Raw genomic sequence first — 57,671 nt, forward strand, 5'->3', positions numbered from 1 at the left:
TTCAGATGTGGGATGTGTGCCTTGTCTGGATCGTTCAAACAGAACCAGGCCCAGCTCTTTTTCCAGACGATGTATCGATTGACTGATCGCAGACTGGGTAACATGGAGATGCTCTGATGCTGCGGAGAAGGATTGGGTTTTGGCGATTTCAACGACGTATTCGAGCTGTTCCAGATTCATGGATTGCCTCCTGATATACATTAGTTCAAGTAATGTTAACATAAGTATCTATAAATATGAATAATGGGTGAACAGCGATATAATATATAGACAAGCAGGATATTCTTTAATTATCAACTTAGAAAAGGGGATGAACAGGGATGAAAGCAGCAGTATGGTATGGTCACAAGGATGTTCGTGTGGAAGAGCGCGAGGTACCGGTTGCTCAGGCCGGTCAGGTTCAGATTAAAGTTGAATACGCCGGAATTTGCGGCAGTGACTTGCACGCCTATCATCACGGCGTAGGAATTCAAGAGGGTGAGAATCATCCGCTGTCAGGCCAAAAAGCGCCATTAACGCTAGGCCATGAATTTGCAGGTACAGTTAGCGCTCTCGGTGATAATGTAAGCGGTATCAAAATAGGGGATCGTGTAGTCGTAGAACCGTTATACCATTGCGGAACCTGTGAATATTGCATCCATGGCAAATATAATCAGTGTACACAATTCGGATTCGTAGGGCTGAACGGGGATGGTGGTTTTGCCGAATATGTTGTGGTTGAAGCCTATATGGTGCATCCGATTCCAGATAACGTATCCTTTGAGGAAGGAGCACTTGTGGAGCCGACGGCAGTAGCGTTTCATGCGGTTCGCCATAGCAAGCTGAAAGTGGGCAACAAGGTTGCAGTATATGGAGCCGGCCCCATTGGTTTGTTAACGATTTTGTCAGCCAAAGCTGCGGGTGCTTCTGAAGTGTACGCTGTCGACGTATTTGAAGATCGTTTGGCGCTGGCGGCCAAACTGGGTGCTATCCCCGTAAACAGCAGTAAAGTAGATGCAACAGAGGTCATTACACAGCAATCAGGCGGTATTGATGTTGCATACGAAGCTGCTGGTGTGCAGCCAACGATGGACAGTGCTGTTTCCGTCATCAAAAAAGGCGGGGAAGTGGTGGTCATTGCGGCTATTCCGAACCCGCTTCAGGTGAACTTCTTCCATATGCTGGTGAAAGAGGCGAATCTGACTGCAACTCTGGCTTATCGCCATATCTTCCCTGAAGTGATCTCTCTGATTGCGGAGGGAGCACTGGACGTGAAGCAGATTGTGACCAAAAAAATTAAACTGAAGGATGTCGTCCAGGATGGACTTGAACTGTTGATGAGCGACAAGAGCCATGCAAAGATTTTAATCGAGATTGCTGAAAAATAAGTCGAAAGAAAGAAAGAAAGTTAACCGAGTTCTGCTCGGGTACTCAACATTTTTGAATTAACAAAGGGCTGCTCCTATGTCATCAGGTCAGATGACATGAAGGGAGCAGCCCTTTGTTTGCACTTTCGCAGCATTTCCGTAACTGCGCTGCTTCGCCTGATAAGGCTGTCTGTCAAACAAGAGAGCAATATGTGCTATATGTCGTAAATGAGCAAGTGAGCCATCCATCAGTAAGCTATCCATCATCCCTGGAAGTCATACCGATAACAGATCGCATTACCCTCACTGCTGACAGAGCTGAAATCCTTGTCCTCCACAAAGCCGAAACGTTCATACAGCCGGATCGCGTTCAGCATCTGGCCTCCGGTATAGAGGTACACTGTCGTTTTGCCCATTTCTTTTGCTGAGTCGATACAACGCTGGAGTAGCTTGCGCGCAATGCCGTGTCCCCTCCAGGCGGGAGCAACGCCCAGCAGTCTGATAAATGGATAATCAATCGGCAGTTCGAAGTTGGGATAGGCCTTATGTGCGGTCTCATACAACTGAACGGTGCCAACAATCTGTTCGTCGATCTTGGCGATCCATAGCTCGGTCAGGTACGGATTGTCCACCGATTCCCGGATATCTTTTACATAGGCCTCCCATCGTTCTGATTGTTCAAATGTACTCTGATACTCGGCATAACTGGCAGCCAGAATATCGACAATATCGTCGTGGTCAGCTTGAGTTGCCGGAACAATGGTAATGGCAGCCGTCGTCATGATTAATTTCTCCTTTTCTTATAAGCTAAGTAGGAAATTCTTATTTGTTTTGCATTATATCACAGCAGAATCGGATTAATATATTGGAATTTTGAATAAGGGATTTCAATATTTCTATAGGCTCCTATCATCAAGCACAACGGAAGACACAAGCTGTGAGTATCCTTTCTTGCTGCTTATAAGCGGTTCAACTGTGTGCTGTACAGATGGTTGCGATATTCGGTTGGCGTGTTTCCCTCATGCTGCTTGAAGGTGCGCAGAAATAACTTGTAGTCATTGAAGCCGCACTGGGCAGCAATCTCTTTTACACTGGCATTGGTATTCAGCAGCAGCCGTTTCGCCCGGCGCATCCGCTCTGTGAGAATGTACGCTTTGAGCCCAACCCCTTTTTCACGCTTCACCATTTTGGAGATGTAATCCTTATTGAAATTAAACTGCTCTGCAATCTGATTTACTGTCATATTCGTATGCAGATGGATATCGACCCATTTGCAGATATGATCCACGACAGCACTGTGAGGACGATAGTCCGTTTGCAGATTGCGCTCCAGCTCCTTCAGGAGCAGCAGAGCGGCGGCATCTGCCTCTTCGGGTGAGAAGGAGCATACATGCAGCAGCTGCTTGAACAGCTGATTGGCCATCGAAGGCACCTGAATGCTTGAATGGGTTGGAAAACTGCTGAAAACGTCCCCTGCTGCGCCGTAATGTATCCAATAAAAGCTGACAGGAGCATCGCTAACCCGATATCCATAATGTGTACGGCCCGCCTTCAGAAACAGCAGATCATGAGCACGCACAACGTATTTTTCCTCATCCTCCGCAATGTACATCTCACCTTCCAGCATTAAAATAATTTCGTGAACCGGCATGCTGCGCCGCATGTGGCTCCAGTTGCCCTCTGATATAAATTTCCCGCACAGGTAGTGCTCCACTGGCTTTGACATAGGACGGATTTATCCACCTTTTCTTGGATTCTGGGTCTGATGTAATTGTAGTTTATTTGATAATATGAGGACATTCAAGGGCGGAGGCTGAATCGTGAGGATAAGATTGACTGGAAGGAATCACGGATTTTACCCTTTGTTTGCAGACAGAGCACCTGATCTTATCATTTCAAAAAAATAATACATATCTCAAAGGAGCGAGCCGCATGATAGATACCAAACAAGGATTTCTAGGCCCCGCACATGTTCAGCTACTGGAAGGTCTGTTTCAAACGTCGCAGCATACCGGGGAACGTTATTTGTTATCGCTGGACATCGACCGTTTCCTGGCTCCATGTTATGAAGCACACGGATTAACGCCACGCAAGGAACGTTATGCAGGCTGGGAAGCCCGCTCGATCAGCGGTCATTCCCTGGGGCATTTCATGTCAGCGCTTGCAGTGACTTACCAGGCTACGGGCAATGTCACATTGAAGCAAACGCTGGATTACGCCGTGAGCGAGCTGGCAGCGATCCAGCAGACAACAGACAGCGGATATATCGGAGGTTTGTCCGAGAAGGCTTTCCACATTGCGTTTCGTGCAGAGCATATCGGGGGCTTCAACATCGGAGAGTATTGGGTTCCTTGGTACAGCGTTCACAAAATCTATCGTGGACTGCTTGATGCCTATCAAATGACTGGCAATGAGCTGGCGCTTGAGGTCGTTACACGTTTTGCGGATTGGGCAGTGGAGGGCCTGAACACCATGACCGAGGAGCAGATCCAGACGATGCTGCTGTGTGAGCATGGAGGGATGAACGAAGTGTTTGCCCAGCTGTACGGGATAACAGGAATGCCAGCCTATCTGAAGGCTGCTCACCAGTTTACGCATCAACTCATACTGGAGCCGCTGGAGCAGGAGCGGGATGAGCTGCAGGGACGGCATGCCAACACACAAATTCCCAAAGTCATCGGTGCGGCAGAAATCTACAACCAGGACCCTGCGCAGACAAGATACCGGACGGCAGCCCGATTTTTCTGGGATACGACGGTGCAGCATCGTTCTTATGTATTTGGCGCGACGAGTATATCCGAGCATTACGAGGCAAAGGGAATGGAGAGCCTTGGCATCAAAACCGGGGAGAGCTGCTGTACCCATAATATGATGCATCTGACGAAGCAGCTGTTTGCGTGGAACCCGGACAGTACTTACATGGATTATTATGAGAACGCCATCTATAACCATATTCTTGGCACGCAGGACCCGGATACGGGGAACAAAACGTATTTTGCGTCCACCCTCCAGGGCCACTACAAAATTTACGGTACACGTGATACGGCGTGGTGGTGCTGTACAGGTTCAGGCATGGAGAACCCGGGCAAATACGCCGAGGCCATCTATTATGAGCATGAGCGAGACCTGTATGTGAACCTGTACATGGCGTCGGAGCTGGACTGGGCTTCACAGGGACTGACCTTAAAGCTGCAAACCGACTTCCCTTATTCGGAAAAGGTAACCCTGACGATCACCGAAGGCAGCGCCTCGGCTCATCTCAGATTACGTGTGCCGTCCTGGCTTCAGGAGCCGATGACGGCAACAGTAAACGGGGATTCGGCCCAGTTGTATACCCGCCTGGAACCCGGCTATCTCTCCATCGACCGCACCTGGACAGCGGGCGATGTCATCAGCATTACGCTGCCGATGGCGCTGCGTAAATATACTGCCAGAGACGATGCTCACAAGGTTGCATTCCTGTATGGTCCGATTGTGCTTGCCGGAGCACTTGGCAGTGCAGGGCTTCCCGAGGATACCATCATTGACGAGACTGCATTGAATCCGAAGACGGTAGCTGTTCCTGTAATTTGGACGGAAGAAGAGGATGTGCGCGGCTGGATCAACGTTGTCGATGCGAGCAAACTTACGTTTGAACTCAGCAAGGAAGTGACATCTACGGGTGAAGCCGTGAAGCTGATTCCGTTCTATGCTGTGCACCATGAGTTTTATACCGTGTACTGGCCGCTGAATGATGAAGGGGACGCGTTAGAGAAGGCGTTGAACGACATCACCATCGACAGCGTACAAGCGGACGGACAGCAGGATGAGATTGGGCATCATCTCGGCAGCAATTGCCGCGGAGAGCAGTATAACGGCTCTGGCACAAACGGTCGCAACAAGCTATACATGTGGCGCGAGGCATACGGTGTGAAGGATGCAGCGTTCAGCTATCGTTTGGCTGTAGATCCGGACGCTGTGAATGTGCTGTGCGCAGCGTACTGGGGCGGGGATTATCAACATTTTGAGCGAGAAGGTGTAAGGTACGAGAGGGTTTTCAACATTCTGGTGGACGGTGTCGTTGTGGGTGAGCAGCGCATTCATATGAACAAAATCGGTGACGTATTCTACGTGACCTATGATATCCCGGAGGAAGTAACCCGAAGTAAGGAGCAGGTAACGGTAACATTCCAGGCCATCGGTGACAACGGCTGTGCCGGGAAGGTAACCGAGGTTCGCACAATGAGGAGTAAGCCAAGTATTTAGCATGGTGAAGAGAACGTGTGAAGGTGTTAGATATGAAGGAGTTAGTGTAAAGGAAAAAGTGTGAAGGAGACCATGTGAAGTAAATAGGAAGGAGATAAGTGTGAAGGGCATAATGTGAAGGTAACCAGGCTTAGAGCCAGCGGGCAACGCACATCTGAGTGGAGAAAGTGAAGGGAATTCGCACCACGCGCAGCAGATCAAAAAATAGTGGCATATGGCACGGGTTGGAGCAGACAGTGGGAGTAATAGTATCTATCTGGGGCGATTGGAGCAGAGCGCGAAATTAACCACCGAGGTTGGTACAAGGTGGATGCGTGGAAATTCTAACGAATCGTACAGACCTTATATGGGCTGATTTGGCCTATTTAGAAATCTAACGATTCCCAGCGACGCTATTTCGACCGAAACGGGTCAAAATCAACGAAATCACACCTCAAATGCGGAAATAACGTTTCTCAGAATCGTTACATTTTGGGATGGGCTGAAATGCAGCAAATAGCGTCATCTGGAATCGTTAGCCGTATGAATTGTGCTGGCTCGAAAGTGTCCGGCGTCTAAAAGTGCTTGTGCAGTAAATCCTGAAGAGCAGATAGTGCATTGTGTTATGTTATGTTATGTTATGTTATGTTATGTTATGTTATGTTGTGGAGTTTGTGGAACGCAGCGCAGTAAAGTAATGTAATGTAATGTAATGTAATGTGAGGTAAAAATGCGGTACAGAAAAGGACGAAGTCGGAGGTTATCTGCCGTTTCGTCTTTTTGGTCTGCGCAGAGTTACACATGTATAGTGCACGCCCACGTTTTGCTGAATTGGTGCGATGCTCTTTGTAGAGTCCTTTTTGTATGCTTCCTCTTTGCACACTCCCTCGTACATCCTATGTAAGCCTCCTATGTAAGCCTCCCATGTAAACATCTCATGTAAACCTTCCATGCCCGCGCCAGCCTTCTATTGACGGATTATACTCTACCACGCTTGACAAAATCTTATATAAAAAATGACACGCATCCCGTATTTCCACGTATTACCGAATAAATGGTTGTATTCCTCACTTTTCTCGCACCGCTGACGATCGGACGTGCCGACAAGTTCACACGGGTGCTGCCAGAACGATTAACATTCTAAACTGCAAGCAGCACAGCCTTTCTGTGTTGTCCCTGAAAATAGATAATGGGATAAGCCCAAGCCACGTATATTATGATAGCTATCTTTTCTCTGTTCTTTTCTTTTGTTCACGACGAGTCAATCACGCACATCTATATCATCCAATGCACCTTACATCCTTCATATAAGAAGCAATATTTCTATATTGATTTCCAATCCTATCCACCTGAGAGCGTTCACATCATGTACAATGAGAATATGAGGAACAAGGGATATATGACATGAAATGCCAACATCTAACATGAAAGGAGGTCGGATGATTGACCATGACCAGGTACATACAATTTTTTGCACTGATGCTCGGCATTGTGGCGGTGGACGTTCTGGCCTTCTCCCCTGGCTTTGTCGGATTGGGATTTGGAGAGAGTGCGTTCCAGACAGCCCTGTCCGTGACCTTGCTGTTTGGCAGTGTACTGGCGCTTTTCTATGGCAGCTACGCCTTGTTGTTCAAACAGCCGGTTGTTTTACCCGTGAGACAGATCGAGACCCATGAAGATTATGTCGAAGCGCTATCCTTTTACAGACGCATCAAAGTGCTTGAAGAGGATATAACACTGGGGCTGTCTCAGCTGAGCCGGATGAAAAAGAAAAAAGAGACCCTGATGAATGTACTTCATCAACGGTTTGATCCAGGCGAGCTGAGCTTTAAGAAATTCGCTTCCGTCACGGAGGAGGTCGAGAAGCTGCTGTATCTGAACATCCGCAGCATCCTCAACCGCCTGAACGTCTTTGACGAAGCAGACTATGCCAGCATGATGAAATCCAAATCGGTAAATTTGCCGCAGAAGCTTTTTCAGGAAAAAACGAAAGTGTACAACGATTATCTGACCTACGTCAAAAATTCACTGCACACCAATGAAGAAATTTTGCTCAAGCTGGATCAATTGCTGCTGGAGATTTCACGTCTGGACAGCTTTGAAGCCGGAGATATTGAACAGATGCCTTGTATGCAGGAGATTGATCAGTTAATCAAACACACCAAATTATATAGACAGTGAGGGATGAACGTATGGCGAAGAAAGGGAAATTTTTATTCATATCCATCATGATGCTTGTGCTGGTGTTTGGTCTGGTCTACGCCGGGATCACACTAACATCCAACTTTGGTAAAACGTCCACACAGGTCACAACTGAAAATGCAGGGAAGGAGCTTGGCAAATTATACGCAGATATCGCACCGGCCACGGCTGAGCCCGTTAAGGGACAGATTGATCTTGATCCGGTCGATGTAGCAGAATCATTGCCCGATATTTCGAAATTCCCGATTACCGTGGAGAACACCACAAATGATTATGTCGAAATTTTCTCTTCCCCGGAAAAATCAGGCAACGGAGTCGATGGCTGGTTGACCGAGGTAGGGAATGCTTTTAACAAAGCAAACATCACGATTGGCGGCAAAGCCGTTTCGGTCAAAATCCGCAACATTGCCTCCGGTACAGCGACAGATTACATCAAGTCCGGCAAATATGTGCCCGATGCCTTCACACCGTCCAATGAGCTGTGGGGTGCGATGGTGGAAGCGAGCGGCGTGAAAGCCAAGCTCATCTCCAAGCGTCTCGTTGGCAATGTTCCGGGCATTGTCATCTCCAAAGCCAAATATGACGCACTCATCAACACATATGGTGCCGTTAACGTCAAAACCGTAACTGAAGCGATTGCGAATAATGAGCTTTCGATGGGGTATACCGATCCTTTTGCCAGCTCGACGGGGCTTAACTTCCTTGTGACCGCATTGAACACGTATGATAGCGCTAATCCGCTTGGCGAGAAGGCGATTCAGGGCTTCGAGAAGTTCCAGGCCAACGTGCCATTTACGGCGTCCACGACCATTCAGATGCGTGAAGCGGCCAAGTCTGGCAGACTGGATGCCTTTGTGCTGGAATACCAGACGTATGTGAATACAGCTGATCTCAAGAGCGGCTATGTGTTCACTCCTTTTGGCGCAAGGCATGACAGCCCGCTGTACGCACTTGGTCAACTGCCGCAGAACAAACAGGAGATCATCCAGAAATTTGCGGACTTTGTGACACAGGCCCAGTATCAGAAGAAGGCGGAGGAGTTCGGCTTTAACGGCTTGCAGGATTACAAATCCGAGCTGGCCTCTGTGGATGGTGGCACACTTTTATCCGCTCAGAAGGTCTGGAAAGAGAAGAAAAACGGAAGCAAACCGATTGCAGCCGTTTTTGTGACTGATGTATCGGGCAGCATGGACGGCGAGCCGTTGAACCGACTCAAGGAATCGCTGCGCACCGGGCAGAAGTATCTCGGTACGGACAATAGCATCGGGCTTGTATCCTATTCCAGTACAGTGACCGTGAATCTGCCGATAGCCAAGTATGATACGAATCAGCAATCCATGTTTGTGGGAACGGTGGACAGCTTGCAGGCTGGAGGCGGTACGGCAACCTTTGACGGTATCGTTGTTGCGATGAAGATGCTGGAGGATTATATGGCGGCTAACCCCAATGTAAAACCGCTGATTTTTGTCCTGAGTGATGGCGAGACGAATGAAGGCCACACGCTGAAGGATATCCGGGGGCTGGTCGAGACCTACAAAGTGCCGATCTACACCATTGGATATAATGCCGACATCAAGGCATTGGAGAGCATTTCCAGCATTAACGAGGCAGCAAGCATTAACGCGGATACCGACGATGTCGTCTACAAAATGGGAAACCTGTTTAACGTACAGATGTAATCATACATGGATGTAAAGAAGATAATGAGCGAAAAGGGGGAATTGCGGATGTCATTTACGATGGAGATCCCGAGCCAGAAGGAAATTCAGAAGGTGATTGAGGAAGAGATTAAACCGGTGCCCGCCGAGGTAGCGGAGCTGCAGCAGGTTGCCAGTTCCAACGTAGAGATGATCATGAATCTGGATCTGGAATCCCTGGAGAAGCGTAAAGAAATTTTGCAATCCATTGACGGCTTTGGCATGAACACGATGCGATCCTCCTCGGAGAAAAACGCGTTGCTTCAAGTCTCCGTTGGACATCTGTCCAAGACCGGAGACGAGGGCGGTCAGGTCGCCAAAGGCTTGACCGAGCTGCACATGCAACTGAAGGATCTCGACCCGAGTGTCGTCGATTTTGCCAAAACCGGCTTTCTGGGCAAGCTGTTCAACCCGCTGCGCGCGTATTTCCTCAAATACCAGAAAGCCGACGCCGTCATCGCCGATATTGTCGTTTCACTCGACAAGGGCCGCGCCACGCTGCGCAACGACAACACCACGCTGGAGATCGAGCAGCAGAGCCTGCGCGAGCTGACCAAGCGACTGCAGAAGGAGATTCAGCTGGGCATGCTGATGGATGAATCCATTGATGCCCAGATTGAGGCAGCCAAGGTACGCGGCGAAGACCCCGAGAAGGTACGTTTTATTACAGAGGAAGTGCTGTTCCCGCTCCGTCAGCGTGTCATGGATCTGCAGCAGATGCTCGTGGTGAATCAGCAGGGAATTATGGCAATTGAAGTGGTGATTCGTAACAACAAGGAACTGATCCGTGGTGTGGATCGCGCGAAAAATGTGACCATCTCTGCACTGAAGATTGCTGTCACCGTAGCCAGTGCGCTCTACAATCAGAAGATTGTGCTTCAGAAGATCGAACTGTTGAACCGTACCACCAATGACCTCATTGCCGGTACGTCCAAGATGCTGAAGGATCAGGGAACGGCTATCCAGAAGCAGGCGTATGAGGCAAGTATCTCGGTGGATACGATGAAGCAGGCCTTTACAGATGTATTGTCTGCGCTTGACTCCATCAGTTTGTACAAACAAGAGGCTCTGCCAAGAATGCGGGAAACAATCGGTCAGTTCCGTGAGCTGGCGGAGACCGGGGAACAGCAGATTCAGCGGCTGGAAAAAGGGCAGAAGTTAGGTTTGTAATTATAATGGTTATACCCAATCATCTCAAAAACGGTTGACCCGCTTTATTCGGGATCAACCGTTTTTTGTCGTTGCATAACAAAAGCCGGGAAAATCCCGGCTCCAGATGTTCTATCGTATGCCGATTCTCTTAGCGTTAAACTTCTAAGAAAACAAGTTATTTACGGAATTCATAGGTACCTGCTTCCTAAGGTCATTGGCCTTTCTTCTGGGCAGGCGCTATGAAAACCGTATCATTAGGAAGCTGTTCAGCCTCTTCACGAGACATGCCCAGATTAGTAGATAACACATCTATCGGATTACCTGCAATCCATTCACTGAGATCAATGGCCTCATAATGTCCGCTGTTGAAGCCGATGAGCACACGGCAGACGTCATCACCCGTATTTTTGATGTAATGGCCCGCTCCCATCGGGGCATAACCAATATCCCCGGCTTCGAACTGTTCAGTAACAGCCTGCCCTTCCGCAAGAAATACCGTCATCTCTGCGCTGCCGCTAATGTAATACTGCCACTCATCCGCATTGGGGTGCCAGTGCAGTTCACGCAGTGCTCCTGGTTGCAGCTCGATGAGTGATCCAGCCATCGTCGTGGAGATCGGGAAGTCTTCAACGGTAACCGTACGCTGGGTACCGCCACCTGGCGCGCGGCGTGGCTGTTTGGCATGCAATGGGTAACGGTGAGGCGTGGTTAGCTCGGAATTACGACGATAAGTTGCTGAGGAGGAGCTGTCATCCGGTACCGGACCTTTGGCAAAGTAGGCTTCCCCTTGATTGAGCTTGGCTGCTTGCTCGAGGGATATGCCAAGGTTCTGAGCAACAATGGCGTCTGGTGTCTGAGTCAGAAAGTCGGTAATGCTGAACGTGTGATCCTCCGAGAAATCTCCATTGTCAAAAATCAAAATGAAGTGGCATTCATCCGGTCCGAGACCCTGAATGGAATGACCGTATCCACGCGGGAAATACCATACGTCTCCGGGTTCGAAGGTATCTGTATACGCATGCCCATCGGGATGAATGACCGTTGTGCGGCAGGAACCGCTGATGACGTACGCCCACTCGGCCGCGTTCGCATGCCAGTGCAGTTCGCGCATGCCGCCTGGTTCCAGGCGCATGGACACTCCCGCAATACCGATGGATGCAGGGAAGTCATGAACCGAGGCTCCGCGGGTGATGCCGCCGGGGCCGGTACGGGGTTCTTTTTGCTCAAGACGATACTTGAAAGATTTCATCATCATTCCTCCTGCTTCAAATTTGAATTTACTAGACAATGTGTAAATAATTGAATAATAACTATAATATTATACCCATATTTTGAGAAATTATTCATTTTTTTAATCGTTGTGCGGGCGTAAAATGAATAATTTTGAACAACTCTTCCGCCATATAGGCAGGACTGTGCTTGAAATCCTGCCTGATCCATTCCATGATCATACCAAATATGGCATGAGACTGATAACTTGCGAGCAGTTCCGGGTTAATATGCGGAGGGAATATATAATTCAGATCCTGCAAAGACAAATCACGCAGTACATCACAGATCATACGCTGAAAGCTGGACGATGCTTCGGATTGCACAACAAGTGTGTAGAATTGGGCGTGCTGATGCACATGTTCGAAGATGGCGATGGCGGAAGAGGGCATCCGATCCACATGAAACTCTTCTAATCCTTCATAAGGCTTGCGGAATGAGGCCACCAGATCCTGAGTCACATCCTGCAGAATTTCGTTCAACAGATCTTCCTTGTATTGATAATGTCTGTAAAAGGTTCCCCGATTCAGGTCAGCTTGCTGCACAATATCCGAGATGGAGATTTCTTTGAGCGTATACTTTTGCATCAACTGAAGGAGGGCCTCTTTCAGTGCAGCTTTCGATTTTCGGATTCTTCGATCCATTACGTCTGATGTTTCGGGCATTGGGCTTCCTCCCTGTGATTTTCATAAAAATAACGTACAAACAGGTGATAACCTGTTGTTTAACGTACAATGGGATAGACTTTTACTGATTGTATCGAAAAGCTATGACTTATTATACTAAGGGTAAGAGATAATGAACATTTGTTTGTTATCTTTGTGAAAACGAATACATCAAAGGAGGAATACAACATGAAGCTTCAAGATAAAGTGGCTATTGTCACAGGTGCAGGATCGGGAATGGGGAAAGCTATTGCTACGCTGTATGCGCGAGAAGGGGCCAAAGTGGTTGTTTCCGATATCAACGAAGAAGCTGCACAGACTGTCGTTCAAGAGATCCGCACAAACGGCGGAGAAGCATCTGTGCTTCTGGCTAACGTAGCCAAAGAGGAGGATGTACAGCAACTCATTGGTCAAACCGTAAGCAAATATGGTACAGTCGATATTCTGGTCAACAATGCGGGCATTATGGACGGAATGGAGCCGGCTGCGGATATTACGGATGAGCGATGGGAAAAAGTATTTGCTGTGAATACAACAAGTGTCATGCGTACAACACGCAAAGTATTGCCGATCTTCCTGGAGAAACAGCAAGGTGTTATTGTGAATATTGCTTCAGCGGGCGGCTTGCACGGTGGACGGGCAGGAGGCGCATATACGGCATCCAAACATGCTGTGGTGGGCTTTACCAAAAATACAGGATACATGTATGCCGAGCAAGGCATTCGTTGTAATGCCATTGCACCGGGAGCGGTTGCGACCAACATCGGCGCATCTATGACGGGCATTAATCCGTTTGGTGCAGGACGACAGCAGCAGGGGATGGCAATCAACCCACGGATAGGAACGAGCGAAGAGATTGCCAAAGTAGCTTTATTCCTCGGATCGGACGAGTCAAGTTTTGTTAATGGTACCGTAATTACGGCTGACGCCGGCTGGAGTTCTTACTAGGGCGTGTCTTGAAACCTGCTGAAGTGCATCTTTTACCCCCTTTTCGCCCCCTGCTACGTCACTTTCCCTTGACGTGCCCCGGCACGCCTGCGGGAAACTTCCTTGCTTGGAACAAAAATTCGGCAAAATTGGCTATCTTCAGAGTTTTCAGACACGTCCTAAATTGCACGATGGGTCATGAGTCGTAAATATAAGACAACAAAAGAAGCCGTATTATTACGGCTTCTTTGTCATTCAAATCATCATTCTCTTTATCTTTTGCATGCGCCCAAAGCTTCTTTTTACAGCATTCCAGTTCGGATAAAAGGACACTGGACAAACGTTTGCATCTTCACGAATGACGAAGTAGAGCGCTTAACTCTGCAAAGGCTTGGCCTTCATATACAGAGAGGATTCACGCACGATCAGGCGGTGGGGAATAATAACCGGGTTCTGAGTGAGAGGTTCATTGCCAAGAATTTTGAGCAAGACCTGAACCGCGGTATAACCCAGTTGATATGTTCCGATATCAATGGAGCTGAGTGGAGGGGAGGCAAGTTCGGACAAAGCAATATTGTTAAAGCTGACCACGCTGATGTCCTCAGGCACCTGATATCCAAGCTCCGCAAGCGCTCTTAACACACCAAAGGCCACATTATCATCAATGACCACAATGGCCGTGGGTCTGTCGGGCAGCGACATGAACAGGGACATAGCCCGGAAGCCGCTTTCCTGCAAAAACTCACCCTCTACGATCCAGTCGTTATTGGCCGTTAGCCCGGATTCATCAAGAGCCTTCCGATATCCTCGCATGCGATCATGCGACAGGGTAACATCCGGTGGCCCGCTTACAAATCCGATACGAGTATGTCCCTGCGCAATCAGATGCTGCGTTGCATCATATGCGGTTTGCACATTGTCGTTGTCCACCATCGGTGCATTGGGGTGAGTTTCACTTCGGCCAATGAGCACAAAAGGAAACTTTTCCTCTTCCAAAAAAGTAATGATCGGATCATCCCGCTTGGAGCCTAGCAGCAAAATACCATCTACCCTGCGCCCGTGTACAAGTCGGGAAATCGCCTGTAATTCATCATCAGAAGAAGTCTCCGTAGACAGCAGCAATTCATAGTTGTTGCGAGTCGCGTGAGTAATAATGCCGCGCAGAAGCTCTCCGAAGAAATAATTTTGAAAAAGCTCCTCCGCAGGACGGGGCAGCATAATGCCAAGCGTTTGCGTGGTTTTGGATACAAGGCTTTTTGCCATCATATTGGGATGGTAATTCAGCTCTTTCATAATTTGTTTAACTTTAAGAGATGTCTCCGTACTGATTCGGGGATGACCTGAGATCACCCGTGACACTGTAGAAGGGGAAACACCCGCCAGTTTGGCAATATCCTTGATCGTAATCATGTCAAAAACCCCTTCTGATTCAATCATTTCAACATTCTCCTATGGTAATGCAAAGGGTACCAGAAATCAATTGTTAGCTGGCTGATCCAGAATGCAAGCGGAGTAAAATAAAGGAAGAAAGAGTTAGATCAAGCAATCAGGAAATTACTGTGAACAGAATTCAGGATATGGTTAATTTTGAAGTAATACAGCTTGTGCAAACGTTTGTACAAACAAAGTCTGGTATTGTATGATGTGGAATATATTATAGCGCTTACATCATTGTTTTTACACACTTTTTAACTTGTTTACCCTACATATTGGATTTAGAAGTGATCTTGTCTTCCATTTTGAGCAAACGTTTGTACAATAGTTCACGTGGAGCACATTTCCTGACAATCTACGCCATTTAAAGGGTGAAAAGCGCGAATTTTTGGACCACGCAGAGGGAAAGGGGACAATTTTACATGAGAAAATGGCAAGGGGCAGTATTGTCTATCGGAATGGCGTTTACATTGGCTGCATGCTCTACCGGAGGAGGAGGGGAAGCTTCTTCTCCGGCAGCCCCGAGTGATAATCCGGAGGGAACGGTTCAATTGACCGCAGAGAACCTTCAGCCGGAAGACGGCGCGACACTGGTGATCTGGGAGGATAAGAATCAGAGAAGTTTCATTGAGCAGCGAGTCAAAAAGTTTGAAGAAAAATATGGTGTTACCGTCAAAATGGAAGAACTGCCTCCGACCGATCAGGTCACTAAACTGACCACCGATGGTCCAGCCGGACTTGCCGCAGATGTGGTCGTATTCCCGCATGACAAGATTGGTAGTGCCTCGGAAGCGGGACTTATTCTGCCCAACGATATTTTTGAAGCTGAGACTGCAGCCAATACCAGCGAGAATGCACTGAAAGCCGTGACGTTCAAAGATGTTCTATATGGATATCCGTACAGCGTGGAGACTTATGCTCTTTTTTATAACAAAGCATTAGTTCCAGAGGCTCCAAAAAGCTTTGACGAAATTATCGATTTTGCCAAAACGTTCAACAACACCAAATCTAATCAGTATGCACTGATGTGGGAGCTTCAGCAGTTCTATTACAACTACGCTTTCCTGGCTTCTCAGGGTGGTTATATCTTTGGGGACAACGGCATGGATAGCAGCGATCTCGGTTTGAATAACGAAGGAGCCCAGAAGGGCGGGGAATTCCTCCAAAAGCTGAAGGCTGAAGTGCTGCCGCTCAAGATGGGCGATGTAAACTACGATATCAAAAAAGGGCTGTTCTCCAGCGGCAAGCTGGCCATGGATATTAACGGACCTTGGACGATTGCTGACTATCGCACCGCCGGAATCGATTTTGGAGTCGCACCGCTTCCAGCCATTGATGGCAAGCCCATGACCTCCTTCTCGGGTGTTAAAGCCTATTACGTCAATGCATTCACTCAATACCCAAATGCCTCCAAGCTGCTGGCCGCATTCCTCTCGAACGAAGAAGCCCAGATGGAGAACTTTGATATGAACGGTACTCTTCCAGCGAACAAAAATGTGGCAGCCGATGCGAAAGTACAGGAAGACTCGATTAATAAAGCGTTCCTTGAGCAATTCAACAACTCAACACCGATGCCTTCGCTTCCTGCCATGGACAGTGTATGGGGGCCCATAACATCAGCCATCACCGATATCTGGGACAGCGGCAAGGACGTGAAGGCTTCTCTCGACAATGCTGTGAAGCAGATTAAGGAGAGCCTGGCAACCGTTCAATAACGAGGGAATAACACTTCATGCAAAACATCAATTTTTAACCAACCTGTGAAAGATTTCAGCAGGATATCCGATGGCAGGAGAGGAGAGAGTATATGCAACAACAGCATGTCCCGGTGTCTGCCCATTCCAACAGGGAGAAGCAGCACCGGATGACAGCGACCATATGCTCCATCATACTGCAGGGTCTGGGACAGTTATACAATCGGCAGTGGATTAAAGGTATAGTTCTATTGCTGCTGGAGGGAGCAGGGCTTGCGTACCTGCTTCCGCGGCTGTCCCATGCGGTATGGGGGATATGGACACTGGGTGAAAATACACAGCGTTTTGTCAAAGTGAATGGTTCGACAGTGCTTCAAAAGGGAGATCATTCCATCTTTTTGCTGCTTGACGGAATTATCGTGTTGCTCGTCTTTTTTTTGTTTGTACTTGTTTATATGCTGAACATTCGGGACGCCTATATGACTGGACTTGCAAGAGAGCAGGGTAAACCAACGCTTGGAGCCGCGGCGACGATGCGCAATCTGATGGATCGAAACTTTCCGTATCTGTTTTTATCGATCCCGGCCCTGGGTGTGCTGTTCTTTACCATCATGCCCATTCTGTTCACGGTGACGATTGCATTTACCAACTATTCGGCACCAGACCACATTCCTCCGGCGAAGCTGGTCGATTGGGTCGGATTCAAAACGTTCACCGATCTCATTCAGCTCAAATCCTGGAGCCAGACGTTCTACGGCGTACTGACCTGGACGGTCATCTGGGCCGTTTTGGCTACGGTCACTACCTATTTCGGCGGTGTGTTGGTAGCTTTGCTGATTGAGCAGCAGGGGATCCGTTTCAAAAAGCTGTGGCGTACTATTTTCATTTTGCCGTATGCCATTCCACAAATTATCTCTTTGCTGCTAATGCGCAACCTCTTCAACGGTCAGTTTGGACCAATCAATACGTATATGAGAGCGTTCGGTCTGGAAGGATTACCATGGCTGACTGATCCGTTCTGGGCTAAGGTAACCGTCATTGTGGTCAATATGTGGATCGGTATCCCGGTCAGCATGGTGCTGATTTTAGGTGTGCTTACGGCTATTCCGCGTGATCTGTACGAAGCAGCCGAAGTGGACGGCGCCTCTGCATTCCAGAAATTCCGAATTATTACGATGCCGTTCATTTTGTTTGCAACAACACCGGTGCTGATCATGCAGTTTGCCGGAAACTTCAACAACTTCAACGTCATCTTCCTGTTAACAAACGGGAACCCGCTTCGCGGCGACTACCAGTACGCGGGGGCTACGGATTTGCTGGTCACCTGGCTCTACAAGCTCACACTCGACAATAACAAATTCAACATGGCTTCCGCGGTAGGCATCATCATCTTCCTGATTATCGCTTCCTTCTCCATCTGGAACTTCCGCCGCTCCAAATCATTCAAGGAGGAGGACATGATTCAATGAAAAAACGCAACAATCCGATTCGTTTGACGCTCAGCTACGTGCTTTTAGTGATCATTGCTGTTGTATCCATCTATCCGGTGCTGTGGATCTTTCTGTCGTCCCTGCGTCCAGGGGCGGCATTGTTCAGTGAACGTTTATGGCCGGAAAGCTTCACGCTGTCCCATTACGGAGAGCTGTTCAACAATCCGTCCTTTATGTACGGCAGATGGTATATGAATACGCTCAAGATCGCCTTCTTTACGATGATTTTCTCTACATTAATGGTGACGCTGGGCATGTACGCGTTATCCCGGTTCCGTTTTCGGGGGCGCAAAACGATTCTGTCCACGATGCTCATTCTGGGCATGTTTCCAAGCTTTATGAGCATGATTGCCATCTATATTATTTTGCTGCAAATCAAATTGCTGGACACACATGCTGCGCTTATTCTGGTCTATTCCTCAGGCGCGGTGCTGGGTGGATTCATCGTCAAAGGTTTCTTTGACACCATTCCGCGCAGCCTGGATGAAGCAGCCCGTATCGATGGTGCAAGCCATCTGCGTGTGTTCACCAGCATTATCCTGCCGTTATCCAAGCCGATGCTGACGTACGTTGCATTAACGAGCTTCACCGGGGCGTGGATGGATTTTATTTTTGCCCGGCTCGTGCTGCGCACCAAGGAGAACTGGACCCTTGCGGTGGGCATGTGGGATCTGGTTAACCGATATCAGGACAGCAACTTCACGATGTTTGCTGCGGGAGCTGTGCTGATTGCTATTCCGATTACGCTGCTGTTTGTGTTCCTGCAGCGTTTCCTCGTGCAGGGGCTAACCACGGGGGCGTCCAAAGGTTAACATCACTCTATGTCTCCAAAGATTAACATCACTCCATGGCCTCCAAAGGTTAAGGTCAATCTGTGCCGTCAACAGCACAGCATAGTCAACCGCATTATGGCCGAGATGAGCCACACTTGCGGCATTTCAACCAGGCACTTCCGCAGCGTCAAGTCTTTATCGGCTGGCTATGCTCCGGAAGTGTCTGCTTTTACATACAGAGACAGGGCTATAATCAAGATAAAGGAGGAGCGTGATGTATGGGCATGAACCCTTCCAGTGAGCCTGAGGCTGCAGCCTATCCAGGGGGACGAGCTATGTTGCAAAGCAGTGAGGCTCCCCAAACCTTGCATGGCAACAAGACGTTTCGCAGAATTCTGTACGGGTATGGCATATCCGTTTTTGGTGACTGCTTTAACGGCATTGCGATCAGTCTGTGGGTGCTTCAGACAACCGGAAGTGCAAAGAATATGGCTGCTGTACAGATCTGTAATATGGCAGTCAGCTTTTTATTTGGGTCCGTGGCGGGTACGGTAGCCGATCGAATGGATCGAAGGAAGCTGATGCTTGCCTCGGATATGTTCCGTGGTGTGATCGCTTTGCTAATTGCGGTTAGCCTGTTCAGTTGGCATGCCCCTTTCCCTGTGTTGCTGTTATTGCTTTCTCTATCGATGTTCTCGAGTCTGTTTCAAGCACCTGCATTTCATGCTTCCGTTGCGAGCATGGTGGGCAAGGAGCGCATCCAGCAGGCCACAGGCACCATTCATCTGGTGGATAACCTGGCTCGTATTAGCGGTTTGGCTGCTGCTGGTGTTGTTGTAGCGGCCTTTGGAGGTTTTTTTGCCATCCTGATGACGTGTGTAACCTTCCTGTTGTCCGCTGTCTGTGTAATGCTGGCAGGACGTTTTCCACAGGTGATGCGTTCCAGTGGAGATCGGAAGTCTTTTACCCAGGAGTGGCGCAGTTCATTTGTATACATCTATCGCAGCCCGCTTATCCGTTCCATTGTTTTACTTCATCCGCTGCTGCTGCTCTTTTTCATGTCAGCCATGATGCTCATACAGGTGATGGCTGTTAACGTCTGGGAAGCAAATCCGGTTCAATTTGGTTTAATCGAAACATGTATTCCGCTGGGATATATGATCGGATCAGGGGTGTTGATTGCTGCGGGGAAAAGGCTGAAACACCGCGGGCGCTGGGTATTTATTGGCTTGCTGGTGTTAGGGCCTGTCTACATGCTTCTGGCTAATGTATCCTCGCCTCTTCTGGCGTTGCCTCTGATTATGGGTAGTGGTGCTATGTTTGCCTGTTGTACGATGCTGACGCAGATTATGCTGCGCACCGCCGTGCCTGATGAGATGCAGGGCAGCGTTTACGGTGTTGTCGGAACCATTACGAGTACAGCCCCGATCATGGGGCTGACAGTAGTCTCAATCTTTGCGGACCATTGGGGAGCTGTTGCCGTGTTGGAGGGTGTGGGTATGCTGCTGCTTGCCGCGGGGATCATAGCGATGACCACCTTGAAATCCATCCGAACATACACTTAGATATACCTGCCATATGAAGATGGGACAGTTCAACACGGATATGACGAAACAGCCGCTGTCACCGGGCTGCTAGCAGAACCCGAACCATACAGTAAGAATCCGGACCACACAGCAAAACCCGGAGCATACGCTCATTCGCGTACTCCGGGTTAGCTTGTGTATCCATATGGCGCAGCTCTTACTTTTACTGCCAGTTCACGGTAACGGTTGCTGTTCCGCTTGCCGGTGTGGTGAACGTGTGGTTAGAACCGCCCTCCCATGTAATCGTTGATCCGTTTTTCTTGAAGAATTTGAATTCCAGCTGTTTGCCTGCCGGCACGCTGACATCGTAGTACCAGGTTGGATATTGATGAATGACCTGATTGAATGCTGGTCCAATGGCAGTGGAACCGGTGCTCCAGTTGCCAAGCTCGGCTACGTTGCCTGTCAGATAAATGTTCTGTCCAAGCGTTGTGGAGGCATTGTTAACGACAAACCGAACCGTAACCTGATCGCCAGTCAGGATGGTGAAGTTGTTATAGGCATTGCTGTTTACTCCGCTCGCAGCAACTTTGACTGCATAGTTGCCTGCGGCAATGGAAGGGATGGTTACTTTAATCTGTGTATCTTCCCAGGACAGAATCGCTGCTCCGTTAACCGCTGTGGTGCCGAAGTACACCGTGCCTTTCGTCGAGCCGAATCCACGGCCATCAATTGTCACAACATTACCTGGTTTTCCCATAACCGGACCAACATGACCAATGGTTGGTGTCGTTTCAGCAGTTGTGTACTCCCATACTGCCGTTGCGCCAGCAGCAAGGGTGAAGTTGTTAATGCTGCCGTTCGTGGACGTGATGTTGTTTCCGTTCAGCACACCACCAAGTACATCCGTGTATGAGCCTGTAGGCAGGGATGTACTCAGCCCTGTAATATTCACTGGTGTGGACAGGTTGCGGTTCACGGCAACAACGGCTACGCTATTGCCGAATTTGCGCTCATAAACGTATACATCATTGTTAATCCAGCGCTGTTGCGTGGAGCCGTAGGCAATGGCTGGGTTGGATTTGCGCAGAGGCGCGAGTTTGCTGATGACGTTAAATGCTGTAGTGGATTTGGAGAACGAAGGCATCTTGGCCCGGTTGTCCGGATCACCATTTCCCGTCAGATACTGTTCGGTACCGTAGTAGATGGCAGGCACACCACGTGAAGTCAATGTAAAGGCCAAAGCCTGTTCCAGGCGGCGATTGTTGACCGCACTTGTTTTGAAACGATCCATATCATGGTTGTCAATGAACGTCACCTGATCGTTCACTTGATTGTAGTCCGTAGCTGTACTGTTAATCATGGAATCCAGAGCGTACATGTTGGACGTGTTATCACGGAAAACGTTACGCACCGCAGAGTTAAAACGGAAGTCGAGCAGGCTCATGCCAGACTTGTTAGCAAAGTCTGTGTTATCTGCATCGGATGCAGCTGATCCCAAGAACCACTCTCCAAAGGTGAACACCGGTTTGTGTGCGTAGATGGAGGACATCCAGCTCTTTTGCCAGCCGAGAGGCATATGTTTTACCGCATCCACCCGAATACCGTCAACGCCCATATCAAGCCACAGTTTGATCGCATCTTTGAAGTATTTGTCGATGGTCGCATTATTGTGGTTGAAGTCGGCCAGATCATACAGGTTTTTGTAGATGCCGTTCTCCAGGGAAGAGAAGTCAGAGCCGCCGTTGTGATGGAAATAGCCATTGGTATCGTTGGTGTATCCACCTACCAGTGTACCGTTATCATACAGCTTGCCGTTCTCGGCAAAAGAGGTATCGGTTTCCATCGCCGGAGAGGTGTGATTCGGTGCAAAGTCAATGACAATCTTGATGCCTTTGGCATGGGCAGTTGTAATCAGGTTTTGGAAATCGGCCATCGTGCCGAAATATGGATTCGTTTTTTTGAAATCCCGTGCCCAGTAGCCATGATAGGCTGTGTTTGTTACCCCGCTATAGTTGATTGTTGCAAAAATATTTTCGACAGGCTGGGAAATCCACAGTGCCGTGACACCCAGATCACTGAAATAGTTATCATTGATTTTGTTAATTAACCCTTGCCAGTCTCCGCCGCAGTACAGCTTCAGATTGCTGCATGTTGCATCATAGGCCGCTCCAGTAGGGTTGTTAGAGGGGGTGCCGTCCAAAAAGCGATCCGTAAACACTTGATAGATCACATCTGTACTGAAACTTTGCTTGTTGGTTACAGCGGTGTCCGGATCGGCGTATACAGCAGAAGCTGGCAAAAACGGCAGGGCGCTGCCGGCAAGCAAACCGAGGGTCAGTGTGGTGCTGAGGATTGCGCGTTTGGCCATTTGAAACATGGTAATCCACCCTTCGTGAATATCGTATTTTTTTGAAAAATAAGGATGAGAATTTTAATTGTAGCGCTTACAAAAATGTATCTCGTGCTAGTTGCTTGGCAGCATCCCTCCTTTAGGAAGCACACGTCAAAAGCCCCGGCATCTCCTTGGGGAGTTACCGGGGTTGTCCTAAACCGCTGGGGTTTAATGAGCATGGCCCTCGAGTTATCTTCACATCGATATCGTAAGAAAATTTGGGTTTTATGTCAATAACTTTTTTCTGAGCATTTTTTTTCTATTTTTATATTTACAAAAGTGTCCCGGTCGATTTAAACTATTCGCAGATTCATCCAAATTAAGGGCTATGCATTCCGGATTCAGCCTGCTTGTCCAGCTGACATATCCGGAACAACCCCGTCTCTTCTGAGGCGGGGTTGTTTGTTGTCACCCTGCAAGTCACAGCAGGATACGGAATAGAGAGGCGGTTGAAGGCAGTGAAGAAGCAATCGGTTATTGAGTGTCTGGAAAATATTCAGGCCTCCCAGCTTGGCAACAAGCGTAACATCCACGTATATCTCCCGCCAGATTACGAGGAAGAGACGGAGCGGCATTACCCTGTTTTATATGTCCATGCCGGACAACGGGCCTTCGGGCCATCGGGCCCTGCGAACGAAACCTGGCAGTTGGATCAAGCAGTGGATGAACTCATCTCTTCTGGTCGCATGGAGCCCCTCATTATCGTTGCCATTGCACACGTTCGTCCGATTACCCACAACGAGTTCTACCACTACGTTGATTCCGAGCAGGGAATGCCCGGTATGGAAGGCTCTGGAATGGAATACGAGCATTTCATCATTCATGAGCTTAAACCGATGATGGATCAGCGTTATCGGACATTGAGGGACAGAGATAACACGGCCTTACTTGGGTCCTCGGCTGCGGCATTATGCACCTTGCATATCGGAATGCGTCACCCCGATGTGTTTGGCAAACTGATCATGATGTCTCCGTATTTTGTGGATGTACAGCTGGATGAACAAGCAGAAAATGGACTGCGGGAAAAAGCCATGTACCGTTTGCCAGATGAAGTCCCAGACGTAAACATGTGGGTGGATATCGGGGATGCGGAGGGTTTGTTTCTGCCTGAGCAGGTGAGACGGGTCGTACAGGAGATGCTGGACCGGGGAGCGGATATGACAAAGCTGGCTTACTTCGAACAGCCGAATGCCTGCCATCAGGAAGCGGATTGGGGGGCACGTGTGCATTTGCCCCTTTTATACATGTTCGGACGAGCAGGACGACCTGTTGCACTGGAGCTGTACGGCAGAGACGTCATCGGACTGCAAGGCGGGATGCAGGTAAGGGTGCAGGCCCGGCTCCAGTATGATCATGGTTTGAATCTGACATTGCCAAGCGGAGAGTATGTTTCAAGTCACCCCGAAATTCTTGAGGTCCATGAAGATGGTGCATTGATTCCCCATATGACAGGGAATGCAACGATCACCCTGCAAGTCGGCGAACTGACGGCAGCACAGAATTACAGGGTTATTCCAGAACTTACTCCATGTGTACAAGTCTGTATGCAAGCCGAGCTGGCACCAGCATTATCGGGGCAACCGGAACTGGACGAATCAATCTACGGCGGAATGGGCATGAAGCTTATGCATACAGGCAAGGGCCACTATGAGGGCTGTTATCTCATTCCGCGGGACAGTGGCTTCTCCTTCCGTTTTACGCGTGGTTTCCGGCATTTCGAGACCGATCAGGATGGCAATCCTATAACCAATCGCGTATTTCGTGCGACCGACAACCTATATCTCCACTATCATATCCAGGCTTGGGGCAGTGTGCATGCCAAAGCAGGAACAGGAGGCTCCCTCAAATGATAATCCATTCATTCGCTCCAACACTGGACATCCCCTATTATTATCCATGTAATTTCCCTCTGATTCATGAAGTTCTGGAGCGGCAGGGCTCCATGTCAAGTCTTCCCCTTCTGGCTGCCAGCCGATTATACACCTTGCCCTCATGCGGAGATAGCGGTTTGGTAAAAGCTTATTTTCACAAGCTGGATTATGAGGAACCCATCTGGAAGCTGAATAATCAACAGGAGCTGCGCAGCTTTGAGGAAGGGATAATACAGATTCGGAGACAGCTTGAGACGGGCAGACTTTTTTTGGCGACAGGCACCAGCTATCATCTTCCATATTGCGATGATTATCACAACCCCGAGTATATTCACAAACACATCAAACAAGGCTCAAGGCTTCATCTGGTGGATCATTGGCTTGCGGTGTACGGCATGGACGAGCATTATATTCATGTCTACGACCCTGTTCCTTCCAAGTTTAAAGGCAAGGTGAAGTATTCGGCTTTTCATGATTTCTGGAGAGGGAATCAGGCGATTTCTGAACTTGCAGGTGTTAAACGAAAGGAAGCTTTGCAAACCTACGGAACGATGGACGTTCGGGCCACAGTCCCGCTGGATTCGCATGGTTATCGGGAGATGCTGGCTCAAGCACTGACTACACATGTGCATGAATTTTTGACGGGAAGAAGGATTACGGAGGGAGAACGGAATTTTTATTTTGGACATGCTGTATCTGCAAGTCTTGTGAATTCGCTAAAAGGAAGTACAGGAGGGGATGCAGAGAGCGAACCCCGTTTGGCCGGTTTGCTTTTTGATATGCGCTGGAGCCGATATTTTTTCCGGGATTTGCTCAAGGAGACAGCTCAATGGCTGGGTGCACCGCTCGATCAGTATGCCAGAGAATATGCAAATATCATTCTGCGATGGGAAAAGGCCAATAACCTGCTTCAGGTGGGACGGATGAAGCATTCAGAAGGTTGGCGAGCACAGTTGTCAGGTGTAGTGCAAGAACTGGTCGCCGATGAATGGCGATGGTATGAGTCGTTAAGGAGAGCACTGCCTCAAGCTTCCACATATGCGCGACAATCCCGGACAGTCATCGGGCCTGATTACAGGTCGGACCTGCTGCGCATCGTACTGGATAGCTGCCGTGAATTGAATGCGTATCACAACACCTTTATTCCGCTGGAAGAGGGCGGGAACGCTCCGCTCTACGGCCGTGATGGACAGCTGGATTCGCTGCAGCTGGTGTCTTTGCTGGCTGTGGTGGAGCAAGGCATTGAAGAGCAATGGGGAAAAGAGATAGGGAATGCTCTCGCCGAGATTGCAGCTGCAGCCTTGCCTGAAAGTCCATACCAGACGGTAGGTTCGCTGGTGGATTATCTGGCGCAGCAGTGGATGGGCGTCAGTGATCGGGAGGGCTCGAGGTGGTAATCGACTATTTGCTGGAGCGGTTTGCAGCCTTTGAATCTCGGCCTGCATTCATTTGGGAGGATCAGGAACACAGCTACGATTGGCTGGTTGATCAGATTCTTCTGATGGGGGACTGGATTGCAAGAGAAGGCGTGTCGGGGCAAGTGGTTACATTGGAAGAGGACTATTCTCCTTATGCAGCATCGGCAATGCTGGCATTGCTTGGAGCAGGGTGCATTGTGCTTCCGATCGATCGAAATTTGGTTGAAGCGAAACGGGACGAGTATGTCAAGCTGGCACATGTGGGTGTACGCTTGGGGATAGACGCCGGCAAGCTCGTTGCAAGACAGAGGTGCGAGTCTCATGAAGAAGGGATGTCATCCATTTTGACTGAATTGGCTCTGGAGCAGGTCGGTGGTCTGGTTCTGTTCTCTTCAGGTTCTACCGGGGTGAGCAAAGCGACGGTTCATCGGGCAGATCGGCTGTTACAATCCTTTCAACGGCAGGTGCGTCCCCTGCGGACTATACCCTTCATGATGTTTGACCATATCGGCGGGGTAAATACAATGCTGCAATCGCTATCCAGTGGCGGATGCCTGTGCATTGTGGCAAATCGTACTCCAGAGGAAGTATGCCGAACGATTGAGAAACATCGCGTACAGGCACTGCCCGTTTCCCCGACATTTATGAATCTGCTGCTTCTCGGAAAACAAGACGAAGCGTACGATCTGTCGAGCCTGGAAGTCGTCTCCTATGGTTCGGAAGTGATGCCCGAATCGGTTCTGACAGCCTGGACTCGGCGCTTTCCGGGGATCAGAACCATTCAGGCCTACGGGATGTCGGAAATAGGCATTTTGCCGACACGTTCCAAAGAGCCGGGATCTCTGTTATTTTCCATCCAGGATGATGAGGTGAAGTGCCGGGTTGTGGACGGTGAACTGCAGATTCATACCGAAACGGCGATGATCGGTTATCTGAATGCTGCATCTCCTTTTACAGTAGACGGCTGGCTGCGTACGGGAGACGAGGCTGTGGTGGAGGGCGGATATATCCGCATTCTGGGCCGTCGTTCCGAGATCATTAATGTAGGTGGCTGGAAGGTATATCCCGCTGAAGTCGAGAGTGTGCTTGAAGAGATGGATTGCATTGAGGCGGCGGTGGTCACAGGCGAGGTGAGCGGAATCACAGGACAACAGGTGAAAGCTACCATTCGACTTGCAAAGGCTTGTTCATTAGCAGAACTGCGCCGTGTCGTCTGGGCTTATTGCCGGGATAAGCTGCCTGCATATAAAATTCCGCAGAAAATCGTTGTCACCGAAGAGGAACTGGTTAGCACGCGTATGAAAAAGGTCAGAAAGTCAGTATCCTCCGTGAATGAGGGATAATCTCGTTTTACAGGGGAAAATTTGCATCAGCATCCTGACTAAATCGTCTCAGCCATTCTCGATTTAATCTGGACAAGCTGACAAAATGTATAAATTCAACAAAATCCATAAAATTATATGATGAACCAAAGAACGCATAATTAAAAGGAATATGCGTTTTTTCGGTTTTCTGCAGCGATAAGAGTTAAGAGAAGCAACTCAACAAATCCAGTAACCCCTAGTACCTTCAATAAACGGAATAACCTTATAACATAACTACAATAACACCAGCTAACTGGAACTAGAATAACACCAGCAATCTATGATTTATTCATCGAAATTTTGAATTTAACTCAATTCAGCGTATAAGTCAGAGTCCAGACACAACATCCATTTTCTAACGATCCCCAGAAGCCTTATTTGGGGCAAATGAAGGCTTCTCAAATTCTAACGATCCCCAGAAACGTTATTTGGATGATTTTGCTGGGGGGAACGCTATTATTGTGGTTTTTCGGGGAAATAAGGTTGCTCAGATTCGTTAGAATTCCAGCAATGCTAAATTCGGACGAATAAGGTCATCTGAAATCGTTAGAGTTTGGGAAGCGGGGGAGAGGGAGGTGCACGGCATGATTTAATTGTTTTTTAAAAGAAGGGCTGAACGTGAATCACGTTTAGCCCTTCGAGCAGCGCCCTTCGAGCAGCGCCCTTCGAGCAGCGCCCTTCGAGCAGCGCCCTTCGAGCAGCGCCCTTCGAGCAGCGCCCTTCGAGCAGCGCCCTTCGAGCAGCGTTGCAAACGGCGCAGGACGATTAGCTGCTGGAGTGCTGTGCTTGTTTGGAGAGAGAGAAGCGATGTAAATGGCAAGCATCAAGACCGCTTCTTGCTAATAATCAGGCTTCTGCTGGTTGCTTTGCTTCAAGCTGTAATAAAGAGAAGCCGTATGCTGCGAGATCCAGGGTCAACTTGTTCTGTCTGGCTTCAACCGGAGATGAGGTATGCAGATCACGCCAGACGTTACGATCTCCCCATGCCAGCTCCAATGTACATGGCTCGTCAATGGCATTGAGTACAAGCAGCACGCGTTCCCCCGTCTCCGAATCTACACGCTCCATAGCGAGACAAGGGTCGCCTGCTTTGGCATAGATGATCTTCAGCTCTGCGCTACGTAAGGCGGGATGCTGTTTGCGCAGCTCGATGGTACATGTGAAAAATTCGAGCAGTTCACGGTTCTGCTTGCTTGCATCCCACTCCATACATTTGCGGCAGCCCGGATCGTATCCACCGTCCAGTCCAACCTCATCCCCATAATATACGCAAGGTGCACCCGGGTATGAGAAAAGCAACATTACGGCTAATTTCATCTTCCGCACATTCCCATCACACAAAGTCAGCAGACGTGGTGTATCGTGACTGCCAAGCAGGTTAAAGGCTGCTTCCGTAACAGGTTGTGAATACGAGGCGAGCAGTTTGCCAATCTCGTTGGCGAATCCAAGTCCGTCCAGCTTTCCATATACAGTGTAATCCAGCACAGAGTTGGTAAAAGGGTAGTTCATGACCGCATCGAATTGATCTCCTTGCAGCCACATCAAGGAATCATGCCAGATTTCACCGAGCAGATAGGCGTCGGGTTTGATCGCTTTGACCGTCTGCCTGAATTCGCGCCAGAACTGGTGATCCACCTCATTGGCCACATCCAGCCGCCATCCATCGATATCCATCTCTTCGATCCAGAAGCGCGCAACCTCCAGCAGATAGGCTTTGACGTCGGGGTTCTCTGTGTTGAGCTTTGGCATAAGCGGCTCAAATGCAAAAGTGTCGTATGTCGGAATGCCATCCTCTACACGTGGCGGCCAATCCTTAATGTAAAACCAATCCGCATAAGGGGAAGCAGGGCCATTCTTCATGACATCGACAAAAGGAGGGAACTCCCTTCCCGAATGATTAAACACCGCATCAAGCACAACCCGTATACCACGAGCATGGCAGGCATTCACAAGCTTTCTCAGCTGCTCATTCGTACCGAACTGAGGATCGACCTTCAGGTAATCAGCAGTATTGTATTTGTGGTTGGTTGTAGCTTCAAACAGCGGGCAGAAATAGATCGCCGTAATCCCCAGTTGACTCAGGTGGTCGAGATGATCCATCACACCCTGCAGGTCTCCACCAAAGAAATTGACCGGTGTAGGCTCACCGCCCCATGCTTCTGCACCAGCTGGAGTCAAAGCAGGATCACCATTCGCAAAACGTTCGGGGAAAATCTGATAAAAAACAGCATCCTTAACCCATGCAGGTGGCTCAAAAATATCAACCGGATTCATGAATGGAAAATCAAACATTTCCAGTGGATGCTCTGGCAGTGTCTGCTCAAATCCTCGTTCTGTCATCCACACAGATTCTTCCCCTTGGATAAGCTGAAAGGCATAACGCAGTCTGCGATACGGCGGAGATGTCTCGGCCTCCCAGTAGTCAAACATCTCGTCACGGGCAAAAATCCGCATAGGAATGTGCGTTATGGTCCGGTCCCAGGCATATTTGTCACCTGTAATCGCAATAACGGCATCCAGATCCCCTCGTTTGGATCGTAAGCGAAGATGCATGGTGTTACGGTTGTACGCATAAGACCAGTTCAGTTTGGGACGGTGGTAGATCGCTTCCAACATCATGAAAATCACTCCTTGGCACATGGATATAAAAGCAAATCAGGCTACAAACGCCGCTAAAAATACTACTGGAAAACGCAAAAAAGGCACAGCCTCTAACGTTCACGAGGTTGTACCTTTCGGCAGCATAGCCTTTGGATTATATCGCTATTATACGAATTGTTTTTGCAAAAGAAAACACTTTTTTTCCTTATTTATCAATTAACTGTTATCCAGAAGACAGGATTAAAACTCATACCCCAGCTTTTCTGCGTATTTCTGAACTTCTTTAAGATACTGCTCAATGCTCTTCTTGCCTGCAGCAACCTTGTCATTGCCTTGCTTGAGGAACGTGCTGTTTACCTTTGTTTTGGAAACCGCCTTTTTGAACAATTGATAGGCCTCCAGCTGTGCGTAGCTGCCTCTGATCAATTTGTCATGAATTTTTTTCAGCTCTGCATTTTCCGGCTTGATCTGCTTCAGCATGGAAACATACTTCGTGTAATTTGGAATAGCTGTATTGTTTAATGTCAGAAAGATAGATTTACGATTCGAAGAGGTGATGTATGTACTTCCGCCTACGGCGTCCAACGCTTTCTTTTCATATACACCAGCTGCGTCCAGTGCGTCAATATAATCGAGAAGATCCTGCTCATCCGCTGTCAGTTCCTGTTCTTCCGGGCTGCCATTATCTACGTTGACTTCTTCATCCGAAGTTACTGTTGTGCTGTCTGCCGCTGAAGCATAATGCCCGGCTGGAACAAATACGCCGCCTAACAATGCGATACTCATCAGGATCGCTAGAACCCAATTCTTTTTCATGTTAACTGTCCCCTGTCTCTATAAATGTGATTTTATACCAAGGGATAATCTAACATATAAGCAGGTTGAAATACAGGAATTATTTAGAAAATAAAGCTTATCCAATCATTGTATAAATCTATTTTACTCTTACAAAAAAGAGATGTGATGCATAATCATAAGTTAATATGAATATCTCATCTTTCACAAACGAAACGAAAGCAAAGGGGGTATAGCAGCGATAATAAAAAAGATAAATTTTACATATATGGTTTTGTTAAAAGTATGGATTCATATTATATAGGTTGATTCAAAATGCCTTTAATAGAAGCATTCTATAAGATGGAATGACAAAATAACATCATGAATGTTTTACCAAATTAAAGCTTGTCTAAATGAAAGTTCTCCATTACAATACAAATGATAATGAGATTCAATATCATTTAGGAAGAAAAGGGGAGAGACATTCCATGCTTCAATTCAAGAAAAAATTATATATTTATGCAGCGCTTATTCTTATGATTTCGCTGCTGGCTGGTTGTGCTTCCGGAGGGTCGGGCAGCACCAATACAGCAAGCTCTGCAACAAGCAGCAGCACCGAAGGCAGCACAGATAAAGATACCTCTGCCAAGGCAGCAGATGAGACCCGGGTCATCAAACATGCGATGGGTGAAGCCACAATCAAAGGCACTCCGCAACGGATCGTAACGCTGTTCCAGGGGGCGAACGATGTGGTTGTTGCTCTCGGTGTGAAGCCGGTAGGTGTCGTTGAATCATGGGTTCAGCAGCCGGTGTATGAATATCTGCGTAAAGACCTCGACGGTGTACCTCAAGTCGGTCAGGAATCCCAGCCGAATCTGGAGGAGATCAACAAGCTGAAGCCGGACCTGATTATTGCAACGAAGATCAGAGATGAAGAGATATACGATCAGCTGTCTCAGATTGCACCTACCGTAGTGACTGAAACGTTGTTTGATTGGAAAGAAACGTTGAAGCTGGTTGGGGAGTCCCTGAATAAAACGCAAGAGGCTGACAAGTTGCTCGCAGACTGGGAAACACGTGTCGCTGACTTCAAAGAGAAGATGGGCGACCGCCTCCCGATCGAAGCAACGATTACCAACTTTAGAGCGGATCAGGTTCGCATTTTCTATATGGGCTACGCGGGGAAAATTTTGAAAGAGCTCGGCTTCACAAGACCTGCAGGGCATGATCAGGATACATGGGGCGTGCAGCTGGCTTCCAAAGAGAACATTCCGGATATGAATGCAGATATGATCTTTAACTTCAACTCGGGTACTGATGCCGCTGCGATTGAGAAGAACTATAAAGATTGGACGAGCAGTCCATTGTGGAAAAACCTCGATGCGGTGAAAAACAATCAGCTCTACCAGGTGGACGAGGTTGCCTGGAATATGGCGGGCGGATACACGTCAGCCAATATGATGCTGGATGATTTATACAAGATTTTCAACCTGAATAAGTAATAACAGCAGCAGGACCTGCCATGCACCAGAACATTCGCAAGCGAAGTGAATGGGCAGGCTGGTCCTTTTTCATTTTACAGATGAGAGAGTGAGTGTATGTTTCCCCTTTTTACCAAAGCGAGTGCCAAAACATACGGGTTGATCGCATTATTTCTGCTCATGCTGCTTGCGGCGTTTGTCAGTATGATGCTGGGCCGCACCCATATTACACTTCATATGCTCTGGCAGGTCTGGCATGCCTACGATGAAACTTCAGTTGAACAGGTGGTGCTTATGACCGAACGTTTACCGCGTACTGTCATTGCCGCTGTTGTAGGTGCAAGCCTTGCAGCTGCCGGGGCACTGATGCAGGCGCTGACACGTAATCCACTGGCATCTCCGAGTGTATTCGGAATTAACTCAGGTGCTATTTTCTTTATTGTGATTGCCGTTGTTGTGTTATCCGTGTCCTCTCTGACCACGATGATGTGGTTTGGATTCGCAGGAGCAGCCATTTCCGCCGCTATTGTGTATGGTCTTGGCTCCCTTGGGCGCGATGGTCTGACACCAATCAAAATTGTGCTCGCGGGGACGGCCATCTCAGCCTTGTTTGCCTCCTTTACCCAGGCGATTCTGGTGCTGGATGGCACAGGATTGCAGGATGTACTGTTCTGGCTTGCCGGTTCCGTAAGCGGACGAACACTGGAAATGTTGTATCCTGTGCTGCCGTACATGGCTGCGGCCGCGCTAGTTTCTCTTTTTATGGGGCGGGCGATCAATCTGCTCTTGACCGGGGATGACATTGCCAAAGGCATGGGACAGAATGTTTTGCTGGTTAAGGTGCTGATGGGCTTTGTGGTTGTCCTGCTTGCAGGTGGATCTGTTGCGGTAGCAGGTTCTATTGGACTGGTTGGGCTGGTTGTCCCCCATATCATGCGTGCCTTGGTCGGCAATGACTATCGCTGGCTTGTGCCGTACTGCTTCGCAGGCGGAGCCATTCTGCTCATGTCTGCCGATGTGGTGGCAAGGCTGGTTATCATGCCGCAAGAGGTACCGCTGGGTGTAATGACGGCTCTGATTGGCGGACCTTTCTTCGTATACATTGCCCGTAAGGGGGTAACGAAGATATGAAGAAGATGCTGACGTATCGTAATAAAAAGGATACCGTGTCGATGCAGGTGGAGCGCAAATCCATGCTGGTTATCTCCGTGTGTGTCATTCTGTTTCTGGCAGCCGTCATTGTCGGAACAAGTCTAGGCAGTGACTTTATTGCGCCGTGGGATGTGCTGCGAACGATCCTGGGATTGAACGCAGGCGAGCATGATTTTGTCGTGCTTACGCTGCGTTTGCCGCGTGTATTGTTATCGCTGCTTGTAGGTGCCGCACTTGGCATGTCGGGTGCACTGTTACAGGGCATTATTCGTAACCCGCTCGCTTCACCGGATGTGATCGGTATAACGGGCGGGGCTGCCGTAGCTGCGGTAGGGTTCGTATCATTGCTGGGCGGAGCTTTGAGTATCAAGCTGTTGCCGCTATTCGCGGTCGTCGGTGCGCTGGCCACGGCTTTCATTATTTATGTGCTGGCCTGGAAAAAGGGAGTTACACCGATCCGGCTTGTGCTGATTGGCATCGGCGTATCGGGTATAACCGGGGCAGGTACAACCTTTATGCTTATTTTGAGCCCGTTCTATACAGCCACTCAGGCTTATATCTGGCTGACGGGCAGCATCTACGGAGCCACCTGGACAGATATCAAGACGATACTGCCTGTTGTTGTCATCGTTGTGCCACTGGCCATCTGGTTAGCCCGGAGCCTGAATGCACAGGAATTCGGGGATGATCTGGCTACGGGGCTTGGCGTCAAGGTGCAGTGGCACCGGTCTGCGCTGCTGTTATGCAGTGTACTGCTTGCGGGAATTGCCGTGTCGGTAGCCGGGACAATCGGTTTTGTCGGTCTGATTGCACCGCATATCGCAAGAAAGCTGGTTGGACGTATGTTTGGCAGTCTGCTGCTCGTGTCCGGTTTTGTCGGGGCGTTACTTGTATGCGCGGCTGATCTGATTGCACGAACGGCATTTCTGCCGCTTGATGTTCCGGCCGGGGTATTTACCGCAGGCATTGGCGCACCGTTTTTCCTGTATCTGCTGTTCAAAAATCGAAATCAATATTAAGGAGGAGAAGCCGTGAGTATTCTGAAGGCCAAGGAGCTTACCATCTCCTATGGAGCAGAGCCTGTTATTGAGAATTTGAACCTGATCATTCCCAAGGGAGAAATCACGGTGCTGATCGGCAGTAATGGCTGCGGCAAGTCTACACTGCTGCGTACAATGGCAAGATTGTTGAAAGCCAGTGCGGGTACCGTGCTGCTTGATGGCGAAGAGATCGCCAAGCTGCCGACCAAAGAAATTTCAAGACGCATGTCTATTTTGCCGCAGGGGCCAACGGCGCCAGAAGGGCTTACAGTGAGCCAGTTGGTTCGCCAGGGGCGATATCCACACCAGACATGGCTGAAGCAGTGGTCGCGTGAGGATGAGCGCATGGTGGAGCTGGCTCTGGAATCCACGCATCTGACGGCTCTGGCTGATCGGCCGGTAGATGCCCTGTCGGGTGGCCAGCGTCAGCGTGCATGGATTGCCATGACGCTTGCCCAGGGGACAGAAACACTTTTACTGGACGAGCCTACAACGTATCTGGATATGACCCATCAGATTGATATTCTGGATCTGCTGTTTGAGTTGAACGAGAAGGAAGGGCGTACCATCGTTATGGTGCTGCACGACCTGAATCTGGCCTGCCGGTATGCACACCATATTGTGGCGGTGCACAACAAGTCGATCTATGCGGAAGGTAAACCGGAGGACATTATTACTCGCGAGCTTGTGCGCAACGTTTTTCAGATGGAATGTGACATCGCTGTTGATCCGTTATTCGGTACGCCGACCTGTATCCCGCACGGAAGAGGAAGGAAGCTGAATGCAGAGCAGCGTCATTATACACAGCTTGCTAGATGAGCGGCAGGTTTATGTATCATTAACTGGTTTTTTACATGAACTACAACTCACATATCCCCCACGCAGTTACAAAACTTCGTCATCACGGCGATAACAGAGCAGGCGAGTAGAAGAACATTCAAGTTATAACTCGCCCGTTTTGTTATGCCTTTTTTTGATCCCTACAAACAGCCTTAGTGTGAGAGTCTCCTCTTAAAAGAACTATTTTTACCTTTAAAGTTTTATATTGACAATCTGTCGAGAATTGCCATAAAATAGATTTTGCATGATATTGATAATCATTATCAATAAATTCAACCGATAGAAAGGTCGGATATGAACTTCATGAGCACAAGTGACTCCGTATTTCCGAAAGGCATGGAAAACTTGCAGAATCGGCTGATTTTGCATAAAGCGAGAGAAATGGGCATTCGTTGTGAACCGCTTGTGGATGGATGCGAGGATTTCCTGAAGCTGTCGCTGGAACACAAGCAGGTCATCATTAACAAAACAAGAACACATCGTCTGCCGCTGATCGCCGGACTGCTTGCCAAGAACAAACAGGCGTGTAATCTGCTGCTGCAGGAGCAGGGCATGCCAGTCCCGCCACATATCGTTGTGACGGCAATGGGGCAAGAAGCGGAGGCTTTTCTGGGACAACATGGCTCCATCGTGGTCAAACCGCTGGATGCGAGCAGCAGTCAGGGGGTCACACTGGATGTGCGTACCGATGCTGAACTGAACCAGGCCATTCAACTCGCCGCCGGGTTCGGCAGCGGAATACTGCTGCAGCAGTATGTCATTGGAACGGATTACCGGGTGCTGATCATTAATGAGCAGGTTGCCGCAGTTAACCAATACCGGCCTGTTTACGTAGTAGGCAATGGCCGCTCATCTGTAAGGGAACTTATTGAGACGCTGAACAACAGCCGGATTATGGAGACAGAAATCGGAAGGGTTGAAGCTTTTCCCGAGATTGAACTGCATCATGAGTTGGCGGTTGTACGTTTGTTGAACGTTCTTCGCAAGCAAGGTGTAAGTCTTGATGACGTGCCCCTTGGGGGGAAAGAAATCGAACTGTATGATCTGCGGAATTCGGCAGCCGGGAAGATTAGTGAATATTACTGTGATTGTATGGAGCATATCCATCCTGATAATGCCCGTATGATGGTTCAGGCTGCAAGGGCGCTCCGGATCGATGTTGCCGGTATAGACGTGCGTTGTAAGGACATCCGTGTTCCTGTGACATCCGCACAAGGAGGTATTTTGGAGGTGAACGCTTTGCCGGATCTGACACATCATGTTTATCCGCATGGCGGGACAACAAGGGACGTTGTGCGTCAATATCTGGAATATGTATGTCACAGTTAACGGCCGATAGTTAGCGGTAATTAACGTTTAGATATCCCAGGAGCTGAAAGCTGCGCTAACGGCTCATATCAGGATCATGTTCTCAATGACCAATAGATCAGTAAAGAACCCGTTTGGTGCTATATAAATTAAATGATTCATTTACACGTTAACGGAGAGCACAGAAAAAACCTGAAAAAGCGGAGCGGTCGCCTGAAAGCTTTCTGCAAGAAAGCTGCATCGGAAGCATACGCTTATCACCGGATTTTCCCTTTAGAGAAGGGAATTCAAAAAAATCTGGGGATAACCGCTACTCTCCAGGTTATTCTGTCATCGGAGTGGATGGTGTAAAATCTTTAGTTCAACTTATATAGCAAAGAACCAGTACCAAGCAAATGAACAGGCATTCTCTAGCCTGAATTGATGATAAGGGGCGTTTAACAATTATGTCAGTAGAGGTACAGACGGATTACCTGAAGCTGCTGCATGAGAAGGAGTCAAATGCGCGAGCATATTCCCGGCATTTTCCGCTCGTCATCCGTAAGGCACAAGGCATCCGGATTACAGACACGGAAGGCCGTGAGTTCTATGATTGCCTGGCCGGTGCGGGAACGCTGGCGCTCGGGCACAACCATGAGACGGTTGTAAACGCCATTCGGGAAATGCTGGATCAGCAGATTCCGTTACATACGCTGGATCTGGCTACACCGCTTAAAATTTCGTTCATGCAGGAGCTGTTTTCCATGCTGCCTGAGGAGATGCGGGATACGTCGAGAATCCAGTTTTGCGGTCCAACCGGGGCAGATGCTGTGGAAGCAGCAATCAAGCTGGTGAAACATGCGACAGGTGGAAAGTCCATTCTGGCGTTTAGCGGCGGGTATCATGGTTCAACTCAGGCAACGATGTCGATGAGCGGTAATCTGAGCAAAAAAGAACAGCTGCAAAGCCTGCTGCCAGACGTGCATTTCCTGCCATTTCCGTATGAGTATCGCTGTCCCTTTGGTGTAGGTGAAGGCATGACTGCCCGGTTAAGCGCACAGTACATCGAGAACCTGCTTCATGATTGCGAGAGCGGGATTGCAGCGCCATGCGGTGTGATTGTGGAGACGGTACAGGGCGAGGGTGGGGCGATTCCCGCAGATCTGGAATGGCTGAGAGAGCTGCGCCGGATCACGGCAGAACGTCGTATCCCCCTCATTATTGATGAGGTACAGACGGGCATTGGTCGAACTGGTCGTATGTTTTCGTTTGAGCATGCAGGTATTGTACCCGATGTCATTATTTGCTCCAAAGCGGTAGGGGGAAGCCTGCCGATGTCTGTTGTGATCTATAAGGAAGAGCTGGATCAATGGAAGCCAGGGGCCCATACAGGTACATTTCGTGGCAATCAACTGGGCATGGCAGCGGGGCTGGCTACGCTGCGATACATCCGTGAGCATAATGTGCTGCATAATGTGAAGCTGCGCAGCGAGCAGTTTATGACAAGGCTGCAAGCGCTGAAGGCACGTTTTGCAGAGATTGGTGATGTTCGTGGCCGGGGACTGATGATCGGTGTAGAGATAGTTAATCCGCAGGGCGGTAAAGATCGTCTTGGACATTACCTGCAATATGGGGAGCTGGCCTCTGTCATTCAGCAGCAGTGCTTCCGTAACGGACTTATTGTGGAGCTTGGCGGACGTCATTCGGCAGTTGTACGTTTCCTGCCGCCGCTGAATATTACAGAGAAGGAAGCGGACGAGGTGCTGGCGATTTTTGAACAATCGGTAGCCGAAGCCGTCGCTATCACATCCACGGTGCACTAAACATGCTGAAAAAATCATTGCTTCGGCGGCATACGGTATTACTGGCTATTCTGCTTGGAGCCTTTACCCTGGTGCTTACCAACAGTGCGTTTAACCTGCTGCTGCCTTATTTTATTGAGCATTATCATATCTCCACCACCGTAGGCGGCTGGATTATTGCGCTGTACATGCTCGCCATGACATTAACGATGCCGCTGGCCTCCCTGATCGTAGATCGTCTGGGACGCAAGCGGACGTACATGCTGGGCATTGCCATCTATGGAGGTTTCTCCGTGCTGGGGGCACTGTTTCATACTTCAATCGAGGTGCTGCTGGTGGTTCGGTTCATGCATGGTGCTGCTGCCGGCCTGATGATTCCGCTATCCCTTGTGCTGCTGTTTGACGTTTATGGACCGGGAGTGCGGGGACGCATAACGGGCGCTTGGGGGCTGCTGCTTATGCTCGCTCCGGCAGCCGGACCAACCTTGGGTGGCGTTATCATTCAGTATGGACGGCTTGAAATGCTGTTTTGGCTTAACGTGCCTCTTGCCGTTTTTTCGTTCATCGGATGTGCACGTGTTATTCAAACCTATATCCCGGCTCGTAGAAAAAAGTGGCATGTCTCCAGCATGCTGCGGCTTGTTATGGCGATTGGTGCATTCAGTCTGGGTGTGCAGGTATATGCCAGTCCCGGGATATCCCTCTGGATACCGTGGTCTGTAATTGCACTTGGCTTGCTCCTGCTGATTCGCTTTGTCCATGTAGAGAATCGACGTGAGGAACCGCTGATTCGTTACAAGCTGCTGCGAAGACAAGGCATATATCCGCTCACGGTTGTCATCTCCACGATTCAGGATTGTGTGATGTTTGGGGTCATTTTTGCTGTGCCCCTGCTTCTGCAGGAAGTATTTCAATTATCCCCGGCACTTTCCGGGGCATTGTTCATTCCACTGTCCATCTGCACGAGTCTGTTCATGTGGATTGGCGGTAATCTGCTGGATCGTGGCCGTTCGTTGCGATTTATCGCGTGGGGAACGCTGCTCGTATCGTTGTCTATCCTGACGTTTGCTTTTCTGCCCATGGGACCGCCAATCTGGATCATCGGTGTGCTGATGGCATGTCGCGGGATCGGTGTAGGACTGTCAGGCATGAGCATCACTTCGCTTGGACTACAGGCCTTGCCGGAGGAAGACATGCATGAAGGATCGGTGTTAAGCACGACGATTGAGCGACTGGCTTCATCCTTTGCAGTCATGGGTATGACGCTGTATTACGATATGCGCTGGCAGTCATTGGCCGGGAATGGCAGAGCTGTGGATTTGGCTAAATGGGGCGCTCTTCAGGAAATCTGCATCGGTCTGGGGTGCGCCATCCTGCTGACGCTGCCTCTTGTATTACTTATAACCCGAAAGAAGGTAGGCATCCTTGTTCAAAATGGAAATCAAACGCAAGTCCAGGGCGGCACAGCAGGCCGATGAACATACATGCAAACTGCTGCTGAACTGTTATGTCCGTGAGCTTGGGCCGGAAAGAGCCGAGCAGATACAGCTCAGCCCAGATAAGCTGACTTATTCGATCTCTTTTCCATGCAGCGGTGTAAAGGTGACAGGGAAGCTATCCTACTATTCGGCCATGGGGGAGCATGAGTACGTCACCATGAACTGTAACGGCGAATCGGTCCATTATCGTGATCTGGTACGCTGGATTTCCGCTGAGGTTGTCGATCAAACAGAACACGTTAAGGATCGGATCAACGATTTTGCTCATAAGGTGGAGAACAGTGTATCCAATCTGACCTTGTATATGGAGCAGGGGGCTGGCGGCGACTTCCATAATTACATCACGTCCGAGCAGTCTTTGCTGTACGGGCATCCATTTCACCCTTTTCCCAAAAACTCAAGGGGCTTCACCACACAGGATGTGCACCAGTACAGCCCGGAGCTTCGAGCCTCGTTCCAGCTCTGTTATATCGCCGTAAGGCAGGATGTGTATACAGACGAATGGGTGGAGCACGCGGATAAAATAAATCTTCATCCCTTGCTGGCAAGCTATGATCTGCCTGTGTCCAACGAAAAAATGAGCATGTACAGGCTGCTGCCCGTCCATCCATGGCAGTATGAGCACATTTTACATCTGGAAGAGGTTCAGTCCTATATCCGTGAAGAGAAGCTGCTGCTGCTCGGCAGGATAGGACCGCTTGTCTATCCGACGTCCTCTGTCCGTACGGTATACGTGCCAGACTGGAGCTGCAACATCAAGCTTTCACTGAATATGCAGATTACCAATATGATTCGAACGAATAACGCCGAGCAGATGCGGCGAACTTTGGATGCGTCCAGATATGTGTGGCAGCAGGGGTGTTTTACTGCTGAGCCGCAGACACATATCGCGTATGAGACAGGCGTGGCGACATGCAGGTTCGAGGATGAACAACTGACAAGCCTGTTCACCATCGCTTATCGACCGATTGAGTTTGATCCTGCGAATACGTATGTGCTGTCCAGTCTGGTGGAGTCGCCCTTTCCCGGAGCACCATCCCGGCTGATCACTATACTTGAGGATCGTGCTGGTAGCCAGGTGGAGCAATGGTTTGAGCGTTATCTGAACTGCTCGTTACTACCGCTGGTAAGGGCGGCTGATGAGAAAGGCATTCATTTTGAAGCCCATCTACAGAATACATTGGTGACGTTGAAGCAGGGCATGCCGATTGCTTTTATCGTGCGTGATCTGGAAGGGGTAAGTGTTGACCGGGAATCCGTGAGTGATCGACCGCATCATGAGCTGTTATTTTATTCGCGTGAACAGGCGTGGGCGCGGACCTCGTATTATTTTATCGTCAACCATCTCGGCTCATTAATTCATGTTCTGGCCCGGGATATGGGAGTGCCGGAAGAGCATTTCTGGATGCAGGTGCGTGATGCGCTGGAAGCAGAGCTGGCTCGAACAGGCAATATCTATGTACGGCATCTGCTGACTGCAGACGCTTTTCTGGCGAAGCAAAATCTGGTCAGCTGTCTCACGGGCATTAGTCAGACCCCGACTTATGTGCGGGTACGTAACGTCATGAAATGTTTAGGGAGTGAAGCGCGTGAGATTCATGGATATCAGAACTGAGACAAAAGGAACAGAAAAATGTACAGAAAAATGGTCAGGCACAACAGGAGCAGAGGAATCGGTAAGAACAAATACCTTGGGGTATCATGCGCGGAATAACTCAAGTGAAGGGTCAGCCCCCGTATACGTGGAGGCTCAGGAGCGAATCATGCGGCAGACGCTGGAGGCGATGTGGTTTGAGGGCATTCTGGATTGTCAGGTGAACGGCAAAGAGTGGCGTACCAGCGGAACGGCGGCGTCAGGCGAATCCGTGGTGTACACCTGTGAAGCGGAGCAAAAGTTTTCGTTTGGCCGGGTGAAGGTGAAAAAGGGCTCCATTCAACGTGAAGGCGTTCATTGTACCGATCTGGACCGGTTTCTGGAGGAGCTGGTGCTGAACCACCTGAAGGGTGCGCATGTATCGGCCTTTATTCATGAGTTGCAGGAAACGCTGGCTAAGGATAGTCAGTGTCGTGCGGCACTGCCCCTGAGCATTCCAGCCGAGGATCGGCACTATGATGCACTGGAAAGTCACATGACCGACGGTCATCTGTATCATCCAAGCTACAAGTCACGGCTGGGCTTCTCGCTGCAGGACAATCTGGCCTACGGCCCTGAGTTTAATGCAGACGTTGCGCTCAACTGGATTGCGGTGAGAAAGGAACTGGCCCAAACAGCTGTATCCGGCGGTTACACTTGTGAGGCTCTGCTGGAGCAGCACCTGACCGGGGAGGACAGGCAGCAGTTCCGTCAGACTCTTTTGGCCAAAACAGGTTCGCACGATATCGGTTCCTACATCTTGATCCCGGTTCATCCCTGGCAGTGGGAGCATGCGCTTGAGTCCATATTTGCCCGGCAGCTGATGGATGGAGACATGGTGTATCTGGGAGCAGCTTCCTGCTCCTATCGTGCGCAGCAGTCCATTCGTTCCCTTTCCAGCCGGATGAATGCCAAGGCACCTTATATCAAGCTGGCTCTGAGCATAACCAACACGTCGAGCACACGCATTCTTGCCCAGCATACTACGCAAAATGCCCCTTTAATCAGCGATTGGCTGGATCAACTGGTACGTGAGGATGAGCTGTTGCAGCAGGAGCAGTTTGCCATTTTAAAAGAAATCATGGGCCTTTCGTTCCGCTACGAACAACTGCCCGCCATCCAATATGGGCGTGCTTACGGCACGCTCGGTGCGATCTGGCGTGAAAATGTATCCGTTCACCTGAACGCAGGTGAGACGGCCTGGCCGCTGAATGCCCTGATGCTGGTGCAGCGGAACGGAGTCCCTTTTGTACAGGAGGCCATCCAACGGTATGGTGTGCAGGAGTGGGGGGAGGCGCTGGTTCGCACACTCACTTTGCCGATTGTTCATCTGCTGTATGCGCACGGGATTGCGCTTGAGACTCATGCCCAGAATATCATTCTGGTGCTGGAAAAAGAACTGCCCAAACGCATCATCATCAAGGATTTGCATGATGGCGTTCGGTACGTGCCGGATCAGCTATTGCACCCGGAACGTGCGCCCAAGCTGCATCCCGAACCGGAAACACACCGTAAGTTCAACCGGTATTCGTTCATCTATGCTGATGATGTGTCGGAGGTGCGCGACTATACGTATGATGCATTCTTTTTTATCTGTATGACGGATATTGCACTGTCACTGGAGCCGTTTGGCCTGTCTGAAGAAAGCTTCTGGCAGCTATGTGCGAGGGTTATTCTCGATTATCAGCGGCAGCATCCCGAGTATGCGGAGAGGTATGACATGTTCGACCTTTTTGCAGCGGATGCTCTGATTGAAGAGATGACCAAACGTCGCTTGTATGGAGACGGCGAGCTGTATTTCCGCAAAGCAAGCAACCCGCTCAAACGGGCCAAGGATATGCTGGAGCAGAAGGGAGAAAGCTTATGAGAGTGAATACACTCAAGCAGAAGATCGCTCGCAAACAGGAGGTATTTGGCCTGTTCGTCTCTATTCCGCATCCGATCATCATAGAGATGATCGGTCAGGCCGAATATGACTTTGTCATTATTGATCTGGAGCATACAACAACGTCTATGGAATCCGTAGAAGAACTGATTCGGGCGGCCGAGCTGGCTGAGCTTACACCCTTGGTACGCATCCCGAAGGTGGAGCGGACCGAAATTCTGAAGGTGCTGGACTGCGGGGCACAGGGCATCGTCATTCCCCATGTGGAAACGCTCGCTCAAGTGAAGGAGGCTGTGCATCATGCCTATTATCACCCGTTAGGCATGCGCAGTCTGAACAGCGGACGCCCGGGCGTATTCGGTAAATTCCCGCTTACAGATTACATTGCGGAAGCCAATGAACAGGTGATGATTGTGCCCATGATTGAAAGTGTGAAGGGTGTGCGGCAAAGCCCGGAAATTTTGTCTCATCCACAGGTGAGCTTTGTGCTGGAAGGGGCGGCAGACTTGTCGCAGTCGCTCGGTGTGCCATGGCAGACAGATCACCCTGAAGTGCAGGATGCACTGCGTACACTCCATGATACTGCACAGCAGTGTGACGTACCTTATGCCACGGTGACAAGGGGAATCAAGGACATGCAGGTATGGCGTGAACGGGATGTGCACATCTATGTGCTGGGGGATGACCGTAATACAGCATTTCGGGCATATGCCCAGAAGCGGAACGACTACAGAAATGCAGGTGGACTGACATGAAACCAAAGGTACAGCAAGCATTGCATGAAATAAAACGGGCAAACATGGACGACCCGGTCTGCGCATACATCTATGATCTGGCCGGAATACGTGCACAGGTGCAAAGCATGCGGGAGAAGATGCCTGTGCACACAAGATTGTTCTATGCGATCAAAGCAAACCCCGATCCGCGGATTATTGAAGCACTGCTTCCGTGCGTGAAGGGCTTTGAGGTCGCTTCCATTGGCGAGCTGCTGAAGGTGAGGTCGGTTAGCCGCGAGGTTCCAATTCTGTTCGGAGGTCCGGGCAAGAAGGAAAGCGAGCTGCGCCAGGCGTTGGAGCAGAACGTGAGCTATATCCATGTGGAGAGCCTGCTGGAGCTGCGGCGTATTATCGCCATTGCCAAGGAGCGCAGCGTAACACGTGATGAACATGGGCAGCAGTCGGAGCATGTTGTGGAGAGCAGAAGTAACAGCGTAGATGTGCCTGAGGTTCGTGTACTGCTGCGCATTAACCTGCGAAGCAGTGCGCTGCCGCAAACGAAGATTGTGATGGGTGGCAGTCCGAGTCCATTCGGTATGGATGAGGAGGATCTGGAGGAAGCCATCGAACTGCTTCGTGTGGAAGGCGCGGGTGTGGTTCGGTTGTGCGGCTTCCATTTTCATTCCTTATCTAACAACATGGATGCAGGGCTGCATGCCGAGATGATCGAGCTCTATTTGCAAAAAGTGGAACAATGGCAGCAGCAGTATCACTTGCAGGTTGAAGTTGTGAACGCGGGTGGTGGCTTCGGGGTGACGTATGATGGCAGTCCCGGCTTTGACTGGTCTTTATTTACGGAGCTTTTGCAACAGAGCGAGGCCAGAAAGCGTCTTGCTAACCGCGGAGGAGAGCTGTTCTTCGAATCAGGTCGGCTGTTGGTTGCCGATCATGGTTATTACGCAGCAGAGGTCACGGATATGAAGCGCTCGCATGGACAGTGGTTTGCCATAGTACGGGGAGGTACACATCATCAGCGTCTGCCTGCATCATGGGGACACAATCATCCATTTCAGATTGTATATATGGAGCAATGGAAGCATACGTTCAGCAGACCCGAAGTAAAGGAAGAACGAGTCCACATTGCAGGTGAGTTGTGTACACCGAAGGATCGTCTGCATTCAGACGCAGAAGTGCACAGGTTGCGGGTAGGCGATATTGTCGTTTTTGTTAAATCCGGTGCGTACTCCTGGACGATCTCCCATCACGATTTCCTGGGGCATCCGCACCCGTTGTTCTACTATTTGACGGAGGAGGATGAACATGTCAACGCTAATTCAGTGTTCCAGTCGGCAAGCTGCTGAGCTGCGGGTATTGTCTGATCTTATGAATTGCCTGCTGGCGGAGCAGCTGCTTCCGCTTGAAGGTCAATCTTTTGTAGAGCTTGCCCATGCTCCTGCCCAGCTTCGAAATCTATACAAGGGGTATGAAGCTCAAGCAGAAAAGAGCACGGAGAAGCATCATACACACCATCACATGGTCGATGAGCAGAACAAGAATGAGAACAGTTCCAGTGAGAATAAGTCTACTGCTGCGGTGGCTTTTCGTTTGGGTTTGCATACGGAGGGTGTACTGTGTCTGGTGGAAAAAGGAGTAAGGCAGGCCATTCAGTGGGTTCCGGGTTCACCTGTTTTTGTCATGAAGGCGGATGGACGCTGGAGTGAGATTTCCACGCCTGTCGAAGTGGCCCGAGCGGTGCTGCAGCGGGCATTGTCCCCTGAGGCTTATGCACAGCCGGGTGTGGCTGATTTTCTGGCAAGCGTGAATATGGCTGTGGAGCAGTATGCACTGGGCTGGGATCAGGTGCAGTCGTTGGCTGAATGTACTCCGAAGTCTGCGTATGAGTGGTTTGTAAAGGGAGAGCGGATTGCTGCACTGCGGGACCGACCGTTCCATCCCTCCTCCAAAGCAAAGATTGGATTCAGTGCTGAAGATGTTACCGCGTATGCAGCCGAGTTCGGGAAGGCGATCCGGCTGCGCTGGGTAGCAATCAAGCGGGATGCGGTACAGCAGGGATGTGAAGACGGCATGTCCATTCTGGATGTACTGTATGATTCCCAGCGGGAGGAGATGCAGTCGGAATACCTTCGCAGAGGTCTGAGCATGGAAGCGTATTTGCCGATGCCAGTCCATCCGTGGCAGCTGGAGCATGTTATTTTGCCTCGCTTCACCAAAGAGATCGTAGAGGGCACGATTGTTGTGCTGGATACACAGATTGGCGACGTATTGGCTACGTCTTCCCTGCGCTCCATGGCTCAAACTGCCGAGTCTGCGCTTATGCTCAAGCTTCCGGTTAGTGTTCTGTCGCTGGGTGCAGCGCGTTATCTTCCGGTGGTTAAGCTGCTGAACGGACTCGCCGGGGAACGAATGCTGAGACAGGCGGTGGCTTGTGACGAGACATTGAGAGACAAGGTATACATGTGTGAGGAGCAGAACTGGTGGGGATACATGCCGGAGTCGATGGGGCTGTTCGATGATCATCCGCGGCATTTGGCGGCACAGATTCGTGTTTATCCCGCTGAGCTTCTGGATGATGCCTATCATATTGTTCCCATGGCTGCACTCGGCGTAAATCTGGACGGGCACCATCTGCTGAGCGAAATTGTGGGCAGGGAGCTGAGCACGGAGCATGTGCTGAACTTCTATTCCGATATAGCCACCACGTTCTATGATATCGTCATGCGACTGTTCAAGGTGGGCGTTGTGCCGGAGATTCATGGTCAAAATTGCTGTCTCGTGCTGCGGAATAACCAGGTGAAGGGGCTGCTGTTCCGGGACCATGACTCTGTGCGTCTGCATCAGCCGTATCTGGACAAGCATGGGATAGCCGATCCGGCATATCATATTCGCCCCGGATATTCGAACAGCCTGTACAATGATACGATCGAGAAGCTGATCTTCTATGTGCAGTCTCTCGGGACGCAGGTGAATCTGGCTGCGATCATGGAGGCTTTGAGCGAAGTGTATAACATCCCGGAAACGGAGTTCTGGGATATCACGGAGCAGGCCTGGCGGGAAGTGCTGCACGCTGTGCAGCTTCCCGAAGCGGATCGGGCCGCGCTTGCTCGTGTTATTTTCGAGAGCGAGACGTGGCCTGTGAAGTTAGTTGTCCGTCCGCTGCTTGAGGCGGATGGGGTGCCAGGCGCGATGCCGTCGGGCAAAGGCCAGGGGTGGAACCCCTTTTACAAGGGATAGAGGAAGGATAAAGAAAAGAAGAGGTGGGGAGGGATGAGAGAGAAGAAGGGATGAGATAAGGGAAGGAAAGGGGAGGGAGGAGACAAAGTGATTGTAAAGGTAAGGAATGGAAATAAATAGTCCGAATAGTCAGGAGTAGTTAGGAATGATAGTTGGGATGGATGGCGGCGGACGGGAATAGAATAGGTAGGAATGATGGGAATAGATAGGAATGGTGGAGTACGGCGGTATGGATTTAAAAGTTAAGAATTAAGTCTGCCCCGATACCCAGTATGTTTTAACGATTCCAGATGAGCTTATTTGAGCGATTTGGGGCGTGTTGAAATTGTAACGATTCCCACAAACCTTATTTTACTGAAAACATGAGTTTGGCGCCGATTTTCGTATGTTTCTCTCCGAATAAGGTTTCCTGGGAGCGTTAGAAAATAAAAGCGGGGAATATGGCCTGAATAGCGTTTCTAGGATTCGTTAGAAAAGTGGCAAGGTTGATCCGGTCGGTTGCGATTGTAGATTTGTTAGTATTATAGATATAAGAAGGCACAAATTTCGCATTGTAAGCAGTAGAAGTGTGGAAGTACAGCAGGTGGTGACCCGTGTTTGGGTTGCCTTTTTGCTGTTGGCGTCATGGTGGGGACGCAGGTTACCAGGTAGGAGACTTTATGTTGGACATAAATGAAAACGTTCACTATTTAATCTGAGTAAATACACGAATTTACGTTACAAAACAGAGACAGATGGTATAATCGGTATAATGTTGGAGACAAATATACATTTTATCGAAAAGGTTTTCGGATTAGGGTTGTAAATGTTGATTTTGGTGCACTGATGATTTGGTTTATGTAACTACTATTCAACCAGAAGAAAGTGAGCAGAGCAGATGAACAAGAGAATACTATTTAATGATGGCTGGCAGTTTGCCAAAAGCGATTTGAGTGTTACCTGGCCAACTGACCGTATTGAATTTGCTGAACTGGCGGACTCTACTAACCCTATGAACTCTAGTGACCTTACTGACCTCGCTAAACTTACTAATGCTACCGATCTAACTAGTGCTACTGAACATATTGGGGCTACCGATCCTACTAATGCTATCGAACTTACTAGGGCTACCGATCCTACAAATGCTACCGAACCTACTGATGCTATTGAACTTACTGAACCTAATGATCTTGGTATGCTTACAGATTTTGCTGATCTTGCTTTTGAGGCGGTTGAGCTTCCTCATGATTGGCTGATTTACAATACGCTGGATTTATATGAGGACAGTATTGGCTGGTATCGCAAGACGTTCCGGTATACGAAGGATGAGTTACAGTATATTTTGTGCTTTGACGGGGTGTACATGGATTCGTCCGTGTATGTGAATGGACAGCTGGTTGGCGAGTGGAAGTACGGTTATTCTGCATTTGAGCATGACATTACGGAGGCTTTGGTGGAAGGCGATAATGAGATTATTGTTAAAGTGGTGCATCAAAGTCCGAATAGCAGATGGTATTCCGGGGCGGGCATCTATCGGAATGTGTGGTTGAAAACAAGGTCAGGCAACCATATCGTCACGGATGGTATCTATGTATCGATTCAGCAGCAGCAGCCGGATGGCTGGCAGGTAGAGGTGGATACGGAGCTGCAATTGGAGCCGGAGCAGAACCAGCGAGCAGCATTGGTGCATACCATTCTGTTCAACGGCGAGGTGGTTGCGTCATCGCAGGCAGAGGTTCCGGCATACGTCACGAAGGATAAAGGGACGGATACAAATGCAGGTACGGCTAAAGATGTAAATACAGGTATAGATTTGAACACATATGCAGGTGGAGATACAAACATTCATACAGATACAGATACAGGTACAGATACAGGTACAGATGCCAATGCAGTTGGAGATGTAGCCACAGAGATAAATACGCAGACGTGCACTAATCATTTCAATAATACCCAGGAGCTGATCGTTCACCATCCGAGCCTTTGGAGCCCGGACACACCACATTTATATGATCTTGTCACGGAGCTGCGGCTGATCTCGGAGGATCAACAGGAGCAGATCGTGGAAACGGTGCAACAGCGGATCGGCTTCAAACATGTCAGGCTGGACGCCAGCGAGGGCTTCGTTCTGAACGGAACCAAAATAAAGCTGAACGGTGTGTGTGAACACCATGATCTCGGAGCACTCGGGGCTGCTTTTAATGTTACTGCACTGAGAAGAAGGTTTGTTTTGCTCCAAAAGATGGGGGTTAACGCCATTCGGACCGCGCATAACATGCCGGCGAAGGAGTTTATGGAGCTTGCCGATGAGATGGGAATGCTGGTGGTGTCGGAAGCATTTGACATGTGGGAACGGGCGAAGACGCCGTATGACTATGCACGGTTTTTCCCGGAGTGGGCGTACAAGGATGTTCGCAGCTGGGTGAGGCGTGATCGGAATCACGTCAGCTTGATCATGTGGAGTATCGGGAATGAAATCTATGATACCCATGCGGACGAGCGAGGGCAGGAAGTGACGCGTATGCTGATGGAGTACGTGCAGGAATTTGATCCGAAAGGCAATGCACGTGTGACGATTGGTTCCAACTACATGCCTTGGGAAAATGCTCAGAAATGCGCGGATATCGTGAAGCTGGCCGGATACAACTATGCGGAAAAATATTATGACCAGCACCATGCAGCGCACCCGGACTGGATTATTTATGGCAGTGAGACCTCTTCGGTCGTACAGAGCCGGGGAATTTACCACTTCCCGTATGAACAGCCCGTGCTGGATGATGATGACGAGCAGTGCTCGGCGCTCGGGAACAGTACAACGAGCTGGGGAGCGAAATCGCCAGAGTACTGCATTTTGGCTGAACGGGATCATCCATATTCCTTGGGGCAATTCCTCTGGACGGGGTTCGACTATATCGGGGAGCCGACACCGTATCATACGAAAAACTCATATTTTGGCCAGCTGGATACAGCTACGTTTCCGAAAGACTCCTATTATATCTATCAGGCTGCATGGACGGATTACAAAACGAGTCCGATGGTGCATCTGTTCCCGTACTGGGATTTCAGCCCGGGGCAGATCATTGATGTACGTGTGTGCAGCAATGCACCACGGATTGAACTGCAGTTCAACGGCAAAACCGTTGGAACATATGATATTGATCATGCCCATGGCACACAGCTGTCAGGCTGGTGGAAAGTGCCGTATGAAGCGGGGGAGCTGAAGGCGATCGCTTATGACGAGCATGGTACCGTCATTGCTACCGATGTACAGCGTTCATTTGGCGATGCGAGCAAGCTTTGTCTACATCCCGATCGGCAGCAGCTGCGGGCAGACGGGCAAGATCTTGTTTTTGTAGAGATTACAGCAGAGGATAAGGCAGGCAATCCGGTGCACAATGCCAATAACCGTGTCGAGGTAAAGGTTACCGGGGCAGGGCGTTTGCTCGGTCTGGATAACGGGGACAGCACGGACTATGATCCATATAAAGGGCTTAGCAGAAGGCTGTTCAGCGGCAAGCTGATGGCGATTATCGGAGCAACAGACGAGTCAGGAGAGGTTCGGATCGAGGTTTCTTCCGAGGGATTGGAAGGCGCGGCATATACGTTTGAATCGATCCCGGCAGATACGGTACAGGAAGTTAGCGGAGGTAAATCAACCAGCGCAAGCGCAGAAGCTGAATCAGGAAGTAAACAAAGCAGAAGTGAACAGAGCAGAGTGGTGAATGGACTAAGCGAGACTGCTCCTGCTTCCGCAAGAAGCCTGCAAGAGCCTGTTTTTATGAAAAATGAAGAGCATCCGGTGCAGACGGGCAGCGCCCAGGAGATTCCTTTGCGAAAAATCGAGATTATCAGTGATTCCGGCCAGCGGCTTGATCCGTCTCACCCGGAACTTATCGTTACAGCCAAGCTATATCCTGAGAATACCTTCTACCGGGATATTGAATGGTCTGCAGTAAATGATGCGGGTATTCAATCCAATATTGCCAAGGTGAAAGTAGTAAATGCCGGAACGGTAGACGGGGGAAGTGCACGCAACAGCAGCGAAAATCAGCATGTGGTGAAAGTATCAGCGATGGGTGATGGAGCGTTCCGCCTTCGTGCCAGCAGCCGTAACGGTACGGACAAAACCAGGCTGATTTCCCAGCTTGAATTCAAAGCCGAAGGTCTGGGTACAGCCTATAAAAATCCGTATGAATTCATTACGGGTGGATTATACGATTACACCAAAGGTGAAGTCGGTAACGGTAATGAGCGCGGAGTCGCGACAAGCCGGGATGGCGAGACGCATGTGGGCTTCCGTAATATCGACTTCGGACCGTATGGGTCCGATACGATTACAATTCCTATTTTCACCCTGTCCAGTGAAGAATATTTCATTCAGATCTGGGAAGGCATGCCGGATGAAGAGGGCAGTACGATGATTGCCGACGTTGTGTATGACAAGGAATCCATATGGAATGTTTATCAGGAGCAGACGTATCGTCTATCCAAACGCCTGAGCGGCATAACGTCAATCTGCTTTGTGGTGAAACAGAAGCTTCATATCAAGGGTTTCTCGTTTGAACGCCAGAGCCGTGCTTTTGAACAGAATGCGGCAGCAGCATGTGATCATCTGTATGGGGATTCCTTCACGGTGAAGCAAGATCGTGTGGAAGGCATCGGCAATAACGTCTCGCTGGAGTTTGAGCAGATGGATTTTACAAGCGAGGGCACATCGAAGCTGGTGATCTATGGTGCTTCACCGATCGACAAAAACACGATTCATATCCGCTTCGCGGGCGCGAACGGACAGAGCAATCAGCTGGTGGAGTTCACTCAATCCGAGGGGTACGAGGAACGGACATTTGAACTGGAGCGGGTGAGCGGGGAGCAGAAGGTAACCTTTATTTTCCTGCCGGGCAGTCAGTTTGACTTTGGCTGGTTCCGCTTCGAGAAGTAAATAAGTAAGATAAAAATCCTCCTCAAATCGTAGATGCTGGTTTAAACGCCACCGATTTCAGGAGGACTTTTTTTAGTTTATGTGGTTGCTCAGTGTTCTACAAATGTTAATTCGGGTTCCCATGTGCGGGTATGATCTTTTACTACTTCACTTCATTAATCGTTACTTTGGCCGCGCTGCGGTCCCAGGTAACTGTTAATCCAAGCCCTTGTAGAATTTCATATGGCACTGTAGTTGCCCCCGAATAATTACCTATAGGCGCTTGCAGCTGCACAACCTGTTTTTCCTGCGGCTCAAGCGAATGTATGCTGGTTACCGTGTATCGGGATTCATTCGGTTTAATGGTAATGATCCGATCCTTATATTTTAATGTGTAGTGAGATACCAGTCCTCCTGCTTCCGCAGTATGCACCTGAAATTGTGCTCCAAGGGCTGACACAACATCCTTGATCGGGAGCTGTAAGGTGTCGGATGTTTCGACGGCTGAATAGATCGACTGGAGCAGCTTGCCTTTCACAACAATATCTATACCAAGCTTGGCCTGAACGGGTGTGTACACCATCCCTCCGTCAGACGTAGCAGGCGCACCTGCCTCCTCATACTTATCTCCGCCCCATCCCCAGACGGTTCCATCGGATGAAAGAGCGAGACTGTGGTAATAACCTGCAGATACATCAGCAATATTGGATAAAGCTGTTACTTTCCCTTGTTTGCCCGTTACGGTTTTGCCATAACTGTATACCTCACCTCTCGTAGTTACCAACAATACATAATTCGAGTTGGCATCGATCTTTTTCACTTTGAGTTCATGATGGTAGGCAGTCCGTTTACCTTGTGCATTCCGTCTCCAGACGCTGCCTTTGGAATCAAGGATTAGTAATTCCTCGCCTTGAGTTGTAATGAAGGAGATGCCGCTCAGACCTTTAATCATTTTGGCTTTGGAAGGTTTGCTGCCTGGTTCACTTGTTTCCTTCCACGACCATACCGTGCCGTCTTTCTTCAATGCATACCCGTCCAGTCCAGCAAGAGTGGTTTGAACGACGTTATTCAATCCGGCAATTGGATGCAAAGCAAGCTTCGATTCAGCCTCTGTACTTGAACGCCCGTGCAGCTTCGGATCGGGATTTGGCCAGGATTGAACGGTTCCGTCTTGAAGAAGAGCCAAGGTTGTGGCAGAGCCCACAGTAACACGAGCTGCACTGGTGATTCCGGTAATCTGGCTGGGGGTTCTGCCCGCTCCCCAATGCCAAGCTGTTCCATCTGCTTGAACCGCTGCACTATACCCACCACCTCCGGTAGAGATGGCTGTGACATCGGATAACTGCGGAATGCGTACAGGACCGGATGTATGGCGATACCTTATGGTATCACTGATCCCAAGTTCCCCTAGCAGATTTCGCCCCCAAGTCCATACTGAACCGTCACTTCTTAAAGCGACCGTGTAGTAGTATCCGCCTTCTACCTCGGTGTAGTAGAATTTCTGAACTGTATTTGAATTTGAAGCAGATAGGGAGGTTGTGGAGGTTTTGGAGGGAGCGGCTATAGAAGATATCGAGACTGTATGATCTGAAACGCTCCCTGGGGAAGCTTGCCCGCCATTGGCTGCATACGTCGGAGATACCGAGGATAGCGTGCTTAGGATCATGCCGGTTACGATACCAGCAGACAAGCCCACTTTGGCACAGCGACGAAAGAGCTTGCCCTTTGGCCTGCTCAAAGGCTTGAGATGTGAGTATAGGTAGGTTTGTTCTGTTGTTACATGATTGGCTGAATGATTCGAAAACATGAAATCGCCTCTTTTTTGAAGGGAATGGGGAACTGGATATGCTGTTAAATAAACGCAGGGAAATGAACTAAGGTTACGGACTAAGTAATATTTTTACAAAAAAATCAGAAGAATCATTCGTATTGGCGGGCCAACTCTTCCAAAAACGTAACCTATTTCCTGCAAGGCACGTTGCACATATGAGGTGATTTTTAATGGGAAATATGTGCTCATGCTGTTTATCGCTGCTGCACTTGTTACAGGCTGTAGTTCGAATGACAAGCAGCAGAATCCCGAAGTGAAGGAGAACAGGGCACTTTTTCCTCCGATCATTGAACCGCATGACCCGGAGCAGGCCGAAGAAAGCGGGGATATTGTTGTGCTTATGGGAGAGATGAGGAATCGGGATAAGTGGAAGACATTTGTGCAAAACGTTCAAAAGCATCAGCCCGATCAAGTTCGGGTAAACATGTACACGATTGAAGGTGGCCCGATCATTCATGAGCTGGTCTATGACGGTGAGCTGATTCAAACCACGTATGATGACACGAGAGATATGTATGGCGCCTGGTACATATCACCTAAAAGTCGAACATTGAGGTGTTGGCCAACTTGCCGGGACGGAGTAAATTCCGAATATTAAAAAGGGCGGCCTGTGATGGGCTGCCCTTTTTCTATGTATGCTTCAGCATAGGCTTGGCTTAAAGCCAAGTAATGCCTTTAAGGGAATAAGGGCTTATGCTACCAGCTCTAAGGCGGCAAAATACACCGTCTAAGACCTGGTACGCACCGCTGCGGGGTTACTCAGGCCGATAACTAGGCGGCCTAAGCCGTGGGAAACCACCCCGGCTAAAGCCGCCTACGTTCCTGGCCTTCGCTTAACACCCCGCACGGAGCAAAGGTCAAAGGCAGTTTGATCCGCACCGTTTAGCGTTCTGACTGCCTTTTTCTCCTGCTTTTGTCTTTGAGCTAATCCCATGCCCCTTCTCCATCCTAATAGCAACCATATATAACCCTGGGGAACATATATGGTTTAAACGCTATGACGCGAAATGGACATGGGATTAAAACGCTTTTTGACAAAAGCATACGAAAACGGCAAGACAGCAAGATCGAAAACTGTTCATCAAACCTTAAACCTAAAGATTCCCGGCGTCAATCGGGAAGCCGGGCTTCATCCGGAAGCACCAGGAACGTGAGCTGCTGCTGCTCTCGGCCGGCTGCCGTTGCCGCGCCAGTCTACAACTATATTTTCCAAGTCTAATACTTTATTTTCTTTGAACATCAACCAGATAAAGTCTTATCTATACAAAGCATTTTTATTTAGAATTGGTTTAAAAAGAGAAAAGGCGCTCCTACAATGAGCGCCAGGTCGTACTTTTTAGTGAATCACTGAGGGGGAGACAAGTTATTAAAAGTTAATTAGATTTAAAAGTTTGCACAAGTAAGGTAAGGTTTCCAGAACCTCCCTGTCCACTAGCTTTTACGCTAAATTTATCATTAGGTCTTGAAGAGTTATAAGCTCCTTTATATGATTGACCATTACTTGAACCAACCTGAACATTTGAAAACCATTTAACAACTGATCCGGTTGTAACATTGTTTAGGCTAAAGTTAACTCCATCAACTGTGCCTGATGTATATTCTACATAGAGATCAGGCTCAGTACTTGTAAATGAAAATTCCGAACCAAGTTGAACACCCTGATTACCATTAGTGTTCTTAGGTACACTTTTAGTACCGTTAAAAATTTCGGTGCCAGTGACTGCTAATTTTGAAGAAAATGATGTTTTATTTGTATTATCACCATAAACCACACTGAAATCTGGTGATAATGTGTAGCCATCTGGTGTTAATCCATTTTTCAAAACTATCAACAGATTTCCATACTTATCATAAACGTTGCCATTCACTAACTGATACCCTTTATCTAAAGTATTAGCTTGTCCTTGTTTTACGGAATTATTATCAATAATACCATTGGCAGAGGCAGTACCATTAGCAGAGGCAGCAGCACTGATTCCTAGGGTTAATGCACTAGCTAATAAAACGAAACGAATTTTTTTGAGTTTCATAAGAAAAACCTCCCAATAAGATTTAATTTTCAATTCACTGTGAAAATGAGAGTGGTGGAAGAATTAGATTCCATGCATATGCAACGCCCCCTGTATTTACCACTAAAAACATATTAAAGTAATTGAAAGGAATTATCAACATGTTTTTTAACATATTAAGTAATAAATATATCAACAAAGGCCAGATATAAGACGGTAATCAGAGTATGAACTCACCCACATTGGTATTAAAACAGCTTTGTGAACTACTGTTTCAGAAGGTCAGACACTTGAATTGCAGGCAGATCACACTCATAAAATTATAGATGCACAAGCAGGCCAGATCGAGAGATTGGAAGGAGTCACAGTGTACAGCCAGTGAGCAATTCAGTTTACTGGCTTCTCCTGGTTCAACAGCGGAGAAGGCCCACGAGGACTACAACAAGTGCTGAAATGGATACATGTCCCGGAAGATGTCCGGAAGCAGTTAACCAGTATTGAGCATCACGGAGACACCTACAAACCTAACAGTATTTTAATTCAATAATGGAAGGAAAATCAGAGAATGGAGAGTGTTTATAAAAACAGTTCAGCGAGTAATAACGTTGTTCTGTTTCCACAGAAGAAGCTGTTTATTTCTGAAGACCTAACCACTGAACAGGAATTGAAGTATTTTATGTTGGAGTTAAATAGAATGGGAGATGAACTGGCCGCAAATTACGGTATGAATGATCCGCGCACGCTTATGAAATCCCAGGAGCTTGATATGGTGCTGAATCAGTATGATAAGTTAAAAAAGGTTGATCCGGAAGTAAAAGAGAAGATTGAAAAGCTGTTTGAAGAAAGCGGACTCCCTACACAGGAAAGTTTTTTGCTACATATGTCTGAATTGTTTGAGTTGGAGCAATTGAAATCGTTAGGATCGTACACCAAAGATATAGAGCAGTTAGAATACCATACATCCAGCAAACTTAAACTTTTTATGGTAATGCTCCAGACAGGACAAAACCCCGAACAACTGCACTGGGATCGGTACGATGAAAAGCGGAGTCTGGCGTACATTTTATATCCTGACCGGTTGTAAGCAGGAAAGTCGTTTCACTATCCCTGGAACGTAGAAGATGGGGGAGTAAGATGAGAGATAAGCCTGCAATGCTGGAAGACGTGAATATGATGGATTCTTTTGACCTATGAACAGGTTTATATAGAGTAGATGTCATCGCATTTTGATTATGTGTTTTCTTAGAAAGGGGTCATCTTATGGAAAATAGCTTAACCAATGGGCATACGTCATCTCAGATTGTTTACTCGTTCCTTGTCCAGAGACAGCAGGCCCCGATCTTGCAGGAGATATGGCTAAAGCAGTTGCAAGAATGGATAATGTGGGTACTTCTGGGCATCATTGTGATTCAGTTGCTGCTCTGGGTGAGAGTACGCTTCAGCAGAGGGCCGTTCACAGACGAAGAGGTGGAGCAAGCAGACCCACTGTTACTGGCATATCTGCGTAGTAAAGGACAGTTGA

40 protein-coding genes (2 of these 40 cut by a window edge) are annotated in these 57,671 nt (G+C 49.0%); 29 read left to right on the forward strand and 11 right to left on the reverse strand.

Translation table 11 applies throughout. The features are described from left to right. A protein-coding gene (locus tag IEW26_RS26430) for a LysR family transcriptional regulator (protein WP_145405921.1) crosses the window boundary here: on the reverse strand, positions 1-180 show its 5' end (the start). Its footprint begins 726 nt before the window's first position; 180 of the gene's 906 nt are visible here — the first part of the coding sequence; it begins with the start codon at positions 178-180; its stop codon lies beyond the left edge, outside the window. Positions 181-320: 140 nt separating this feature from the next. Between IEW26_RS26430 and IEW26_RS26435 the strand changes: the two genes are divergently transcribed. Further along, a complete protein-coding gene (locus IEW26_RS26435; protein ID WP_188594554.1) occupies positions 321-1,367 on the forward strand; it encodes a 2,3-butanediol dehydrogenase in 1,047 nt (348 codons plus the stop codon). A gap of 242 nt (positions 1,368-1,609) precedes the next feature. Here IEW26_RS26435 and IEW26_RS26445 read toward each other — a convergent pair whose 3' ends face one another. Further along, positions 1,610-2,128: a GNAT family N-acetyltransferase gene (locus IEW26_RS26445; RefSeq protein WP_188594556.1), complete on the reverse strand. Its 519-nt coding sequence runs from the start codon at positions 2,126-2,128 to the stop codon at positions 1,610-1,612. Between the two features lie 176 nt (positions 2,129-2,304). Further along, positions 2,305-3,072 carry a helix-turn-helix transcriptional regulator gene (locus tag IEW26_RS26450; RefSeq protein ID WP_188594557.1) on the reverse strand — a complete coding sequence of 256 codons (768 nt, stop codon included), beginning with the start codon at positions 3,070-3,072 and terminating at the stop codon, positions 2,305-2,307. Positions 3,073-3,278: 206 nt separating this feature from the next. Between IEW26_RS26450 and IEW26_RS26455 the strand changes: the two genes are divergently transcribed. The 4 genes from IEW26_RS26455 (at position 3,279) to IEW26_RS26470 (ending at position 10,639) form a co-directional block, all read left to right on the forward strand. Further along, positions 3,279-5,591: a beta-L-arabinofuranosidase domain-containing protein gene (locus tag IEW26_RS26455; RefSeq protein WP_188594558.1), complete on the forward strand. Its 2,313-nt coding sequence runs from the start codon at positions 3,279-3,281 to the stop codon at positions 5,589-5,591. Positions 5,592-7,019: 1,428 nt separating this feature from the next. Beyond that, entirely contained in the window at positions 7,020-7,751 is a 732-nt protein-coding gene (locus tag IEW26_RS26460; RefSeq protein WP_145405961.1) for a hypothetical protein, read from the forward strand. 11 nt (positions 7,752-7,762) lie between these two features. Then, positions 7,763-9,451, forward strand: coding sequence for a vWA domain-containing protein (locus IEW26_RS26465; RefSeq protein WP_188594559.1), 1,689 nt, complete (start codon positions 7,763-7,765; stop codon positions 9,449-9,451). A gap of 48 nt (positions 9,452-9,499) precedes the next feature. Continuing rightward, complete coding sequence (locus IEW26_RS26470; protein ID WP_111272777.1) at positions 9,500-10,639, forward strand: toxic anion resistance protein; 1,140 nt, start codon at positions 9,500-9,502, stop codon at positions 10,637-10,639. Positions 10,640-10,832: 193 nt separating this feature from the next. On the opposite strand, the gene IEW26_RS26475 is transcribed toward IEW26_RS26470, so the two are convergent. Continuing rightward, the gene (locus IEW26_RS26475) at positions 10,833-11,870 is read right to left on the reverse strand and encodes a cupin domain-containing protein (RefSeq protein ID WP_188594560.1); all 1,038 of its coding nucleotides are present in this window, start codon (positions 11,868-11,870) and stop codon (positions 10,833-10,835) included. 94 nt (positions 11,871-11,964) lie between these two features. Continuing rightward, complete coding sequence (locus tag IEW26_RS26480; protein ID WP_188594561.1) at positions 11,965-12,555, reverse strand: TetR/AcrR family transcriptional regulator; 591 nt, start codon at positions 12,553-12,555, stop codon at positions 11,965-11,967. Positions 12,556-12,744: 189 nt separating this feature from the next. Between IEW26_RS26480 and IEW26_RS26485 the strand changes: the two genes are divergently transcribed. Next, positions 12,745-13,503 carry an SDR family oxidoreductase gene (locus IEW26_RS26485; RefSeq protein ID WP_188594562.1) on the forward strand — a complete coding sequence of 253 codons (759 nt, stop codon included), beginning with the start codon at positions 12,745-12,747 and terminating at the stop codon, positions 13,501-13,503. A gap of 354 nt (positions 13,504-13,857) precedes the next feature. Here the strand turns inward: IEW26_RS26485 and IEW26_RS26490 are convergent, their stop codons facing one another. Continuing rightward, positions 13,858-14,892 carry a LacI family DNA-binding transcriptional regulator gene (locus tag IEW26_RS26490; RefSeq protein ID WP_111273521.1) on the reverse strand — a complete coding sequence of 345 codons (1,035 nt, stop codon included), beginning with the start codon at positions 14,890-14,892 and terminating at the stop codon, positions 13,858-13,860. A 446-nt stretch (positions 14,893-15,338) separates the two neighbouring features. Here IEW26_RS26490 and IEW26_RS26495 point away from each other — a divergent pair, with 446 nt between their 5' ends. The 4 genes from IEW26_RS26495 to IEW26_RS26510 all read left to right on the forward strand — a co-directional run bounded on the left by IEW26_RS26495 (position 15,339) and on the right by IEW26_RS26510 (position 20,438). Continuing rightward, positions 15,339-16,631 (forward strand): sugar ABC transporter substrate-binding protein, encoded by a 1,293-nt coding sequence (locus IEW26_RS26495; protein WP_145405914.1) that lies wholly within the window; start codon positions 15,339-15,341, stop codon positions 16,629-16,631. A gap of 92 nt (positions 16,632-16,723) precedes the next feature. Next, positions 16,724-18,079, forward strand: coding sequence for a carbohydrate ABC transporter permease (locus IEW26_RS26500; RefSeq protein WP_188594563.1), 1,356 nt, complete (start codon positions 16,724-16,726; stop codon positions 18,077-18,079). Further along, complete coding sequence (locus IEW26_RS26505; protein WP_090917490.1) at positions 18,076-18,912, forward strand: sugar ABC transporter permease; 837 nt, start codon at positions 18,076-18,078, stop codon at positions 18,910-18,912. Before IEW26_RS26500 ends, IEW26_RS26505 begins: the two co-directional genes overlap by 4 nt. Positions 18,913-19,151: 239 nt before the next feature. Then, positions 19,152-20,438, forward strand: a complete 1,287-nt coding sequence (locus IEW26_RS26510) for an MFS transporter (RefSeq protein ID WP_188594564.1) — start codon at positions 19,152-19,154, stop codon at positions 20,436-20,438. Positions 20,439-20,622: 184 nt separating this feature from the next. On the opposite strand, the gene IEW26_RS26515 is transcribed toward IEW26_RS26510, so the two are convergent. Then, complete coding sequence (locus IEW26_RS26515) at positions 20,623-22,779, reverse strand: alpha-amylase family glycosyl hydrolase (RefSeq protein ID WP_188594565.1); 2,157 nt, start codon at positions 22,777-22,779, stop codon at positions 20,623-20,625. Between the two features lie 473 nt (positions 22,780-23,252). On the opposite strand from IEW26_RS26515, the gene IEW26_RS26520 reads away from it, so the two are divergent. The 3 genes from IEW26_RS26520 to IEW26_RS26530 are packed head-to-tail and all read left to right on the forward strand — an operon-like array spanning position 23,253 to position 27,426. After that, positions 23,253-24,644: an alpha/beta hydrolase gene (locus tag IEW26_RS26520; RefSeq protein ID WP_188594566.1), complete on the forward strand. Its 1,392-nt coding sequence runs from the start codon at positions 23,253-23,255 to the stop codon at positions 24,642-24,644. Next, entirely contained in the window at positions 24,641-26,062 is a 1,422-nt protein-coding gene (locus IEW26_RS26525) for a cysteine peptidase family C39 domain-containing protein (RefSeq protein ID WP_188594567.1), read from the forward strand. Before IEW26_RS26520 ends, IEW26_RS26525 begins: the two co-directional genes overlap by 4 nt. Further along, the gene (locus IEW26_RS26530; protein ID WP_188594568.1) at positions 26,056-27,426 is read left to right on the forward strand and encodes a class I adenylate-forming enzyme family protein; all 1,371 of its coding nucleotides are present in this window, start codon (positions 26,056-26,058) and stop codon (positions 27,424-27,426) included. The genes IEW26_RS26525 and IEW26_RS26530 overlap by 7 nt, the downstream gene beginning before the upstream one ends. Before the next feature lie 867 nt (positions 27,427-28,293). Here the strand turns inward: IEW26_RS26530 and IEW26_RS26535 are convergent. Beyond that, positions 28,294-30,066: an alpha-glycosidase gene (locus tag IEW26_RS26535; protein ID WP_188594569.1), complete on the reverse strand. Its 1,773-nt coding sequence runs from the start codon at positions 30,064-30,066 to the stop codon at positions 28,294-28,296. A gap of 222 nt (positions 30,067-30,288) precedes the next feature. Continuing rightward, the gene (locus IEW26_RS26540; protein WP_188594570.1) at positions 30,289-30,864 is read right to left on the reverse strand and encodes a hypothetical protein; all 576 of its coding nucleotides are present in this window, start codon (positions 30,862-30,864) and stop codon (positions 30,289-30,291) included. 449 nt (positions 30,865-31,313) lie between these two features. Here IEW26_RS26540 and IEW26_RS26545 point away from each other — a divergent pair, with 449 nt between their 5' ends. From IEW26_RS26545 to IEW26_RS26610, 13 genes are all read left to right on the forward strand, one after another. Beyond that, the gene (locus IEW26_RS26545; RefSeq protein WP_188594571.1) at positions 31,314-32,327 is read left to right on the forward strand and encodes an ABC transporter substrate-binding protein; all 1,014 of its coding nucleotides are present in this window, start codon (positions 31,314-31,316) and stop codon (positions 32,325-32,327) included. A gap of 96 nt (positions 32,328-32,423) precedes the next feature. Further along, positions 32,424-33,437 carry a FecCD family ABC transporter permease gene (locus IEW26_RS26550; protein ID WP_188594572.1) on the forward strand — a complete coding sequence of 338 codons (1,014 nt, stop codon included), beginning with the start codon at positions 32,424-32,426 and terminating at the stop codon, positions 33,435-33,437. Further along, positions 33,434-34,477, forward strand: coding sequence for a FecCD family ABC transporter permease (locus IEW26_RS26555; RefSeq protein ID WP_188594573.1), 1,044 nt, complete (start codon positions 33,434-33,436; stop codon positions 34,475-34,477). The genes IEW26_RS26550 and IEW26_RS26555 overlap by 4 nt, the downstream gene beginning before the upstream one ends. Before the next feature lie 12 nt (positions 34,478-34,489). Further along, complete coding sequence (locus IEW26_RS26560) at positions 34,490-35,317, forward strand: ABC transporter ATP-binding protein (protein WP_188594574.1); 828 nt, start codon at positions 34,490-34,492, stop codon at positions 35,315-35,317. Between the two features lie 324 nt (positions 35,318-35,641). Further along, complete coding sequence (locus IEW26_RS26565; protein ID WP_188594575.1) at positions 35,642-36,667, forward strand: ATP-grasp domain-containing protein; 1,026 nt, start codon at positions 35,642-35,644, stop codon at positions 36,665-36,667. 425 nt (positions 36,668-37,092) lie between these two features. Further along, entirely contained in the window at positions 37,093-38,448 is a 1,356-nt protein-coding gene (locus IEW26_RS26570; protein ID WP_188594576.1) for a diaminobutyrate--2-oxoglutarate transaminase, read from the forward strand. Between the two features lie 2 nt (positions 38,449-38,450). Continuing rightward, positions 38,451-39,905 carry an MFS transporter gene (locus tag IEW26_RS26575; protein ID WP_188594577.1) on the forward strand — a complete coding sequence of 485 codons (1,455 nt, stop codon included), beginning with the start codon at positions 38,451-38,453 and terminating at the stop codon, positions 39,903-39,905. Next, positions 39,862-41,541, forward strand: coding sequence for an IucA/IucC family protein (locus tag IEW26_RS26580; RefSeq protein ID WP_229730054.1), 1,680 nt, complete (start codon positions 39,862-39,864; stop codon positions 41,539-41,541). The genes IEW26_RS26575 and IEW26_RS26580 overlap by 44 nt, the downstream gene beginning before the upstream one ends. Beyond that, on the forward strand, positions 41,525-43,426 hold the full coding sequence (locus tag IEW26_RS26585) for an IucA/IucC family protein (RefSeq protein ID WP_229730055.1): 1,902 nt from the start codon (positions 41,525-41,527) through the stop codon (positions 43,424-43,426). Before IEW26_RS26580 ends, IEW26_RS26585 begins: the two co-directional genes overlap by 17 nt. Beyond that, on the forward strand, positions 43,423-44,199 hold the full coding sequence (locus IEW26_RS26590; RefSeq protein WP_188594579.1) for an HpcH/HpaI aldolase family protein: 777 nt from the start codon (positions 43,423-43,425) through the stop codon (positions 44,197-44,199). The genes IEW26_RS26585 and IEW26_RS26590 overlap by 4 nt, the downstream gene beginning before the upstream one ends. Further along, on the forward strand, positions 44,196-45,521 hold the full coding sequence (locus tag IEW26_RS26595; protein ID WP_188594580.1) for a type III PLP-dependent enzyme: 1,326 nt from the start codon (positions 44,196-44,198) through the stop codon (positions 45,519-45,521). Before IEW26_RS26590 ends, IEW26_RS26595 begins: the two co-directional genes overlap by 4 nt. Continuing rightward, on the forward strand, positions 45,481-47,412 hold the full coding sequence (locus IEW26_RS26600; protein WP_188594581.1) for an IucA/IucC family protein: 1,932 nt from the start codon (positions 45,481-45,483) through the stop codon (positions 47,410-47,412). The genes IEW26_RS26595 and IEW26_RS26600 overlap by 41 nt, the downstream gene beginning before the upstream one ends. Before the next feature lie 1,174 nt (positions 47,413-48,586). After that, on the forward strand, positions 48,587-52,330 hold the full coding sequence (locus IEW26_RS26610) for a glycoside hydrolase family 2 TIM barrel-domain containing protein (RefSeq protein ID WP_229730056.1): 3,744 nt from the start codon (positions 48,587-48,589) through the stop codon (positions 52,328-52,330). Positions 52,331-52,472: 142 nt separating this feature from the next. On the opposite strand, the gene IEW26_RS26615 is transcribed toward IEW26_RS26610, so the two are convergent. Beyond that, entirely contained in the window at positions 52,473-54,116 is a 1,644-nt protein-coding gene (locus IEW26_RS26615) for a stalk domain-containing protein (protein ID WP_229730052.1), read from the reverse strand. 211 nt (positions 54,117-54,327) lie between these two features. Here IEW26_RS26615 and IEW26_RS26620 point away from each other — a divergent pair, with 211 nt between their 5' ends. Beyond that, positions 54,328-54,738 carry a DUF4362 domain-containing protein gene (locus IEW26_RS26620; protein WP_188594583.1) on the forward strand — a complete coding sequence of 137 codons (411 nt, stop codon included), beginning with the start codon at positions 54,328-54,330 and terminating at the stop codon, positions 54,736-54,738. A 775-nt stretch (positions 54,739-55,513) separates the two neighbouring features. On the opposite strand, the gene IEW26_RS26625 is transcribed toward IEW26_RS26620, so the two are convergent. Next, positions 55,514-56,170: a hypothetical protein gene (locus tag IEW26_RS26625; RefSeq protein WP_188594584.1), complete on the reverse strand. Its 657-nt coding sequence runs from the start codon at positions 56,168-56,170 to the stop codon at positions 55,514-55,516. Between the two features lie 673 nt (positions 56,171-56,843). Between IEW26_RS26625 and IEW26_RS26630 the strand changes: the two genes are divergently transcribed. Both IEW26_RS26630 and IEW26_RS26635 read left to right on the forward strand, forming a co-directional pair. Then, the gene (locus tag IEW26_RS26630; RefSeq protein WP_188594585.1) at positions 56,844-57,233 is read left to right on the forward strand and encodes an aspartyl-phosphate phosphatase Spo0E family protein; all 390 of its coding nucleotides are present in this window, start codon (positions 56,844-56,846) and stop codon (positions 57,231-57,233) included. A gap of 176 nt (positions 57,234-57,409) precedes the next feature. Further along, a protein-coding gene (locus tag IEW26_RS26635; protein ID WP_188594586.1) for a DUF2207 domain-containing protein crosses the window boundary here: on the forward strand, positions 57,410-57,671 show its start. Its footprint extends 1,232 nt past the window's final position; the window shows 262 of its 1,494 coding nt (coding positions 1-262); the start codon lies at positions 57,410-57,412; the stop codon falls past the right edge of the window.

Origin of the sequence: Paenibacillus silvae, assembly GCF_014639235.1 — a bacterium.
Classification (GTDB): Bacteria; Bacillota; Bacilli; order Paenibacillales; family Paenibacillaceae; genus Paenibacillus; species Paenibacillus silvae.

Coding starts and splice junctions, on each gene's coding strand:
- IEW26_RS26475 (WP_188594560.1), bottom strand. CDS start 11,870: ATGAAATCTTTCAAGTATCGTCTTGAGCAAAAAGAACCCCGTACCGGC.
- IEW26_RS26505 (WP_090917490.1), top strand. CDS start 18,076: ATGAAAAAACGCAACAATCCGATTCGTTTGACGCTCAGCTACGTGCTT.
- IEW26_RS26450 (WP_188594557.1), bottom strand. CDS start 3,072: ATGTCAAAGCCAGTGGAGCACTACCTGTGCGGGAAATTTATATCAGAG.
- IEW26_RS26435 (WP_188594554.1), top strand. CDS start 321: ATGAAAGCAGCAGTATGGTATGGTCACAAGGATGTTCGTGTGGAAGAG.
- IEW26_RS26470 (WP_111272777.1), top strand. CDS start 9,500: ATGTCATTTACGATGGAGATCCCGAGCCAGAAGGAAATTCAGAAGGTG.
- IEW26_RS26590 (WP_188594579.1), top strand. CDS start 43,423: ATGAGAGTGAATACACTCAAGCAGAAGATCGCTCGCAAACAGGAGGTA.
- IEW26_RS26445 (WP_188594556.1), bottom strand. CDS start 2,128: ATGACGACGGCTGCCATTACCATTGTTCCGGCAACTCAAGCTGACCAC.
- IEW26_RS26600 (WP_188594581.1), top strand. CDS start 45,481: ATGTCAACGCTAATTCAGTGTTCCAGTCGGCAAGCTGCTGAGCTGCGG.
- IEW26_RS26585 (WP_229730055.1), top strand. CDS start 41,525: ATGGATATCAGAACTGAGACAAAAGGAACAGAAAAATGTACAGAAAAA.
- IEW26_RS26490 (WP_111273521.1), bottom strand. CDS start 14,892: ATGATTACGATCAAGGATATTGCCAAACTGGCGGGTGTTTCCCCTTCT.
- IEW26_RS26570 (WP_188594576.1), top strand. CDS start 37,093: ATGTCAGTAGAGGTACAGACGGATTACCTGAAGCTGCTGCATGAGAAG.
- IEW26_RS26575 (WP_188594577.1), top strand. CDS start 38,451: ATGCTGAAAAAATCATTGCTTCGGCGGCATACGGTATTACTGGCTATT.
- IEW26_RS26555 (WP_188594573.1), top strand. CDS start 33,434: ATGAAGAAGATGCTGACGTATCGTAATAAAAAGGATACCGTGTCGATG.
- IEW26_RS26615 (WP_229730052.1), bottom strand. CDS start 54,116: ATGTTTTCGAATCATTCAGCCAATCATGTAACAACAGAACAAACCTAC.
- IEW26_RS26465 (WP_188594559.1), top strand. CDS start 7,763: ATGGCGAAGAAAGGGAAATTTTTATTCATATCCATCATGATGCTTGTG.
- IEW26_RS26500 (WP_188594563.1), top strand. CDS start 16,724: ATGCAACAACAGCATGTCCCGGTGTCTGCCCATTCCAACAGGGAGAAG.
- IEW26_RS26515 (WP_188594565.1), bottom strand. CDS start 22,779: ATGTTTCAAATGGCCAAACGCGCAATCCTCAGCACCACACTGACCCTC.
- IEW26_RS26455 (WP_188594558.1), top strand. CDS start 3,279: ATGATAGATACCAAACAAGGATTTCTAGGCCCCGCACATGTTCAGCTA.
- IEW26_RS26565 (WP_188594575.1), top strand. CDS start 35,642: ATGAGCACAAGTGACTCCGTATTTCCGAAAGGCATGGAAAACTTGCAG.
- IEW26_RS26550 (WP_188594572.1), top strand. CDS start 32,424: ATGTTTCCCCTTTTTACCAAAGCGAGTGCCAAAACATACGGGTTGATC.
- IEW26_RS26535 (WP_188594569.1), bottom strand. CDS start 30,066: ATGATGTTGGAAGCGATCTACCACCGTCCCAAACTGAACTGGTCTTAT.
- IEW26_RS26460 (WP_145405961.1), top strand. CDS start 7,020: ATGACCAGGTACATACAATTTTTTGCACTGATGCTCGGCATTGTGGCG.
- IEW26_RS26625 (WP_188594584.1), bottom strand. CDS start 56,170: ATGAAACTCAAAAAAATTCGTTTCGTTTTATTAGCTAGTGCATTAACC.
- IEW26_RS26480 (WP_188594561.1), bottom strand. CDS start 12,555: ATGCCCGAAACATCAGACGTAATGGATCGAAGAATCCGAAAATCGAAA.
- IEW26_RS26620 (WP_188594583.1), top strand. CDS start 54,328: ATGCTGTTTATCGCTGCTGCACTTGTTACAGGCTGTAGTTCGAATGAC.
- IEW26_RS26510 (WP_188594564.1), top strand. CDS start 19,152: ATGGGCATGAACCCTTCCAGTGAGCCTGAGGCTGCAGCCTATCCAGGG.
- IEW26_RS26495 (WP_145405914.1), top strand. CDS start 15,339: ATGAGAAAATGGCAAGGGGCAGTATTGTCTATCGGAATGGCGTTTACA.
- IEW26_RS26485 (WP_188594562.1), top strand. CDS start 12,745: ATGAAGCTTCAAGATAAAGTGGCTATTGTCACAGGTGCAGGATCGGGA.
- IEW26_RS26545 (WP_188594571.1), top strand. CDS start 31,314: ATGCTTCAATTCAAGAAAAAATTATATATTTATGCAGCGCTTATTCTT.
- IEW26_RS26580 (WP_229730054.1), top strand. CDS start 39,862: ATGGAAATCAAACGCAAGTCCAGGGCGGCACAGCAGGCCGATGAACAT.
- IEW26_RS26540 (WP_188594570.1), bottom strand. CDS start 30,864: ATGAAAAAGAATTGGGTTCTAGCGATCCTGATGAGTATCGCATTGTTA.
- IEW26_RS26595 (WP_188594580.1), top strand. CDS start 44,196: ATGAAACCAAAGGTACAGCAAGCATTGCATGAAATAAAACGGGCAAAC.
- IEW26_RS26630 (WP_188594585.1), top strand. CDS start 56,844: ATGGGAGATGAACTGGCCGCAAATTACGGTATGAATGATCCGCGCACG.
- IEW26_RS26525 (WP_188594567.1), top strand. CDS start 24,641: ATGATAATCCATTCATTCGCTCCAACACTGGACATCCCCTATTATTAT.
- IEW26_RS26610 (WP_229730056.1), top strand. CDS start 48,587: ATGCTTACAGATTTTGCTGATCTTGCTTTTGAGGCGGTTGAGCTTCCT.